This is a genomic window from Janthinobacterium sp. SUN206 (genome assembly GCF_030587305.1).
In the GTDB taxonomy this organism is placed as follows: Bacteria; Pseudomonadota; Gammaproteobacteria; order Burkholderiales; family Burkholderiaceae_D; genus Janthinobacterium; species Janthinobacterium kumbetense.
Genome location: NZ_JAPWIB010000006.1, coordinates 168,408 through 224,255, shown reverse-complemented (window position 1 = coordinate 224,255; position 55,848 = coordinate 168,408). Strand labels below are relative to the sequence as shown.

At 62.6% G+C, this 55,848-nt stretch carries 56 protein-coding genes and 1 other RNA gene (2 of these 57 running past the window's edge); 16 read left to right on the top strand and 41 right to left on the bottom strand.

The window, feature by feature from the left end:
• The 3 genes from rsmH to rnpB form a co-directional block, all read right to left on the bottom strand.
• Window positions 1–969: the 5' portion of a 16S rRNA (cytosine(1402)-N(4))-methyltransferase RsmH gene (gene rsmH / locus O3300_RS27035; RefSeq protein WP_099665434.1), read on the bottom strand. It extends 9 nt beyond the left edge of the window; 969 of the gene's 978 nt are visible here — the first part of the coding sequence; its start codon is at window positions 967–969; its stop codon lies beyond the left edge, outside the window.
• A gap of 9 nt (window positions 970–978) precedes the next feature.
• Complete coding sequence (mraZ, locus tag O3300_RS27030) at window positions 979–1,407, bottom strand: division/cell wall cluster transcriptional repressor MraZ (RefSeq protein ID WP_034748899.1); 429 nt, start codon at window positions 1,405–1,407, stop codon at window positions 979–981.
• A 662-nt stretch (window positions 1,408–2,069) separates the two neighbouring features.
• Window positions 2,070–2,409, bottom strand: an RNA gene (gene rnpB / locus O3300_RS27025) — RNase P RNA component class A.
• A gap of 232 nt (window positions 2,410–2,641) precedes the next feature.
• Here rnpB and O3300_RS27020 point away from each other — a divergent pair.
• Window positions 2,642–4,345 (top strand): thiamine pyrophosphate-binding protein, encoded by a 1,704-nt coding sequence (locus tag O3300_RS27020; protein WP_305054618.1) that lies wholly within the window; start codon window positions 2,642–2,644, stop codon window positions 4,343–4,345.
• A gap of 73 nt (window positions 4,346–4,418) precedes the next feature.
• Here O3300_RS27020 and O3300_RS27015 read toward each other — a convergent pair whose 3' ends face one another.
• The 10 genes from O3300_RS27015 to O3300_RS26970 all read right to left on the bottom strand — a co-directional run bounded on the left by O3300_RS27015 (window position 4,419) and on the right by O3300_RS26970 (window position 14,083).
• Complete coding sequence (locus O3300_RS27015) at window positions 4,419–4,961, bottom strand: hypothetical protein (RefSeq protein WP_305054617.1); 543 nt, start codon at window positions 4,959–4,961, stop codon at window positions 4,419–4,421.
• A 151-nt stretch (window positions 4,962–5,112) separates the two neighbouring features.
• Window positions 5,113–6,192 (bottom strand): porin, encoded by a 1,080-nt coding sequence (locus O3300_RS27010; RefSeq protein ID WP_099665437.1) that lies wholly within the window; start codon window positions 6,190–6,192, stop codon window positions 5,113–5,115.
• Window positions 6,193–7,167: 975 nt separating this feature from the next.
• Window positions 7,168–7,605, bottom strand: a complete 438-nt coding sequence (locus O3300_RS27005; RefSeq protein WP_305054616.1) for a nuclear transport factor 2 family protein — start codon at window positions 7,603–7,605, stop codon at window positions 7,168–7,170.
• The gene (locus O3300_RS27000) at window positions 7,602–8,369 is read right to left on the bottom strand and encodes an SDR family oxidoreductase (protein ID WP_289900373.1); all 768 of its coding nucleotides are present in this window, start codon (window positions 8,367–8,369) and stop codon (window positions 7,602–7,604) included. The genes O3300_RS27005 and O3300_RS27000 overlap by 4 nt, the downstream gene beginning before the upstream one ends.
• Complete coding sequence (locus O3300_RS26995; protein WP_369812325.1) at window positions 8,366–8,926, bottom strand: DUF3833 domain-containing protein; 561 nt, start codon at window positions 8,924–8,926, stop codon at window positions 8,366–8,368. The genes O3300_RS27000 and O3300_RS26995 overlap by 4 nt, the downstream gene beginning before the upstream one ends.
• On the bottom strand, window positions 8,914–10,197 hold the full coding sequence (locus O3300_RS26990; RefSeq protein ID WP_305054615.1) for an MFS transporter: 1,284 nt from the start codon (window positions 10,195–10,197) through the stop codon (window positions 8,914–8,916). The genes O3300_RS26995 and O3300_RS26990 overlap by 13 nt, the downstream gene beginning before the upstream one ends.
• Window positions 10,194–10,742: a chalcone isomerase family protein gene (locus O3300_RS26985; RefSeq protein WP_305054614.1), complete on the bottom strand. Its 549-nt coding sequence runs from the start codon at window positions 10,740–10,742 to the stop codon at window positions 10,194–10,196. Before O3300_RS26985 ends, O3300_RS26990 begins: the two co-directional genes overlap by 4 nt.
• Before the next feature lie 2 nt (window positions 10,743–10,744).
• Window positions 10,745–11,986: a class I SAM-dependent methyltransferase gene (locus O3300_RS26980; protein WP_369812324.1), complete on the bottom strand. Its 1,242-nt coding sequence runs from the start codon at window positions 11,984–11,986 to the stop codon at window positions 10,745–10,747.
• On the bottom strand, window positions 11,983–12,780 hold the full coding sequence (locus O3300_RS26975; protein ID WP_305054613.1) for a DUF1365 domain-containing protein: 798 nt from the start codon (window positions 12,778–12,780) through the stop codon (window positions 11,983–11,985). Before O3300_RS26975 ends, O3300_RS26980 begins: the two co-directional genes overlap by 4 nt.
• Window positions 12,770–14,083, bottom strand: coding sequence for an NAD(P)/FAD-dependent oxidoreductase (locus O3300_RS26970; RefSeq protein WP_305054612.1), 1,314 nt, complete (start codon window positions 14,081–14,083; stop codon window positions 12,770–12,772). Before O3300_RS26970 ends, O3300_RS26975 begins: the two co-directional genes overlap by 11 nt.
• Window positions 14,084–14,288: 205 nt before the next feature.
• Here O3300_RS26970 and O3300_RS26965 point away from each other — a divergent pair, with 205 nt between their 5' ends.
• The 5 genes from O3300_RS26965 (at window position 14,289) to rpoH (ending at window position 19,427) form a co-directional block, all read left to right on the top strand.
• Window positions 14,289–15,230 carry a MerR family transcriptional regulator gene (locus O3300_RS26965; RefSeq protein ID WP_305054611.1) on the top strand — a complete coding sequence of 314 codons (942 nt, stop codon included), beginning with the start codon at window positions 14,289–14,291 and terminating at the stop codon, window positions 15,228–15,230.
• Window positions 15,231–15,394: 164 nt separating this feature from the next.
• Window positions 15,395–16,453 (top strand): signal recognition particle-docking protein FtsY, encoded by a 1,059-nt coding sequence (gene ftsY, locus O3300_RS26960; protein WP_305054610.1) that lies wholly within the window; start codon window positions 15,395–15,397, stop codon window positions 16,451–16,453.
• Between the two features lie 8 nt (window positions 16,454–16,461).
• Entirely contained in the window at window positions 16,462–17,199 is a 738-nt protein-coding gene (locus tag O3300_RS26955) for a cell division ATP-binding protein FtsE (protein WP_077399798.1), read from the top strand.
• Window positions 17,196–18,116: a permease-like cell division protein FtsX gene (gene ftsX / locus O3300_RS26950; protein WP_099665445.1), complete on the top strand. Its 921-nt coding sequence runs from the start codon at window positions 17,196–17,198 to the stop codon at window positions 18,114–18,116. Before O3300_RS26955 ends, ftsX begins: the two co-directional genes overlap by 4 nt.
• Window positions 18,117–18,533: 417 nt before the next feature.
• Complete coding sequence (gene rpoH / locus O3300_RS26945) at window positions 18,534–19,427, top strand: RNA polymerase sigma factor RpoH (RefSeq protein ID WP_034784924.1); 894 nt, start codon at window positions 18,534–18,536, stop codon at window positions 19,425–19,427.
• 90 nt (window positions 19,428–19,517) lie between these two features.
• Here rpoH and O3300_RS26940 read toward each other — a convergent pair whose 3' ends face one another.
• Window positions 19,518–19,784: a hypothetical protein gene (locus O3300_RS26940; RefSeq protein ID WP_077399791.1), complete on the bottom strand. Its 267-nt coding sequence runs from the start codon at window positions 19,782–19,784 to the stop codon at window positions 19,518–19,520.
• A gap of 178 nt (window positions 19,785–19,962) precedes the next feature.
• Here O3300_RS26940 and O3300_RS26935 point away from each other — a divergent pair, with 178 nt between their 5' ends.
• Window positions 19,963–20,415: a hypothetical protein gene (locus O3300_RS26935; protein ID WP_251351062.1), complete on the top strand. Its 453-nt coding sequence runs from the start codon at window positions 19,963–19,965 to the stop codon at window positions 20,413–20,415.
• Here O3300_RS26935 and O3300_RS26930 read toward each other — a convergent pair.
• On the bottom strand, window positions 20,412–20,759 hold the full coding sequence (locus O3300_RS26930; protein ID WP_305054609.1) for an antibiotic biosynthesis monooxygenase: 348 nt from the start codon (window positions 20,757–20,759) through the stop codon (window positions 20,412–20,414). The two genes, O3300_RS26935 and O3300_RS26930, sit on opposite strands and share 4 nt — an antisense overlap.
• Entirely contained in the window at window positions 20,756–21,883 is a 1,128-nt protein-coding gene (locus tag O3300_RS26925) for a cytochrome P450 (RefSeq protein ID WP_305054608.1), read from the bottom strand. Before O3300_RS26925 ends, O3300_RS26930 begins: the two co-directional genes overlap by 4 nt.
• A gap of 76 nt (window positions 21,884–21,959) precedes the next feature.
• On the opposite strand from O3300_RS26925, the gene O3300_RS26920 reads away from it, so the two are divergent.
• From O3300_RS26920 to O3300_RS26910, 3 genes are all read left to right on the top strand, one after another.
• Window positions 21,960–22,658 (top strand): helix-turn-helix transcriptional regulator, encoded by a 699-nt coding sequence (locus O3300_RS26920; RefSeq protein ID WP_305054607.1) that lies wholly within the window; start codon window positions 21,960–21,962, stop codon window positions 22,656–22,658.
• Between the two features lie 139 nt (window positions 22,659–22,797).
• The gene (locus O3300_RS26915) at window positions 22,798–23,652 is read left to right on the top strand and encodes a DUF3667 domain-containing protein (protein WP_305054647.1); all 855 of its coding nucleotides are present in this window, start codon (window positions 22,798–22,800) and stop codon (window positions 23,650–23,652) included.
• Window positions 23,653–23,891: 239 nt separating this feature from the next.
• Window positions 23,892–25,544, top strand: a complete 1,653-nt coding sequence (locus O3300_RS26910; RefSeq protein ID WP_099665450.1) for a patatin-like phospholipase family protein — start codon at window positions 23,892–23,894, stop codon at window positions 25,542–25,544.
• A 70-nt stretch (window positions 25,545–25,614) separates the two neighbouring features.
• On the opposite strand, the gene O3300_RS26905 is transcribed toward O3300_RS26910, so the two are convergent.
• From O3300_RS26905 to O3300_RS26885, 5 genes are all read right to left on the bottom strand, one after another.
• On the bottom strand, window positions 25,615–25,833 hold the full coding sequence (locus O3300_RS26905; protein WP_034784905.1) for a hypothetical protein: 219 nt from the start codon (window positions 25,831–25,833) through the stop codon (window positions 25,615–25,617).
• 204 nt (window positions 25,834–26,037) lie between these two features.
• Entirely contained in the window at window positions 26,038–26,619 is a 582-nt protein-coding gene (locus O3300_RS26900) for a TerD family protein (protein ID WP_099665451.1), read from the bottom strand.
• Between the two features lie 34 nt (window positions 26,620–26,653).
• The gene (locus O3300_RS26895) at window positions 26,654–27,349 is read right to left on the bottom strand and encodes a TIGR00266 family protein (protein ID WP_305054606.1); all 696 of its coding nucleotides are present in this window, start codon (window positions 27,347–27,349) and stop codon (window positions 26,654–26,656) included.
• A 193-nt stretch (window positions 27,350–27,542) separates the two neighbouring features.
• A complete protein-coding gene (locus tag O3300_RS26890; RefSeq protein WP_070222543.1) occupies window positions 27,543–28,118 on the bottom strand; it encodes a TerD family protein in 576 nt (191 codons plus the stop codon).
• 131 nt (window positions 28,119–28,249) lie between these two features.
• On the bottom strand, window positions 28,250–29,323 hold the full coding sequence (locus O3300_RS26885) for a DUF475 domain-containing protein (protein WP_305054605.1): 1,074 nt from the start codon (window positions 29,321–29,323) through the stop codon (window positions 28,250–28,252).
• A gap of 117 nt (window positions 29,324–29,440) precedes the next feature.
• Between O3300_RS26885 and nhaR the strand changes: the two genes are divergently transcribed.
• From nhaR to O3300_RS26870, 3 genes are all read left to right on the top strand, one after another.
• On the top strand, window positions 29,441–30,355 hold the full coding sequence (gene nhaR, locus O3300_RS26880) for a transcriptional activator NhaR (protein WP_289919597.1): 915 nt from the start codon (window positions 29,441–29,443) through the stop codon (window positions 30,353–30,355).
• Between the two features lie 123 nt (window positions 30,356–30,478).
• Window positions 30,479–31,813: an MFS transporter gene (locus O3300_RS26875; RefSeq protein ID WP_305054604.1), complete on the top strand. Its 1,335-nt coding sequence runs from the start codon at window positions 30,479–30,481 to the stop codon at window positions 31,811–31,813.
• Between the two features lie 120 nt (window positions 31,814–31,933).
• Window positions 31,934–33,274: a hemolysin family protein gene (locus O3300_RS26870; RefSeq protein ID WP_099668233.1), complete on the top strand. Its 1,341-nt coding sequence runs from the start codon at window positions 31,934–31,936 to the stop codon at window positions 33,272–33,274.
• On the opposite strand, the gene O3300_RS26865 is transcribed toward O3300_RS26870, so the two are convergent.
• From O3300_RS26865 to O3300_RS26840, 6 genes are read right to left on the bottom strand one after another with little or no spacing between them, the layout of a single operon-like run.
• Entirely contained in the window at window positions 33,271–34,350 is a 1,080-nt protein-coding gene (locus O3300_RS26865; protein WP_099665455.1) for an AI-2E family transporter, read from the bottom strand. The genes O3300_RS26870 and O3300_RS26865 overlap by 4 nt on opposite strands.
• Before the next feature lie 42 nt (window positions 34,351–34,392).
• Window positions 34,393–34,986: an SCO family protein gene (locus O3300_RS26860; protein WP_251351055.1), complete on the bottom strand. Its 594-nt coding sequence runs from the start codon at window positions 34,984–34,986 to the stop codon at window positions 34,393–34,395.
• The gene (gene cyoE / locus O3300_RS26855) at window positions 34,983–35,882 is read right to left on the bottom strand and encodes a heme o synthase (RefSeq protein WP_070258805.1); all 900 of its coding nucleotides are present in this window, start codon (window positions 35,880–35,882) and stop codon (window positions 34,983–34,985) included. The genes O3300_RS26860 and cyoE overlap by 4 nt, the downstream gene beginning before the upstream one ends.
• The gene (locus tag O3300_RS26850) at window positions 35,883–37,058 is read right to left on the bottom strand and encodes a heme A synthase (protein ID WP_099668234.1); all 1,176 of its coding nucleotides are present in this window, start codon (window positions 37,056–37,058) and stop codon (window positions 35,883–35,885) included.
• 18 nt (window positions 37,059–37,076) lie between these two features.
• Window positions 37,077–37,700 (bottom strand): cytochrome C oxidase subunit I, encoded by a 624-nt coding sequence (locus O3300_RS26845; protein WP_305054603.1) that lies wholly within the window; start codon window positions 37,698–37,700, stop codon window positions 37,077–37,079.
• Window positions 37,681–38,439: an SURF1 family protein gene (locus O3300_RS26840; RefSeq protein ID WP_305054602.1), complete on the bottom strand. Its 759-nt coding sequence runs from the start codon at window positions 38,437–38,439 to the stop codon at window positions 37,681–37,683. Before O3300_RS26840 ends, O3300_RS26845 begins: the two co-directional genes overlap by 20 nt.
• A 36-nt stretch (window positions 38,440–38,475) precedes the next feature.
• Here O3300_RS26840 and O3300_RS26835 point away from each other — a divergent pair, with 36 nt between their 5' ends.
• Window positions 38,476–38,676: a twin transmembrane helix small protein gene (locus tag O3300_RS26835; protein WP_034748996.1), complete on the top strand. Its 201-nt coding sequence runs from the start codon at window positions 38,476–38,478 to the stop codon at window positions 38,674–38,676.
• A 123-nt stretch (window positions 38,677–38,799) separates the two neighbouring features.
• On the opposite strand, the gene O3300_RS26830 is transcribed toward O3300_RS26835, so the two are convergent.
• From O3300_RS26830 to O3300_RS26800, 7 genes are all read right to left on the bottom strand, one after another.
• On the bottom strand, window positions 38,800–39,660 hold the full coding sequence (locus O3300_RS26830) for a cytochrome c oxidase subunit 3 (protein ID WP_099665459.1): 861 nt from the start codon (window positions 39,658–39,660) through the stop codon (window positions 38,800–38,802).
• 40 nt (window positions 39,661–39,700) lie between these two features.
• Entirely contained in the window at window positions 39,701–39,907 is a 207-nt protein-coding gene (locus O3300_RS26825; protein WP_077399736.1) for a DUF2970 domain-containing protein, read from the bottom strand.
• A 9-nt stretch (window positions 39,908–39,916) separates the two neighbouring features.
• A complete protein-coding gene (locus tag O3300_RS26820; protein ID WP_099409817.1) occupies window positions 39,917–40,489 on the bottom strand; it encodes a cytochrome c oxidase assembly protein in 573 nt (190 codons plus the stop codon).
• On the bottom strand, window positions 40,486–40,605 hold the full coding sequence (locus tag O3300_RS26815; RefSeq protein WP_218965284.1) for a cytochrome oxidase small assembly protein: 120 nt from the start codon (window positions 40,603–40,605) through the stop codon (window positions 40,486–40,488). The genes O3300_RS26820 and O3300_RS26815 overlap by 4 nt, the downstream gene beginning before the upstream one ends.
• A gap of 68 nt (window positions 40,606–40,673) precedes the next feature.
• Window positions 40,674–42,272, bottom strand: a complete 1,599-nt coding sequence (gene ctaD / locus O3300_RS26810; protein WP_099665460.1) for a cytochrome c oxidase subunit I — start codon at window positions 42,270–42,272, stop codon at window positions 40,674–40,676.
• Between the two features lie 13 nt (window positions 42,273–42,285).
• The gene (gene coxB / locus O3300_RS26805) at window positions 42,286–43,494 is read right to left on the bottom strand and encodes a cytochrome c oxidase subunit II (protein WP_099665461.1); all 1,209 of its coding nucleotides are present in this window, start codon (window positions 43,492–43,494) and stop codon (window positions 42,286–42,288) included.
• A 465-nt stretch (window positions 43,495–43,959) separates the two neighbouring features.
• Window positions 43,960–44,883 carry a methyltransferase domain-containing protein gene (locus O3300_RS26800; RefSeq protein ID WP_305054601.1) on the bottom strand — a complete coding sequence of 308 codons (924 nt, stop codon included), beginning with the start codon at window positions 44,881–44,883 and terminating at the stop codon, window positions 43,960–43,962.
• A gap of 57 nt (window positions 44,884–44,940) precedes the next feature.
• On the opposite strand from O3300_RS26800, the gene O3300_RS26795 reads away from it, so the two are divergent.
• Window positions 44,941–45,690 carry a ComF family protein gene (locus O3300_RS26795; RefSeq protein ID WP_305054600.1) on the top strand — a complete coding sequence of 250 codons (750 nt, stop codon included), beginning with the start codon at window positions 44,941–44,943 and terminating at the stop codon, window positions 45,688–45,690.
• 38 nt (window positions 45,691–45,728) lie between these two features.
• Window positions 45,729–46,199 carry a tRNA (uridine(34)/cytosine(34)/5-carboxymethylaminomethyluridine(34)-2'-O)-methyltransferase TrmL gene (trmL, locus tag O3300_RS26790; RefSeq protein ID WP_305054599.1) on the top strand — a complete coding sequence of 157 codons (471 nt, stop codon included), beginning with the start codon at window positions 45,729–45,731 and terminating at the stop codon, window positions 46,197–46,199.
• A gap of 142 nt (window positions 46,200–46,341) precedes the next feature.
• On the opposite strand, the gene O3300_RS26785 is transcribed toward trmL, so the two are convergent.
• The 7 genes from O3300_RS26785 to rfaE2 all read right to left on the bottom strand — a co-directional run.
• Window positions 46,342–47,091: a hypothetical protein gene (locus tag O3300_RS26785; protein ID WP_305054598.1), complete on the bottom strand. Its 750-nt coding sequence runs from the start codon at window positions 47,089–47,091 to the stop codon at window positions 46,342–46,344.
• Between the two features lie 17 nt (window positions 47,092–47,108).
• The gene (locus O3300_RS26780; protein ID WP_305054597.1) at window positions 47,109–48,344 is read right to left on the bottom strand and encodes a hypothetical protein; all 1,236 of its coding nucleotides are present in this window, start codon (window positions 48,342–48,344) and stop codon (window positions 47,109–47,111) included.
• Window positions 48,345–48,377: 33 nt separating this feature from the next.
• A complete protein-coding gene (locus O3300_RS26775; protein ID WP_289900390.1) occupies window positions 48,378–52,076 on the bottom strand; it encodes a tubulin-like doman-containing protein in 3,699 nt (1,232 codons plus the stop codon).
• 36 nt (window positions 52,077–52,112) lie between these two features.
• Complete coding sequence (locus tag O3300_RS26770) at window positions 52,113–52,562, bottom strand: hypothetical protein (protein WP_289906843.1); 450 nt, start codon at window positions 52,560–52,562, stop codon at window positions 52,113–52,115.
• A 44-nt stretch (window positions 52,563–52,606) separates the two neighbouring features.
• The gene (locus O3300_RS26765) at window positions 52,607–54,094 is read right to left on the bottom strand and encodes a hypothetical protein (RefSeq protein ID WP_305054596.1); all 1,488 of its coding nucleotides are present in this window, start codon (window positions 54,092–54,094) and stop codon (window positions 52,607–52,609) included.
• A complete protein-coding gene (locus tag O3300_RS26760; RefSeq protein WP_305054595.1) occupies window positions 54,091–55,524 on the bottom strand; it encodes a hypothetical protein in 1,434 nt (477 codons plus the stop codon). Before O3300_RS26760 ends, O3300_RS26765 begins: the two co-directional genes overlap by 4 nt.
• Before the next feature lie 177 nt (window positions 55,525–55,701).
• Window positions 55,702–55,848, bottom strand: partial view of a D-glycero-beta-D-manno-heptose 1-phosphate adenylyltransferase gene (rfaE2, locus tag O3300_RS26755; protein ID WP_251351044.1) — the 3' end only. 336 nt of this gene lie beyond the right edge of the window; 147 of the gene's 483 nt are visible here — the last part of the coding sequence; the start codon falls outside the window, past its right edge; it ends in the stop codon at window positions 55,702–55,704.

Here is a 55,848-nt window from a genome sequence, read left to right as displayed (position 1 = left end):
GCCGCCGTTTGCAGGGGCGGCCAGCGGCAGGCGCTGCGCCACGCGCATCACGGCCGAACGCGAACGGGGATTCCCCTCGATCTCGGCGTCGGACGGCTTCATCTTCGAAATCAGCTTCATTTCCGGCTGCGGCAAGTCCACCGCGCGGATCGGCAGGCGGCGGTCAGGCTGCTCCACGTTCGCCTTCGAGGCGAAGAAGCGCTTGACCATGCGGTCTTCCAGCGAATGGAAACTGATCACGGCCATGCGCGCGCCGGGCGCCAGGCAGGCATACGCCTGGTTCAGGCCGATCTCGAGATCCTCGAGCTCTTTGTTAATGAAAATGCGTATGGCCTGAAAGGTGCGGGTAGCGGGGTCCTTACCCTTCTCGCGGGTCTTGACGGCGCCTGCCACGATGCCGGCAAGCTGTCGTGTGCTTGAAATTGGCTGGACTGCCCGGCCAGCAACAATCGCCTTTGCAATCTGAAAAGCAAACCGTTCTTCCCCATAATCGCGTATCACTTTCTCTAAATTCTGCTCGGTTTCCACCGCCAGCCATTCGGCCGCGGAGATGCCGCGCGTGGTATCCATGCGCATGTCCAGCGGTCCGTCGTTGCGGAAGCTGAAACCGCGCGCCGCGTCGTCGACCTGCGGCGACGAGATGCCCAGGTCGAGCAGGATGCCGTCCACCTGCTGCACGCCGCGTTCGGCCAGGCTGGCCGTCATGGTGGCAAAGCTGTCGTGGACGATTTCGAAGCGGGGGTCGCCGATCTGCTCGGCCGTGGCGATCGCCTGCAAATCCTTGTCGAAGCCGATCAGGCGCGCATCGGCGGCCAGGCGCGACAGGATCAATCGGCTATGGCCGCCGCGGCCAAACGTGCCGTCGACGTAAACGCCGTGCGCGCGGTCGCCCGACAGGTCGAGCGCATCGACCGCTTCATCGAGCAGCACCGTGCGATGCTGAAATTCCGGCACCGTGAGTTGTGTCATTACGGAGCCTTAGAAAGAAAAATTGGAAAGTACATCGGGGGTGCCGGCATCGATCGCCTGCTGTTCTTTGTCGGCCAACTTGGCGGCATCCCATATTTCAAAGTGGCTGCCCATGCCGATCATCATGACTTCGCGCGCCAGCCCGACGGCGTTGCGCAATTCAGGCGAGATCAGCACGCGGCCGGCCGAGTCCAGCTCGACGTCGACGGCGTTGCCGAGGAAGATGCGCTGCCAGGCGCGCGCCGACATGGGCCAGGCGGCGATTTGCTGGCGGTGGCTTTCCCACACGGGACGGGGGAAAAACAGCAGGCAGCCATCAGGGTGTTTGGTCAGGGTCAAGCGGCCTTCGCATTGAATCGCCAGCGCGTCACGGTGCTTGGCAGGGATAGACATCCTGCCTTTGGCATCGAGATTGATTGCGGACGCGCCTTGAAACACGGAAGACCTTTTTTGAGCTTGGGTTGCGACGCTTGCGCATCATGATGAAAAGGGAAAATTTCCCACAAAAACACACTTTTTCACACAGTTGCCCACTTTAGAGGAAGCAAAGATAGTGGTCAAGCGGTTTCCGATTGGCAAAACAGGAATTTTATTAATGAAATTAAGGACTTAGCGCATATCGTTGAAGGAGTCTCAAATAAAAATATATCGATAAATTAGATACTTATGAAAGATAGTGAATGTGCTACCTCATCTGCACACATGTGTTTTCCTACCGTAAACATCGAAAAAAACGAAATCGAAAAATTGAATTTTTTACAGTTAGTTGACGCATGACAATAATTTCGTCATCCAGACACAACAGCAATCAGCCGCAACGTAAGACTTGGTTTAAAGCAAAAAATAATCGTCCACGGCGCGTATCGGCCCTGTTTTCAGGGGTTGGCCTGACGCAGGAAAACTATTTTTGCAATGCAGCAATTAATTGCAAATAAGAAACTTTAACCAATTATTCACTTTTAGTTGTATATACAACTTTATCTTAAGTGCTATACTTTTAGAAACAAAAAAAGCCCCGTTGCGGGGGCTTTTGCGTGGCGCGCAGCAGGAAAAGCAGCCGCTGCCGAGGTGCTCCCTGGCAAGCCAGGGAGCAGGAATTCAAGTGAAGCAGGCCGGTAGGCCGGATTTTGTTACGGCGCCTTCCCTTGCAGGTCGGCGCTATGACAGTCATTCCTCTAGGCGCCAGATTACTCGGGCGCTCAAGCTTTCTACCCGCACGCTCCGCGAGCAGCATCATCGCGTGCCTATTTGAAATTGCACCAGGTGGAGGTTACCGCGTTTCACCGTAACTTAATACGCTCGTCTCTGTGGCCCTATTCCTCGCCTTATACCTTGCGGCTTTCGACGGACGGCCGTTAACCGTCACCCCGCTCTATGGAGTCCGGACCTTCCTCCCGCCAGCGCATTGCTGCGCCGGCCAGCGACTGTCTGGCCTGCTTCACCCGCCATTGTACCGCGCCGCAGCATGTTTCTGCAAAAAGGCCGGTACAGGCGCGGCGCCGCCCGCCGGGCGCCCTCGTCGTCACCCCGGGGGATTGTGTAATTCGGTGTCGCCATTTCAAAAGCCGGGCCAAATCGGCTCACATAGAATGAGGCAAGCTGCTTGCATGCAAGCGCATGCGCACCGCTTGCCCCATTTCTTTGCCACCCACTAGAATATAAAGAGCCGAACATGACGCAACAATCCCGTACCGGCGGCCAGATCCTGGTCGATGCCCTGCAGATCCACGGTGTCGACACCGCCTTTGGCGTGCCTGGCGAAAGCTACCTCGACGTGCTCGACGCCCTGCACGACTCGGGCATCCGCTTCATCATCAACCGCCAGGAAGGCGGCGCCGCCTTCATGGCCGAAGCCTATGGCAAGCTGACGGGCAAGCCGGGCATCTGCTTCGTCACGCGCGGACCGGGCGCCACCAACGCCTCGATCGGCGTGCACACGGCCTACCAGGATTCCACGCCAATGATCCTGTTCATCGGCCAGGTGGGCAATGATTTCGTCGACCGCGAAGCGTTCCAGGAAATCGACTACCGCCGCATGTACGGCCAGATGGCCAAGTGGGTGGCGCAGATCGACCGCGCCGAGCGCATCCCCGAATACCTGGCGCGCGCCTTCCAGGTGGCCACCAGCGGGCGTCCCGGCCCCGTCGTGCTGGCCTTGCCGGAAGACATGCTCATTTCGCTGGCCACGGTGGCCGACACGCGCGCCTACCAGCCGGTGCAGGCGGCGCCATCGGACGCCCAGCTGCAGCAGCTGCGCAGCATGCTGGCCACCGCGAAACAGCCGCTGGTCTTGCTGGGCGGCACCACCTGGACGCCGCAAGCGTGCGCCGACCTGCAACAGTTCGCGGAAAGCAATCACCTGCCCGTCGCCTGCGCCTTCCGTTTCCAGGACTTGCTCGACAATGCCCACCCGAACTACATCGGCGACGTCGGCATCGGCATCAACCCGAAACTGGCCGCGCGCGTGAAAAATGCCGACCTGGTCATCGCCATCGGCCCGCGCCTGGGCGAAATGACGACGGGCGGCTACACCCTGTTCGACTCGCCCGTGCCGCGCCAGCGCCTGGTGCACATCCATACGGATGCCGAGGAGCTGGGCAGCGTCTACCAGGCCGAACTGATGATCAACAGCGGCATGCCGCAAGTGTGCGCCATGCTGGCCGCCATGGCGCCCGTCGATGCTGCCGCATGGAAACATACGCCGGCCGAAGCGAAGGCCGAGCTGGCCGCCTACCAGGAGCGCCCGCCCATCTTCCAGGATGGCCGGGCGCCGCTGGACCTGTGGCAAGTGACACAAGAGATCATGGCGCAGGCACCTCTCGATACCATCCTGACGAACGGCGCCGGCAATTACGCCTCGTGGGCGCACCGCTTTTACCGCTACGGCGCCATGCGCACGCAGCTGGCGCCGACCAACGGCGCCATGGGCTATGGCGTGCCGTCCGGCGTGGCGGCGAAGATCGTGCACCCCGAGCGCACCGTGATCACCTTCGCAGGCGACGGCGAATACATGATGAATGGCCAGGAATTGGCCACCGCCGTGCAATACCAGGCGGGCGTGGTCATCATCGTCTTCAATAACCAGATGTTCGGCACCATCCGCATGCACCAGGAACGCGATTACCCGGGCCGTGTATCGGGCACGACCCTGCACAACCCGGATTTTGCGGCGCTGGCGCAAGCGTATGGCGCACATGGCGAAGTGGTGGCTACGACAGAAGAGTTCGCTCCTGCCCTGCGGCGGGCGCTGGCACACGCCAAGGCCAACAACTTGCCGGCCTTGATCGAGCTGCGCTACGACGGCAACCTGATCACGCCGAACGCGACCCTGGCCACCATCCGCGCCACGGCGGAAAAGGCGCAAGCGGCCAAATAAGCCCCTTGCAGCGCTGAAAATAGCAAAGGCCCGGTCGATACCGGGCCTTTTTCTTTTTCACAGCGGCAATCGCTCAGGCAGCGGGCGCTGGCACGCTTTCCTCGGCAGGCACTGCCTCGGCGGGCGCCTGCGGCATCGGCGGGCATGGCGTGCAGTTTTTTAAAGGACGGCCGAAATCGCGCACGCGGCTCAGCTTCATGGGCATGCGCACGTTGCCGCCGCAATAATCGCCTTCCAGGGTCAGGGTCTGGCCGTCCTTGGAAAACTTGCCGACGATGGTGCGCTCTTCGCTGTCGGCGCCGGCGATGGTGAAGTCGAAGGCGCCCGTGGCGGCGTCCAGGTTGACGTCGTTGGCCACGATGGGCCAGCTCAGGGCGCCTGCCGTGAATTCATAGATGACGGAATCGGCCTCGGCGAAGCGATGCAGCGTCACGCGCTGGCCGCCGATTTCGCCACTATCCTTTTGCAGGCACAAGTCGGAATAGACGGCCACGCCATAGCGCTCCAGTCCGGCCGGCTTCTTGCCCTTGACGGCAGCGACAGAGGCGCCTGTGGCGCCAGCGAACAGCAGCGCGGCCAGCAAGACAGCCAGGCGCGGCGAAGTGGATGAATACATGGCATTCCTTTACTTGAGTAACGGCGCCATTATAACTGGCGCCGCCAATGCAAAAACGCGCCGCCAGGACTAGCCTGGAGACGCGTTTCCTTGCTTATCAGCATCCCCGAAGGGATGCTGACAGCGGTACTAAGCTTCGCTTGCGCGAATATTAGAACGAGTGACGAACGCCAACGTTGAAGGCTTTGTCGCCCGAACCAACGTTGCTGTTGTTACCAACAGTGTAGGTAGCGTTGTTTTTGTTCTTGATCTTGGCGTACGAAGCGTAGGTGCTGGTGCGCTTCGACAGAGCGTACGAGTAGCCCACTGCCCATTGATCAGCATCAGCGTTAGCAGCGGTTTTGTCGTTCGTGCGGATGAACGAAGCCATCACGGTGCCAGCTGGGCCAACAGGTACGGTTGCGCCGACCAGGATGTTGTTGCTGTCGGTGCTAGCAGCAGCTGGAGCGTAGTTGTAGTAGTTGTTGCCGTTAGCATCAACACCTTTGTTATTCAACTGGGCGCTCTTCAGGCCTTTGTTTGCGCCGTATGCGACGTAAGCTTTAACAACTGCGAAGTCGTAGTTAGCTGCAGCCAACCAGTTACGTGCGCTAGCGGCTTGAACGCCGATGTCGTCGTTGCTGGTGTTGTTGTAAGCCAGACGTGCGTTCAAAGGACCGTTCGAGTAGCCAGCCGACGCGCCGATTTGACGGCCGTACTTGTTCGACTCAGCTTTTTCGCCGAAGGTGTAAGCCACGTCAGCGTCAAAGCCGTTGAAGTTTGGCGAGGTGTACAGCACGGTGTTGCTGGTGCGGGTGTTCGCTGGGAACAGGTTCTTGGCGGAACCAGCGTAGCCCACTGCGAATGGATCAGCAACTTTCGACAGGGTGTTGTACCAAGGGGTGTATTGACGACCCAGGGTCAGGGTACCGCTCGTTTTGCTGCTCAGACCTACGTAAGATTGACGACCGAACAGGCCTTCGTCTTTACCTTGCGCGCCGTTGTCCACGCCGAAACCAGCTTCCAGAACGAACAGAGCCGACAGGCCGCTGCCCAGATCTTCGGTGCCTTTGAAGCCCAGACGGGAAGCCGAAGCAACGCCGCTGTCCAGTTTATTCACGGAGCCAGCTTTGCCGCCGCGCTCGCTGACGAAACCAGCGTCAACGGTACCGTAGATAACAACGCTCGATTGAGCTTGGGCTACGCCGGTGGCTGCTGCCAGAACTGCCAGGGTGATCAGAGTTTTTTTCATTGCGATTTCCTTTAATTTTGAAGCAAAAAGTAATACAGCCTATGCATCTCGAGCTGCGCTCTAACAGAGCGCTTTTTATGAGTGAGGGCAAGGTCTCCACCTGCCACATTGCTGTTCCGGTCAGGGGAACAATTCATATCGGTATCGGCACGCTATTGCACCGATAAGCTTGAAGGCTGCAGAGCGACCGTATTTTCATGCGCCGGTTCGGTGCTCAAAGGGCACCGGAAGCGGCACTATAACGACCGTTTCACATTCCATCAAGTTCCAACATGTTACTTCCGGTACCAGGCCGAGTGCGTTTTCAGGCATCCCGGTCATCGCCAACCGTACTACGCGACAGAGCCAGTGCCCCTTGCCAACCAATGCATTGGCCTGATTGACCATTCCATCATAACGCATGCCTTGTCGACACCCGTTGTATTAGTGCAACAGTATCAGGCGCATGATTAAAACGTCAACATGCTTTACCCGCCATTTGCCCTGCATGATTTACGCGACAAAGCGCACAATTTGTCAGGCGATAATGGATAAACGGGACGAAGCATACACGGCATCGCCAATGTTTGCTGCCGGATGCCCGCAAATGGGAAATATGACGCCCTGTTTTGGTGCGTTGCCGCATTATTCAGGGGCGTAGGCGCGATTTTCGATGTCGGCGCGCGCGTGGGGAAAATAGGCAGAGTATCAATATAATTACTGACTTTCCGGTAATTTAAATTGCTCACATAGAAATGTTTTCCATGTTTTCCGGCACGCGCGCCGGGTGCCCGCTTGGAACGGATGAGGACGACTCTTGCTTGTAAATTTCGCATCAGTTGAAACAATTTCTTACAATGTTGCCTTCTCAATATTTTGACATATTTGTGTCATAAAAACGACACATTGATCGAAATCAAGTTTTCGCCAACCCAATTCCACACAATTTACTTTTTCTTTTTCGCTTTTTTTGCTTAAAAGCATCAAGAAACATGCTTAGCGCCGGCTTGCGCGCCGGAGCATGCGCATGAAAGAGCCCAGCACCGGCAATTTTTCATACAATTCTTCCGCCGCATCCCAATAGTCGCGGTGCAATACCACCCGCCCCAACCCGTCGAAACGCACATGTGTTGCTCCACGAATACATTGTTCGCCAGATAGCAGGCGTTTCATGCGAAAGCGAAACTCCCACGTCAGGAACGCTTGCTCCCCCTGCCCCAGGCTTTCCAGCACGACAAACCGCGGGGCATCGACTTGCACGAACATGTGCTCGAAGATGGCCAGGATGGCGGCATGGCCCTCCACCTCGTTGAACGGGTCCTTGAAATGGGCGTCTGGCGCGTACACGGCACCCAGCTGGGCCAGGCTCTCCAGGCTCAGGTGCTCGTAAAACGCCACCAGGCGCGCCAGCGCACCTTCCATGGTTGCGCTCATAGGCCCGTCACCTTGCGGATCAGCCAAAAATAGGCGCGGTACGGCAACAGCCGCGCCAGGCGCATGGTATTGGTAAAGCGTTTCGGAAAGTGGATGTGGAATTGCCCCCGTTCGATCCCGTCAAGCATGGCGGCGGCCGCGTCCTGCGCCGTCATCAGGGCCGGCATGGTGAAATCATTGTTCGCCGTCAAAGGCGTAGCGACAAAACCAGGGTTGATTTGATACACATCAATCCCACGCGGATGCAAGTCCAAATACAACGACTCCGTCAGGTTGATCAGCGCAGCCTTGCTGGCGCCATACGCGAGCGCCTTGGGCAAGCCGCCATAGCCGGCCACCGAGCCGACGATGCCGATGCCGCCGCTGCCCTGGCGCAACAGCCACGGCAAGGCAGGCTCCAGGCAATTGAAGACGCCGCCCACGTTCAGGGCCAGCAAGCCCTGGGCCGCCTCGAGGTCGAAGCTATCGGCGCGCATGGCCTGATACCCGCCAGCGACCACCAATATCAGGTCGATATGCGTCCACTGCTGCTGCAATTGCATGCAGACGGCCCGCACTTGCGCATGCTGCGTGATATCGAGCGGCAAGGCCTGCGCCAGCGGCTGTCCCTCGCACAGCTGTTCCAGGCTGGCGCGGTGGCGGGCAGACAAGGCCACGCACGCGCCCTGCTCCAGCAGCAAGGTGGCGCACGCGGCGCCGATGCCGCTGGACGCGCCGATGATCCACACGCGCTTGCCGGCCCAATTGCTGATCTTGCGATTCATGGTGCCGCCTGTGGACGCTTGCTGAACGATAAGGTGACGGCGCCCAGGCTGAAGCCGAACTTGCTCATGGCGGCGCGGTTGAGCATGACCTTGTCATCCATCAAGAACATCCAGTCTTCGAAGTCGACGTGGTAGACCGTGCCATCGACGGGCAGCGCCAGCACGTATTGCCAGCGCAGCGCATTGCCCGCCACTTCGCCGATGGCTTCCCCGATCACGTCGGGCGCCGTGCCGATGAAGCGCCCGGGCGCCGTCTTGCGCAAGGTCCACACGCGCCGTTGCCGGCTGCCGTCCGCATACGTGAAATCCTCGTCCAGGGTCCCCGTCTCGCCCACCCAGCTGGCCCGCATCACCACGGTGAAACGTTTCACCACCTTGCCGGAGCGGTCCTGGAAGATGCCGTGGGCATCGAGCGTGCCGTTGAAATACTGTTGCAGATCCAGTATGGGCAATTCCTGCGCGTACGTGGCCGGCGTGGGCGGCGTGGAACAGGCGGCCAGCGCCAGCAGCAAGGCGGCCAGCGGCAGGCAACGTTTGCAATAAGTCATGAAGCGCATGCGCGATTCTCCCGATGGTCACTATATATATGTTGTAGCGGCGCGCGCCACAGCATGAGCGCCGCCAGCAGTTTCAAAACACAGGGCAGCACGGCGTAGGCGGCAGACAGGGCCGGCAAGCCGCCGCTGCCGCTGCCCGGCACATAGCCGAGCCAGGCCAGCAGGGGCAAGGCGATGCCGGCCGCCAGCGCCAGGCTCATTTGCACGCCCCAGTTCCACCAGCCGAAATACGCCGCTTCGTGCCGCCCGGCATGGCCGGCCGCGCCGATCAACCCTGCCAGCAGGGCCGGCGGCAAGGCCAGGTCGGCGCCCAGCGCCAGGCCCGACAGCAGGCAGATGGCGGCAAAACCCCAGGCGGCGCCCTCGCCCAGGCCATACGCCCAGACAAACACGCTGGCGGCCAGCAGCATGGCGCCGCCCCAGGCGCGCGCCTCGCCAAAGCGGCGCGCCAGGACCACCCACACGGGCATGGAGGCGGCCGCCGCGCAAAAGTAGACGATCAGGAACGGTCCCGCGTATTGGCCCAGACGCAAATAGTCGCTGGCAAAGAACAGGAACAGGGTGGCGGGAATGGCGGCAGCCACGCCATTGACGAGCAGGACGGCAAACAGCCAGCGAAACGCGCGCTGGCGAAATGGCAGGCGCCAGGCGCCAGCGGGCAGCGCCGTCGTGCCTTGGCGCAAAACCGGACGCGGCGCGCGCGCCAGCAGCAACGCACCTGCCGCCAGCAGGCAGCCGGCAAAGGCCAGCGACAGGCCGTCATAGCCGAGCACGGACGTCAGCCCCGCCGCCAGGATCACGCCGAGCAAGCCGCAACCTTCGCGCACGGCCGTCACCCGCGCCCGCTGCGCGCGCGCCTGGCTCAAGGCCGCGCCCCAGCTCTGATGCGCGATGCCGGCCAGGCCATAGGCGGCGTACACGAGCAGCAAGGCAGCCAGGAACCAGGCCAGGGTGGCCGCTTGCGGCATGGCCGGCGGATGGAACAGGGCGCCAAAGCCCAGCAACAGCAGCGGCAGCGATGCGCCGACCAGCACGGCATAGCTGCGCCCGCCGCGCGCCATCCAGGCGCCGAGGGCCGGGTCGATGAAGGCGGCGGCAATGCGCGCCGCCAGCAGCACTGCGCCGATTTGCGCCAGATCAAGGCTGCTGCGCTGCGCATAAAACGGCGCCACATATATATAGATGGGCAGCGCCAGCATGGCCAGCGGCAAGCCGAACAGGCCATAACTGAACAAGGCCGGCAAGCTCAAGGCGCTGGCCCCGGCGTTCATGGCAGCGGCGCCGCACTCTGCAGCAAGGCTGCGCGCAGCTTCGGCGCCGTGCTCGACGGCGACAGCCAGATGGCGAAGAAGGCGCGCGCGAAGTCGCCATCGTTCACGTCGGCCAGCACCTTGCCATCGAGATAAAAGCGCACGCCGGGCGCGATGCCGGCCCGGTAGGCGCCCGCGATGCGCTGGTCTTCCTTGACGTCAGGAAAGATGCGCTGCATGGTGGCCAGCCACGCCAGGCGCTGCTCCGGCGTGCCGGCGCCGATTTTCTGCATCTGTTCATAACTGGCTTCGGCGATCTTCTTGCCGTCGAGCGAACGCGCGTAACGCAATTCCAGCACGAAGGGTGCCGTTGCCGACGCCGCGCCCTGGTAACCGTTCGCGCCCACCCAAAGTTGCGCCCGATAAATACGCATGCCGAACCACGTGTATTCCCCCTCGCCCGCCAGGCGGGCTTCGGGCACGTCGGCCGCGATAAAGGCCGGCGGCGCGGCCGCGGCGCCAAACATGGTCAACGACAGCACGACAGTGGCAAGCAGCTGGCGCATCATCACTCCTTGATCAGGGTAAATTGCATCACATCCGTGTTGTGCGCCTGGAAGGCGGCCTCGCAATACGCGAGGTAAAACTCCCAGGTGAGCAGGAAACGGCCGTCGAAACCCTGCTTTTCCAGCGCCGTGCGCTGGGCCAGGAAGCTGGCGCGCCACTGGCGCAAGGTTTCCGCGTAATCGAGGCCAAAGCTGAAGGCGTCTTCCACGCGCAAGCCCTGCGCCTCGGCGGCGCGGCGGAATTCGGCCGGCGAGGGCAGCATGCCGCCCGGGAAAATGTACTGTTGAATAAAATCCGTGCTCTTGCTGTAGCGCTCGAACAAGTCGTCGGCAATGACGATGGTCTGGATGCAGGCGCGTCCGCCCGGCTTCAGGTTGCGCGCCACGCACGCGAAATAGCCGGGCCAGTAGCTTTGTCCCACGGCTTCGAACATCTCGATCGAGGCGATGGCGTCATACTGGCCCGCGCTGTCGCGGTAATCGCACAGCTGCAAGTCGGCCTGCCCTGCCAGGCCCGCGTCCTGCAGGCGCTGGCGCGCATAGGCGAGCTGTTCGGTCGACAAGGTCAGACCCGTCACGTGCGCACCGCAGTCGCGCGCCGCCGTTTCCGCGAAGCCACCCCAGCCGCAACCGATTTCCAGCACGCGCTGGCCCGGCTGCAGTTGCAACTGGTCCGCGATGCGCGCGTATTTCGCCCCTTGCGCCTGTTCCAGGCTGGCGCCTTCGGTGAACAGCGCGCTCGAGTACGTCATCGACGGGTCCAGCCACAGCTGATAGAAGGCGTTGCCGATGTCGTAGTGGGCGTGGATATTCTTCTTGCTGCCCGCGCGCGAATTGCGGTTGAGCAAATGCCGGACCTTGTAGACCAGGTTGCCCCACCAGTTGCCATAGATCAATGACTCGATGTGCGCGCGGTTGCGTATCATCAACTCGATCAAGCCCGGCAAATTGTCCGTGCGCCAGTCGCCGGCGATAAACGTTTCCGCAAAGCCGATGTCACCCGAGCGCAGGACGGCCGCACACAGGCGCCAGTTGTGCAAGTCCAGGGTTACGGGATGGCTGCCATCGCCGTACAGCAAGATGCTGCCGTCCGGCGTGCGCAGGCGCAGCGCGCCGTATTGCAATTTTTCCAGCAGGCGCACGATCATGCGCCCGACAGCGGGCATGTCCACGTGCGCATGCCCATGCAAGGGAGTGGAACTGCTGCGCGCATGCAGGCCGGTCGGCAGGGAATCGGAGCTCATCGGGACACCTTTTCTTGTGGAGGGTGGGGTTTGCTGAAAAACGGCACGCGGCGCAGCCACAGGCGCAAGGCTTGCCAATGGATGCGCGCCATCACGCCGAACGTCATCAGGGGATAGCGCAGCAAGGCCCAGGCGATGGCGCCATCGCGCAGCGGCTGCGCCGTGCCGGACAAGCTCGTCTGCAGCAGCGGACCGTCGAGGTCGTCGTAATCGACCCGGGCCAGGTGGCGCTCGCCGTCCTGGTCGTTGTTGCGCAGGAAACGGAAGCGGTACTGGCCTTCCACCTTGCAAAACGGCGACACGTGAAAGATTTTCTGGGCGACCAGTTCGCTGCCATACGCGATGGCGCCGCCCTGTTCGAGCAAGTACAGATGGCGCTCGCCAAAGGTATTGCGCACGTCGCAGAGCACGGCCCGCAGCGCGCCGTCAAGCCCGTGACAAAACCAGAAACTGACGGGATTGAAGACATAGCCGAACATGCGCGGCATGGTTTGCAGCCAGATTTCGCCGCCCGCGTCGACCACGCCATGCTGGCGCAGCAAGCCGTCGATCCAGTGCAGCAGCGGTGTCGTGCCATCGCCATGGTCGCTGTCGCGGAAGGACAGCACATTGGCGCCGTTGCGCGAAATCAAACGGGCAGGAAAATCGTGCGCGCCCAGGCTGCGCAGGGGCAGGCGCAAGTAAAACATGCCGTAAGCAAAAGCATGCGCGCGCGGACGCAGCCGCGCATGGCGCACCCGTCCCAGGCACAGCTGGGGCTGCGGCCGGAGCGGCTGCGTGGGATCACGCGGCATGGCCGAGCTCCGCCAACGCCAGGCCATTCAGGGCTTGCGCCACGCCCAGGCCCGACTTCAAGCCGTCTTCATGGAAGCCATAGCCCGTCCAGGCGCCCGCGAACCACGTGTGCTGCGCGCCCTGGAAGCCGGCCAGGCGCGTCTGGGCGGCAATGGCCGCGCCATCGAACATGGGGTGGGCATACGAAAATTCGTCGATGATGCTTGCCGGATCGGGCTCGTCGAGCGGATTGAGCGAGACGATGACGGGCGTGGTGAACGGCAGCGGCTGCAGCTGGTTCAGCAAATAATGCACGCACACTTGCGGCGCTTCGCCCTCCCCCGCTGCCGGCCGCCCCTGGTAATTCCAGGCGGACCAGGCACGGCGGCGTTGCGGCAGGCAGGAGGCATCCGTGTGCAGCACAGCCCGGTTCGGCTGGTAGCGCACGGCTTCAAGCACGGAGCGCTCGTCGTCGCGGATATCTCCCAGCAGGGCCAGCGACTGGTCGCTGTGGCAAGCGAGCACGACGTGATCGACATGCTCTACGCCGGCGGCCGTATGCAGCTCGACCATGCGCGCGCCGCCGTGCCCCTGGCGGCGCACGGCCAGCACGGGGCACGCCAGGCGCTGCTGCGGTATGCCGGCCAGCAATTTTTCCACGTACACGCGCGAGCCGCCCCGCACCGTGCGCCATTGGGGCCGGTCGCTCACTTGCAGCAAGCCATGGTTGTGGCAGAAACGGATGAACGTGGCCAAGGGAAAGGCCAGCATCTGGCGCGCCGGACACGACCAGATGCAGGCGGCCATCGGCAACAGATACCAGTGACGGAATTCGTCGCCATAGCCGTGCAGGTCGAGGAATTCTCCCAGCGACAGGGCCGGCGCCGGCAAGGCAGCCGTGGCCAGGGCGCTGGCCTGGCGGTTGAAGCGCAGAATGTCGCGCAACATGCGCAGGAAGGCGGGGCGCAGCAGATTGCTGCGCTGGGCAAACACGGTGTCCAGATTGGCGCCCGCCCATTCCAGCACGCGGGCATCGGGCGCAGCGCCCAGCGGCATCTTCACGGAAAACGACATGTCGCTGTCGGCCGCCTCGACGCCCAGTTCGTCAAACAGTTGCACCAGATGCGGGTAGGTGGCGTGGTTAAACACGAGAAAACCCGTGTCGACGCCATGCGTGACGCCATCGAGCGTGACATCCACCGTATGGCTGTGGCCGCCAAAGTAATCGCCCGCCTCGTACAAGGTGACGTCCTGGCCCGATTGCGCCAGGCGATAGGCACACGACAATCCTGCGATTCCTGCTCCGACGACGGCAATTTTCATGAGTGCACCCGTGTTATGTTTGTCCTGGACAAAACAAGCTGCATCGATAGTCAGTCAAATATTGATCTATGTCAATGAGCACCTGTTGTCGTTCACAAACTTATACGCGAGCAATATCCAATCGGATTCAGCTATTTGGTACGGGGCGGCGGAAGGCGTAGAATGCCAGTAACGTTCTTTTCGGCATGCGAGCAACCCCACTGGTATGGATACTGACCTGCAACTATCTCCTGCCTTCAGCATCGGCGATGTCGAACGCGACACCGGGCTGGCCAAGGAAACCTTGCGCGTGTGGGAGCGCCGCTACGACTTTCCCCAGCCGCGGCGCGACGCCTTTGGCGAGCGCAGCTACCCGGCCGAACAAGTGCAAAAGTTGCGCATGGTCAAACGCCTGCTGGACCTCGGATTTCGTCCGGGAAAAATCATGCAGCACAGCACCGCGCAACTGCAGCAGCTGGCCAGCGCCGGCAGCACGCCGCCGCCCGCGCCGGCGCCCCAGTTCGAACACTACCTGGCCCTGTGCCGCAGCCACCAGATGGCGGAACTGGGCGACGCCCTGCGCCAGGCGCTGGCCGTGCTGGGCTTGAAAGCGTTCACCATCGACGTCATCGCCCCCCTCACCGGCATGGTGGGCGACGCGTGGGCTTGCGGCGAACTGGCCGTGTACGAAGAGCATCTGTATAGCGAAACCTTGCAAACGGTGATGCGGCACGCCATCTTTTCCCTGCCGCAAGCAAGCAGCCCGTCCATGCGCTCGCCGCGCATCGTCCTCAGCACCTTGCCGCAGGAGCGTCACGGCCTGGGGCTGCTGATGGCCGAGGCGCTGTGCGCGGCGGCCGGCGCCCATTGCATGTCGCTGGGCGTGGAAACGCCGCTGACGGACATCGTCGCGGCCGCCCGCGCACAGCGGGCCGACATCGTCGCGCTATCGTTTTCCAGCGCCAGCAAGCAACGGCAGACGCGCGACAGCCTGCAGCAGCTGCATGCGAGCTTGCCTCCAAGCATGGAATTGTGGGCAGGGGGACGCAGTCCCGTGCTGACCAGGCAGCCGCCACCCTTCTTGCATGTGCTGGACTTGCGGCAAGTCGACGAAAGCATCGCCGACTGGCGCCGCCGCCACCAGGCGCTCGCCCTGCAAACCCACTGAACCGGCGGAAAAGCGCGGCAACTGCGGCGATCTCCGTGGATAGCGGCGCAATGTTGCCAATCGAACAGTAAAGCATGAAGGGCCGGGCGCGCTCTGGTAGAATAGCCCGTAACACAGTGTCCGGCGCCGCCGGGCCTTAGGTCAGCACCCGCCACCACACATCCATGTTTAGTTTCTTCAAGAAAAAACCCATCGCTCCCGAGGCTGCACCAGCCGAGCCCCTCGTCCTTCCCGCCGCCACGCCGCCTGCACCGCAGCCTGCCGCCACGCCCCTGAGCGGCGCACCTGCCGAGCTCGTGCCTGTGATCGTGGCAGCCGAACCCGAGAAAAAATCGTGGATGACGCGCCTGAAGGCCGGCCTGTCGAAAACCTCGAACACCCTGTCCGTGCTGTTCGTCGGCGCGAAGATCGACGACGCCCTGTACGAAGAGCTGGAAGCGGCGCTGCTGATGTCGGACGCCGGCATCGACGCCACGGAATTCCTGCTGACGGAATTGAAGAAAAAGGTCAAGGAAGACAAGCTGCTCGACGCGGCCGCCGTCAAGGCCGCCCTGAAAGTGCTGCTGATCGACCTGCTCTCGCCGCTGGAAAAGCGCTTCGAACTGGGCCGCCACAAGCCGCTGGTGATGATGATTTCCGGCGTGAATGGCGCAGGCAAGACGACCACCATCGGCAAGCTGGCCAAGCACATGCAGTCGAATAGCCAGTCCGTGCTGCTGGCCGCGGGCGACACCTTCCGCGCCGCCGCGCGCGAACAGTTGATGGTCTGGGGCGAACGCAACAACGTCACCGTGATTTCGCAGGAATCGGGCGACCCGGCCGCCGTAGCCTACGACTCCGTGCAATCGGCGAAGGCGCGCGGCATCGACGTGGTGATGGTCGACACGGCGGGACGCTTGCCGACACAGTTGCACCTGATGGAAGAATTGAAGAAAATCAAGCGCGTGATCGGCAAGGGCATGGATGGCGCGCCGCATGAAACCCTGCTTGTGATCGACGGCAACACGGGCCAGAATGCCCTCACGCAAGTGAAGGCCTTCGACGATGCCCTGCAGCTGAGCGGCCTGGTGATTACCAAGCTGGACGGTACCGCCAAGGGCGGCGTGCTGGCGGCGATCGCCCGCGTGCGTCCCGTGCCCGTGTATTTCATCGGCATCGGTGAGAAAATTGAAGACTTGCAGCCTTTCGTGGCTGCCGAATTTGTCGAAGCGCTGCTAGGATAAGCCTATACATGATTGAATTTCAGCACGTCTCCAAGCAATACTCCGCCGACGCCGTGGCGCTCAGCGACATTTCCCTCAATATTGCCAAAGGCGAGCTGGTGTTTTTAGCGGGCCCGTCCGGCGCCGGCAAATCCACCTTGCTGAAAATGATCGCCGCCATGGAACGCCCCACGTCGGGCAAGCTGATCGTCAATGGCCAGGACATGGCGAAGATCAAGCCGGCCGGCGTGCCCTTCCTGCGCCGCAACATGGGCCTGATCTTCCAGCAGCAAAAATTGCTCAACGACCGCTCCATCCTGGCCAACGTCATGCTGCCGCTGCTCGTCGTCGGCGCCCACAAGACGGCCGCCGAACAGCGCGCGCGCGCCGCGCTCGATAAAGTCGGCTTGCTGGACCGCGCCATGGCGCGTCCCCTGTCGCTGTCGGGCGGCGAGCAGCAGCGCGTGTCGATCGCGCGCGCCATCGTCAACCGGCCGCAGATCATCCTGGCCGACGAACCGACGGCCAACCTGGACCGCGCCAGCGCCAACAAGGTGCTCGACGCCCTGAAAGCGTTCCACTCCGTAGGCGTGACTTGTCTCATTTCCAGCCATGACGAACAGATGCTCGACGCCGCCGCCCGCGTGATCCACCTGAAAAACGGCCAGCTGGTGGCCATCGACAAGGCCACGCAGGCGCCCGTGTTCGCGCCGCCCGATCCCGATTTCGCCCCCGGCGCCGGAGATGACGCGGGAGAACAGGCATGAGAGGCTGGTTCCGTCAACATCGCTTCGCCCTCGGTTCGGCGCTGATCCACTTGCGCAAGTCGCCGGGCGGCTTCTTATTGAACGTGCTCGTCGTCGCCATCGCCCTGTCGCTGCCGTTCGCCGGCTTGACCATGCTCGACAATGTCCGTCCCATGTCGGAACAGATGTCGGTCGACCCGGAAATCAGCGTCTTCCTGAAGATCGACACGCCGCGCGAGCAAGCCGTGGGCCTGGCGGGCGCCATGCGCAAGATTGTCGGCGAGCAAAAGGCGAAGATCGTCTTCATCCCGCGCGAACAGGCGCTGGATTCGCTGAAAAACAAGAACGGCCTGGCCGACGTGCTGAGCACCCTGGGCGACAATCCCCTGCCCGACAGCTATGTGCTGAAACTCGACGCCTTCAGCAGCGCCAGCGAAGCGCAGGATGTCGATGCCGTGGCGGAACAGCTGCGCCACTTGCCCGGCGTGGAATCGGCGCAAGTCGATTCGGCCTGGGTCAAGCGCCTGGCGGCATTGCTGGGCGTGCTGCGCCTGGTGCTGCTGCTGCTGGCCATTACCCTGGGCGTGGCCGTGATCGCCGTCGTCTTCAATACCATCCGCCTGCAGGTGATGCAGCAGCGCGATGAAATCAGCATCTCGAAATTGATCGGCGCGACGGACACCTTCATCCACCGCCCCTTCTATTACACGGGCGCCCTGCTGGGCTTGTGCGCCGGCGCGCTGGCCCTGGGCGCCGTGGCGCTGGCCTTGCAGCCGCTGAACACGGCGATTGCCGAGTTTGCCCGTTTGTACGCGTCCGAATTCCAGCTGGTGCCGCTGGCGCCGCTGCCGATGGCCGGCTTGCTGGCCGTCAGCGCCGGCCTGGGCCTGATCGGCGCCTTCCTGTGCGTGCAGCGCCACCTGGCGCGCCTGAACTGACCTTCTTTCCCATGGCGGCGCCTCCGGTGCCGCCATGCGCCCTCCCCATACTGCTGTTATCTTGATATTAAGCAAGTATTCTTAAGGTTCGCTTCAGCCAGAGGCCGTAGACTGGCTACGTTGTCGTGAAGCGGCCTGCAGCACTGTTCAGATCGCTATTCAGACATATTTATCAGGCATTCATTTGCCATAGCATTTAGGCTATCAGATCGATTAAATGTGCTGATTGGCACTCTCAAGCAGAGAGTGCTAATATAGGGACATACCAACAGCAGAACCGCCATGGACGCCAGATCAAGATGGTGCCGCGATCTGCAAAGTGCAAGACCGAATACGCAAAAACGACGATACAAGCTGCCACGTCGCGTGACGTGGCCAACTGGAACAAAGCAAGACTACGAGGGAGAAAACATGACTATGATGTCCGCAACGTCCGCATTGGTTCCGACCAAAAGTAATGCGCTGGGCCTCGGGTTCACTGGCAATCTGGGCAATATCGACGCCTATATTTCGGCCGTGAACCGCCTGCCCATGTTGACCCACGACGAAGAAATTTCGCTGGCGACACGCCTGCGAGAAAAAAATGACCTGGCCGCCGCGCAAGAACTGGTGCTGTCGCACCTGCGCCTGGTGGTCTCGATTGCCCGCGGCTACCTGGGCTATGGCTTGCCGCACGCCGACCTGATTCAGGAAGGCAATATCGGCTTGATGAAAGCCGTGAAACGTTTCGATCCGGACCAGGGCGTGCGCCTGGTCTCGTACGCCATGCACTGGGTGAAAGCCGAGATGCATGAGTACATCCTGAAAAACTGGCGCCTGGTCAAGGTCGCGACGACGAAGGCGCAGCGCAAGCTGTTCTTCAACCTGCGCAGCCACAAGACGGGCCTGGATGCGATGACGCCGAAGCAGATCGATGCGCTGGCCAAGCTGCTCGACGTGAAACGCGAAGAAGTGATCGAGATGGAAACGCGTTTGAGCGGCCGCGACATTGCTCTGGAATCGCCGACCGACGATGAAGACGACAAGTTTTCGCCGATCGCCTACCTGTCGTCGGAGCAAAGCGAGCCGACCAAGGTGCTGGAAGCGGAACAAGTGACGCGGCTGCAATCGGAAGGCCTGGAAACGGCCCTGTCCAAGCTGGACGCCCGTTCGCGCCGCATCATCGAAGCGCGCTGGCTGGCCAACGACGACGGTTCCGGCGCCACCCTGCACGCGCTGGCGGAAGAGTTCGGCGTATCGGCCGAGCGCATCCGCCAGATCGAAGTGGCGGCGCTGAAAAAAATGAAGGGCGCGCTGGCGGCCTACGTGTAATCGCAAGCAATGCCGCAATGTAAAAGGCGCCGCAAGGCGCCTTTTAGTTTTACTACTTGATGTTTATCAACAGATAAACATGGCAGCCAGTTAAGCTGCAGCCAGGCCCTTGCTGATCAATTCAGCAACGACTTCATTCAGATCCGCACCGCGCTCCTTGGCCAGGGTCTGCAATTGCAAGACCAGATCGCTGTTCAGCTTGACGGCGAATGGCACCAGGCCCAGGGCCTGGTCGCGCTTGCGCTGTTCGCGGCGGTCGACGACCACCGCTTCCTTACCGAATGCACCGGCGCCGGGAACATTCATCTTTCCCATCAGTTTCTTGGCATCGCTTTTGGCCAGGTCGGTTTTTTTCATGGTTGTTTCCTGATTTTCAAAACAGCCATTCTACGCAGTAATCGGCGCGCCGCGTGGCTCGCGCCTCAATTCATCGGCAGCACGCCAATAGTGCGCCGGAAAAATATCATTTTGTTACTATCATTTTATCCCACGCGTGAACAAGCACGCCGGGGACGCTCCACCTGAAAGGAAAAACATGTCTACTCTGAACCGCTCTTATCGCACCGTGCTGCTTCCCCTGTTCTTCGCCTGCCTGGCCATGCTGGCCGGCTGCGGCGCGGCCGGCAGCGCCGGTGACGCGGAAAACACGCCGCGTAGCGTCACCCACGTGCTTTCGCCGGGCGAACAGGTGGCCATCACGGCCACCGATACCCTGAAACTCGAACGCGTCAACGACAGCCGCTGCCGCAAGGGCGCCGTGTGCGTGTGGAAAGGTTACGTCAGCTACAGTTTCAGTTTGCTCAACAGCGCGGGCACGACCGACATCGTCCTGTCCGAGTCCATGCCCGGCGCCGCCAGTTCCGTCACCGTCAACCACCTGACGTTCACCCTGCTCGACGTCGACCCGGCCACGCCGCCCGCCCTGAATGCGGCCGAGCCCACCTACCGGGTCAAGGTGAAAATCACCCAGGGCGCGCTGCCACGCTAAACGCTGTGGCGCCGCCGGCTGTCGGCGGGCGCCTGCTGCCGGTCCAGCATGCCGTAATCGCGCACGACGGCGGCAATGCGCAGCCGGTAATCGTCGAACACGCCGTGCCGGCCGGCCGATTGCGCCGCGCGGTGCGCTTCCAGCTGCCGCCACTGCGCCAGCGCCGCCTCATCGCGAAAGAACGACAGCGACAGCAGTTTGCCTGGCTCGCTCAGGCTGCTGAAGCGCTCGATGGAAATGAAACCGTCCACCTCATCGAGCAGAGGCCGCAGGGACGCCGCCAGGTCCAGATACTGCTGGCGTCCTGCGGCACTGGGCCAGACCTCGAAAATCACGGCGATCATGCGTTTGCTCCTTGCACAAACACGGGGATGCGGGCGTTCAGCGACGGCAGATAACGCCACGCCAGCGGCAAGCTTTCCAAAGCCCCGGCCCACGCCTGCAGGCAAGCCGTGGCGATGGCGAGCGCGATGGCCTGGCCCGGACAGGCGTGGCGGCCATGACCGAAGCCCGACTCCGCCTGGCCGGCGCTGGCCAGCACGACGAGAATCATCTGCCCGGCCGGCACGCGCACGCCATTGAACTCCGCGTCTTCCGCCGTGTAGCGGCGCGTGTTGTGGATGGCGGGATCGCGCAGGCTGACTTCGCGCAGCATGGCTGGCCACAGCTCGGGCGCGGCGCGCAGTTGCGGCAGCAAATCCCGCTGCGTGCGCAAGGCCACGATGGCATTGCCCAGCAAGCCGGCCGTGGCGTCGCACGTCTGCGACAGCAAGCCCACGAGGTTGGCCAGCATGCCGCCCGACGCTTGCCAACCCGACGCATCCGCCTCGGCCACGATGGCGGCCAGCATGCTGCCGGGCCTCACGTCGCCCTCGCGCAGCAGATGGCCAAAACTTTGCAGCAAGGCCTCGGCCGCCACTTGCGCACCGGCCAGTTGCTCGGCATTGCTCAGCGGCGACAGGCAGGCGACAAAAGCGCGCGTCCAGGCGGCCAGCGCCGGCCATTGCGCTGGCGCAAAGCCCAGCAAGTCCGCCATGGCGAACAGGGGCAGCTCAAAAATCGCATCGTTCAGCTGGGCGGCGCTGCCGGGCACCCGGTCGCCGGCAAGGTACAGCGCCCGCCCCTGCAAGCGCGCCATATCCACCTGGCCCAGCGCGCGCGCCAGCACCTGTTTCGGCAAGGCATGCCGTTCGCCATCGTTCATACGCACCAGTTCGGCAAAGATCGCGCCGCACGGCGTGCCCGCCAGGTTGTGCGGCACGCCCAGGTCCGCTGGGCGCACGCGGCAGGCGGGATGCGCCAGCACGGCGCGCACGCCGGCCGCGCCCGTCGCCAGCCAGCAGTCGAGCTGCGCATCGAATCGCAGCGGTGGGCCGTCCGCCAGGCGGCGATAGTAATCGTACGGCGCCGCGTGGGTGACGGCAGAGAAAGGGTCGGCGGGGTCGGTAACAGAATCGGTGAGCGGCATGCGGCTTCCATTGCAGTGAGGTAGGGAGCAGAGTATGCTGGCCCTTCCACCACAACACTTCGCTAACGGACGAATCATGGATGACAAGCATCAAGCCCGCACGGCCGACATGGGACTGGCGCAACTGGCCGGCGCCATCGCCGAACCGGCCCGCGCGCGCATGCTGTGCAGCCTGCTCGACGGCCATGCGCGCACGGCCACGGAATTGGCGGCGCTGGCCGAGGTGGGCGCTTCGACGGCCAGCGCGCATCTGAGCCGGCTGCGCGACGATGGCTTGCTGTCGATGCTGGCGCAGGGCAAGCACCGCTACTACCGCCTGGCCAGCATGGAGGTGGGCCAGGCCCTCGAAGCGCTGCTGGTGGTGGCCGGCGTGGCGGCGACGCCGTTTACGCCCACCACGCCGGACCGCCTGCGCCATGCGCGCACCTGCTACGACCACATGGCCGGCACGGTAGCCGTCGCCCTGCATGACCAGTTGCGCGCGCAAGGCTGGCTGCTGGACGATGGTGGAGAATATCGTTTGTCGGAAGCAGGCGCGGCTGGCATGGCGGCCCTGGGCATCGACGTGCCGCAATTGCAGCGCCAGCGCCGCCGCTTCGCCTGTGCCTGCCTGGACTGGAGCGAACGGCGTGCCCATCTGGGCGGCGCGCTGGGGGCGGCCCTGCTGCAGCTGGCCCTGCGCCAGCGCTGGGCCGAGCGCGAACTCGACAGCCGCGCCCTGCGCCTCACGCCGGCCGGTGAACAACGCCTGCTGGCCGCCTTCCGTGGCGCCTGACCGGCGCAGGATTTTGTATCTCGGAAGCAACTAGAACGCGAAAAAATGCGCTTTTATCATTGTTTTCATTCATCATATGCTGCGCCCTTGAGCGATCATCTTTACCTTTCGGCCATGGAAAGAGTCCATCTTGAAAACAGTGTCATCCAGCACGCATCCCGCCAGCACCTGCCATAACTGCCATACCGATGCGCCAGGCAACTTCTGCAGCGCCTGTGGCCAGACAACGGCCGTGCACATGCCCAGCGCGCGCGAATTCCTGCATGAATTTGTCGCCCATTATGTGGCGCTCGAAGGCAAGCTCTGGCGTACCTTGGCCCTGCTGCTGTTCCGCCCTGGCGCACTCAGCAACGAATACCTCGCGGGACGCCGCGTGCGCTACGTCGAGCCGCTGCGCGTCTACCTGACCTTCAGCATCCTGTTCTTTGCCATCCTCAAATTCAGCAGCCCCGACATGTTCCTCACCGTCCACGACCAGCAAGCCCAGGTAGGCGCCCATGGCCCCCGCCAAGCTCCGGAAAACCAGACGTCGGCCATGCAGGTCAGCATTTTGGGCCAGACGCCCACCCTGCCGCGCCAATGGCAAGACTTTGAGCAACTGCCCACGGCCGAGAAACAAAAACTCGTGGTGGAAAGCTTTTTCCATTACGCGCCGTACGCCATGTTTTGCCTGATGCCGCTGTTCGCCCTGTTCCTGAAAATCCTCTACCTGGGCAGCGGACGGCGCTATGGCGAGCATTTCCTGTTCGCCCTGCATACGAATGCCTTCGCCTTCATCACGATGGCGCTGATGCTCCTCATCCCCGTCGACCTGGTCCGCCTCGTGCTCGGCGCCTGGCTGCTGGCCTACCTGCCCTGGGCCATGTGGCGCGTGTATCCAAGCGGCAAACTCGCCACCGTCTGCCGCTGGCTGCTGCTGATGGTCGCCTACAGCCTCGCCATGAGCCTGGCGATCGTGGCCTGCATCGCCATCGGCGTGATGCTGCGGCATTAAGTTACGCCACCAAGAGGCGCTCCGGCGGTCCTGCTGCCAGCGGACGCACCGCCATTGATGCAGATCAATGACGATGGCTTGTGGCCGCTGGCCCCGGGCGGGCTGGCGCACGGGCCATGCCTGCGCGCAGCAGCGCTGCCCTGTCCGCTTATCAGCTGAATAGGTGATTGTTGCCGGGTTTGCTAGAATCGCACACGTTTCCGTCCGTATCCCAACCCCTGACTACGCACAGATCACGCATGCATCCACGTTTGTTCGCCCCATTTATCCTCGTTGCGCTGCTGAGCGGCTGCACGGTACTCGCCCTGCGCCCCAACAGCGGCGTCGAAAACCGCACGTTTACCGTGCAGGAAACCCCGCGCCTGCGCATCGACGCGCCCAAGGCGCGTATCCAGAATCCCATGCCCAACGACCACTTCATCGGCATCGCCCTGTCCGGCGGAGGCAGCCGCGCAGCCAATTTCTCGGCCGCCTCGCTGGAACAGTTGGAGCAGTTCGGCCTCGTCAGCGGCGCCTCGGCCATTTCCGGCGTCTCGGGCGGCGCCATCGCGGGCGGCTACTATGCGCTGCATGGCAAGCAGACAGACTGGCCCTTGCTGCGCAGCAAGCTGAAAACGGATTTCTTTGGCCAGACCATCTTGAAACCCGCCAACCTGACGACGATGTTGTTGACGAACAAGACGCGCACCTCGTTCCTGTCCGACGTGCTGGACGATGTGCTGTACGACAAGAAAACCTACCAGGACTTGCCGCACGGCGGCCCCATCTTCCTGGCCAACGCGACGGACGCCACGGATGGCGGCAAGCGCGTGGTGTTTTCCTACGAGTATTTCTACAGCACCCTGCATTCGCCGATCCAGGATATCCGCCTGGCCACGGCCGTGGCCACCTCGGCCGCCTTTCCCGGCGTGTTCGATTCCGTCACCTTCGAGCGTTTCCGTCCGAAAAACAGTTTCGTGCCGGAACTCGGTTCCGAGTCGCGCGAATCGCCGTCCTACGTGCACCTGTTCGATGGCGGCGCGGCCGACAACCTGGGCGTGGAAACCCTGTGGGACGTGGCCTTGACTCAGCTGTACGGCAACGACATGGCCGTCGTGCCGCCGCGCCTGAACAGCAAGCCCTTCATCCTCATTTCCATCGATGCCAACGCGCCCAATTCCAGCGCCGTCTTTGAAAAGATGTCGGACGAGCGCCAGCCGCTGGACCGCATCTTCAACAAGAATATCTACGACGCCGTCGACGCCCTGTTTTCGCGCCAGCGCAAGGAAAACCTCGTCAAGATGGGCTTTGGCCAAGCCCGCTTCGATACCATCACGCATGAAAACTTTGGCGACCTGAGTCAGAAATTCGTCAAGAGCAAGCGCACCTCGGCCTTTGCCATCCCCGTGCTGTGCCGCCCCCACCTGGGCCAGTACCGCTGCGAAGTCGATGCGGCCGATCCCTTGCCGGGCCAGATCCGCACGCGGCTGGAAGGCTTTGCCTGGCACATTTCCATCGATCAAATTGCCTCGCTGGCGCTGCGCCTGGCCAGCGAAGACGTACACGTCGACAGTGCCCGCAAGGAAGAGCGCGCCGCCCTCGTCAAGCTGCAACGGCTGGCCACGCAGACGAAAACCCATCTGAAGCTGACGGGCCCGGAAAATTGCAGCCCGGAAGTGTTGCAATCGGCCCTGTACAGCGCCGCGCGCGTGCTGATCCTCGACGACGAGGAATCGCGCTTCGCCCTGTGCGACTACATGCTGGCGGGCCAGCTGATCAATGACGACACCGTCTGCAAGCAGCGCTATGTCCACGCCGTGCCCCGCTTCGCCATCGAAAGCGAAGATTTGCAGTACCGCAACCTGAGTTCGGACGGCAATTCCGTGAACGTGCCGATCCGCTGCAAGAAGTGAGCGCGCACAAAAAAGCCCGCACGATCGCTCGTGCGGGCTTTAGCGCAAGGATACCTGGCGCCCGGTTGATTTAGATCAACCGACTACGCCTGCGCATGTAGCTGCGGCTTAACGCACCTTCCAGTTCCTGCTCCGTCTTATGCTGGTTCACCGTGTACAGGGCCCACAGGGCCGCCGGCGCCCAGCCGATCACAGTGCACTGCAAGATCAAGGCGGCGGCACCGGCCAGCGGGCGCCCCAGCATGAAAAACGTGAGACACGGAAGTAGCAAGGCTATCAGCAATCGCATCACGACATACTCTCCTTCAATATAGAGCAGCGGACAAGGGCCGGTATCCGGTCCGTCCCCCGCCCGCTGCGTACTGCTCCTTAATAAAGTCTGGCAAAATCGTCGCGAGCGAATGCGAGTTGCGGCCGAGAAGCGCAGCTGTGCGAATGCACAGTGAGCATCACAGGCCGCAAATCGCGGCGCGCAGCAGATTTGGCCAGACCTTTATAGATGCACGGAAATCTGGGGCATCAAGTCGTCAAACGTGCGACCGTTGCCGTTTTCTCCGATGGCGTGCATCTTCCATTCGCCGTTATGGCGGTACAGCTTGGCCATGATCTGTGCCGTGTGGGAACCTTGCACAGACAGGTTGAAACGCGCGACTTCCTGGTTATTGCTGGCATTCAAGATGCGGCAATAGGCGTTTTCCACCTGCGAGAAGTTCTGGCCAGTAAAGCTGTTGACGGTGAAGACGAGGCTTTTCACGTGCGCCGGCACCTTCGACAGATCGACATTGATCTGTTCGTCGTCGCCATCGCCCGCGCCCGTGCGGTTGTCGCCCGTGTGGACGATGCTGCCGTCCTTGCTTTTCAGCTGGCGGAACCAGACGATGTCGGACGTGCTCTTGTTGTCGTCGAACATGACGCACGAAGCGTCCAGGTCGACGGCTTCCGTCTTCGAACCGAAACCGAGGAAACCCTTGGTCTTGGCCGCATCCCAGCCCAGGCCCATGGTGATACGGGTCAGGGTGGTACCAGCTTCTTTGTCCAGAGAAATCTTCTGGCCCTTGCTCAAATTGACAGACATACGCATAGCTCCTGTTTGGTTGGTTACTGCTTGATTACGCCGGCTTGCTTTGGGTCCAGGCGAGGAAGGCTGCGCGGTTGCGCGAACACACGAGGATTTTTCCCGTGCCTGAAAACTTCAGCACCATGCCCTCGCCGCTGGTCTGGCTGTTGATCAGGTTACCCAGAAAGCCGCCGCTGCTGCCGGTCGTCATGGAAATTTCGTATTGCAGGCGGTTGTCCCAGCACACGACGTGCGAGTTATCGATCACCACGTCCTTGCCAGGCGTCACTTCGAGTATCGACATCGCGCCAAAACCGGATACCGCCAACTGGCCGCTGCCTGCCGTCTCGGTGATGAAAAAACCACCGCTCTGGGCAAACAGCGCATTGCCAAGGCTTTGCGTGCGCACCTTCAATTCCACGCCAGACGTGGCCGCCACGAAGGCGCCGTCGCTGATCATGTATTGCTGGGCGCCAACATCGAGCACCCGCATCGCGCCGGGCAAGGTGGGCGACAGCAGACAATCGCCGTCGCCCCGCATGGCCTCGATATGCTGCTGAAAGAACGATTCCCCGTTGGCAAAGGTGCGCATCAGCGCGGCGCCTATGCCGCCCGTCATCTTGCCTTTCAGCTCAAGATTGGTTTCCATCATCACCATCGCATTGGATTCGCAATAAATCTTCTCGCCCTTGGCAAGCGACACATGCAGGAACGGGTCGACGTCCCCGGTAATATTGAAAACTGGCATACCTATTCCTTCCTCAACGATGATGGTGATGGCGGCGGTCTACATAGTGAACCACCCTTAATGCAGCGTAACGGTACCGCACAAAACCGTAGCGAGCGGATGTGATTTGTGGCTGAGAAGCGCAACCGTACTTTAGTACGGTGAGCATCGCCGGCCGCAAAGCGCACCGCGCAGTAGGTTTGGTGTGGTTACCTTAGACGCCGACGCCGAACGACGCTGCCAGGGGGCCCAGGCCGCCTTTATATCCCTGTCCGATGGCCTTGAATTTCCAATCGCCGCCATTGCGGTAGATTTCGCCGAAGACCATGGCCGTTTCCGCCGAACCGTCTTCCGACAGGTCGAAGCGGGCGATTTCCGTGTTGCCGTTGGCATTCACGCAACGCACGTACGCCTTCGATACCATACCAAAGTTTTGCTTGCGCGCTTCGGCATCGTGAATCGTCACGCAGACGGCGATCTTGTCGATCTCGGCTGGCACCGTGGCCAGGTCGACGACGACGGTTTCATCGTCGCCATCGCCGGCGCCCGTGGTGTTGTCGCCCGAGTGGGTGACGGAGCCGTCGCTCGATTTCAGGTTGTTGTAGAAAATCATGTCGACGTCGGCGCGAACCTTGCCGTCGGCCTTCAGCAGGAACACGGAACCGTCGATGTCGAACGCGGCGCCGTCGGTGGCGCGGGCATCCCAGCCCAGGCCGATGATCATCTTCGAAATGCCAGGGGCTTCCTTGCTCAGGTTGACGTTGCCGCCTTTTTGCAGACTGATTGCCATGATGTATTACTCCTATGTGGGTTGTGTAAGACCAAACACCTGGCGTCCTCCACCGGCCTGACTCCCCAGGCCGGCGGCGACGCTTGCTACAACTTGCCGACAAACGGGTGTAGTCGTTTGTCGCGCATTCTTTACACTGCCTTGACCGCTTCCAGCGCTTCCGGCCGGCCTTCTTCGAGGGCCATCCTGCGCTTGTAGCGGATCGACGACCACAGCGAGGCGAGGATGAAGGCCACGCCGATCAGACCCGTGAAAATCTCGGGAATGTGGAACTTCATGCTGACCAACATGATCACGGCCAGGATACCGATCGCATAGTGCGCGCCGTGCTCCAGATAAACGAACTCGTCGAGCGTGCCCTTGCGCACCAGGAACACCGTCATCGAACGCACGAACATCGCGCCGATAGCCAGGCCCAGCATGATGATCACGACATCCTTGGTGATGGCAAACGCGCCGATCACGCCGTCAAAGCTGAACGAGGCGTCGAGCACTTCCAGGTACAGGAAGCCGCCAATGCCGCCGCGCTTGACGATGTCGCCCACGTTGCCGTCGCCGTTATCACCTTCCAGCAAGCCGCTGACCACATCGACGCCCACGTAGGTCAAAATACCCCACAGGCCGGCCGTCAGCACCACCAGTTTCTGGCCTTCTTCGATCATCGACAGGCTGGCCATCAGGGTGCCCAGCGCGATCATCACGGAAATCGACGAAATCTTGCCCAGCGCGCCCAGTTTTTCTTCAATACGGCCCAGCCAGTGCGTTTCCTTCTCCGAGTCCAGCAGGAAGTTCAGGAACACCAGCAGCAGGAAGATGCCGCCGAAGGCCGCCACTTCCGCATGGTGATTCGTCAGGTGCATCGAATACTGTTCAGGATTGCTCAGTGCCAGATTCCATACTTCCATCAAGCCCAGGTCGGCCGCTTGCGCCACGATGACCAGCGGGAACACCAGACGCATGCCAAAGACGGCGATGATGATGCCGACGCCCAGGAACAAGCCCTGCCAGAACTTGTCCCAGTTCTTCAGCACCGAGGCGTTGACCACCGCGTTGTCGAACGACAGCGAGACTTCCATCACGCCCAGGATCACCGCGATACCGAGCGCCGCCAGCATCGTCTGCACGCCGCCGTGCGTGTAACCCCACCAGGCGGAAATGCCCAGGCAGATAAATGTCACTAGAAATGACACTCTGAAATGTTTCATCGATAGTTCCCCTTTATCCAAATTCAATGGAACGTAGTATAGGGACGTGTGACACATTTAAAAATAGAAGATAATGGAAGCATTACTTCGTAAAAACAGAAGATAGAGGATGCAGCGATGAAAACCACCGGTTTCAATTACCGCCATTTGTACTTCTTTTGGGTGGTCGCCAAGGAAGGCGGCGTGACGCGCGCGGCTGAACGGCTGGGACTGGCCGTGCAAACCATCAGCACCCAGCTGGCCCTGCTGGAAAAGGAACTGGGCAAGTCGCTGCTGCAGCCGCAGGGGCGGCGCCTGGTGCCGACGGAAGCGGGCCGGCTGGCGCTCGGCTACGCGGACCAGATTTTCCTGCTGGGCGAGCAGATGCAGGAAGCGCTGGCCGACACCGACGCGGAAAAGATGCGCCTGACGGTGGGCATTTCCGATTCCTTGCCGAAACTGATGGCGTACCGCATGCTCGACGCCACGCGCAGCCTGGACAAGCCCGTCAAGCTCGTATGCCTGGAAGATGAATTCGAATCCCTGCTGGCCGACCTGGCCCTGCACAAGCTGGACCTGGTGTTGACGGACCGCGCCGTGCCGGCCGGCGCCAGCCTGCGCGTGTCCAGCCACCTGTGGGGCGAGAGCGCCATGAAGCTGTTCGGCATCCCCGCGCTGGCCGCCCAGTACCGCGACAATTTCCCGCACAGCCTGCACGGCGCCCCCTTTTTACTGCCCGCGCGCAACAACGCCTTGCGCGGGCGCATCGACGAATGGATGGTGCAGCAAGGCGTGCGTCCCGACGTGGTCGGCGAATTCGAGGACAACGCCATGCTCAACGCGTTCGGCCGCAAGGGCCTGGGCCTGTTCTTCGCCTCCGCCAGCCTGGCGGCCGATATCGAAGAACAATTCGGCGCCGTGCTGGTCGGCGACGCCTCGTCCCTGCGCGAGCAGTTTTACGTCATTTCCAACGAGCGCAAGATCATGCATCCGGCCCTCGACGTCATCCTCGCGGCCATCCAGGGCCAGCCGAAGATTCACAAGGAAACCTGATAAATCCATTCGAAAATAACGTTTGAATAATTAATCAAAAGCGATTGTAATGAAGCCTGAGACAAACACGCGCCCCTCCCTCGCCGGCAGGGCGCGACCACCATAAAAAACAGGAGCGGCACCATGTCCACGGCAGGCAAGACGATCGATATTCCCGATCTCATCAACAACAACAAGATCGGTTCCTTCCAGATCGGCATGCTGATCCTGTGCGGGCTGTGCGTCATCATGGATGGCTTCGACGTGCAGGCGATGGGCTATGTGGCGCCCGCCATCATTGCCGACTGGCACGTGAGCAAGGCCAACCTGGGCCCCGTGTTCGGCGCGGGCTTGCTGGGCATGCTGGTCGGCTCGCTCGTCTTCAGCATCACGGCCGACAAGTTCGGCCGCCGTCCCGTGCTGATCGGCTCGACCATCTTCTTTTCGCTGTGCATGCTCGTCACGCCGCTGGCCACCACCATCGAACAATTGCAGCTGATCCGTTTCATCACGGGCCTGGGCCTGGGCGCCGTGATGCCGAACGCCATGGCGCTGGCCGGCGAATACAGCCCCCTGCGCAAGAAAGTCACCCTGATGATGCTCGTCTCGTGCGGCTTTACCCTGGGCGCCGTGCTGGGCGGTTTATTGTCCGCCGCGCTGATTCCCGCGTTCGGCTGGCAATCCGTGTTTTACGTGGGCGGCGTCGTGCCGCTGGTCATCGGCGTGCTGATGTTCTTCCTGCTGCCGGAATCGATGCAATTCCTGGTATTGAAGAAACGCAAGCTGGATAAAGTCGCCAAGTGGCTCAAGCGCATCGACCCGACGGTCAGCATCACGGCCGAAACCCAGTATGTCGTGCATGAAAAGGAACACAAGGGCGCGCCCGTGCTGCAATTGTTTACGGGCGGCCGCGCGAAGATGACGATTTTGTTGTGGGTCATCAACTTCATGAACTTGCTGAACTTGTATTTCCTGTCGAACTGGCTGCCGACGATTGCCAAGGAAGCGGGACTGTCGACGGCCAACGCCGTGCTGGCCGGCACGGCCCTGCAAGTGGGCGGCACCATCGGCACCCTCGTCATGGGCCAGTTGATCGACCGCTCCAGCTTCCGCCGCATCCTGCTGCCGTGCTTCCTCGTCGCCGCCGTCGCCATCGCCCTGATCGGCCGCCCGGACGTGTCGCTGGCCTTCCTGTTCATCACGATCTTCATCGCCGGCTTTTGCGTGGTGGGTGGCCAGCCGGCCGTCAACGCCCTGGCGGCCAGCTACTATCCGACCACCCTGCGCTCGACGGGCATCGGCTGGAGCCTGGGCGTGGGCCGCATCGGCTCCATCATCGGCCCCGTGCTCGGTGGCGAGCTGATTCGCCTGAACTGGCCCAACAGCACGATTTTCCTCGTCGTCGCCATCCCGGCGGTGGTCTCGGCCGTCATGGTGTTTGCCATGCGCGGCGGGCCGCAAACGGCGGCCAAAGACTGAACAAGCGTGAAAAACCTGCCGCGCCCGCCCGCCCGCACGGGCGGCGAGCGCGGCTAAATTAGGCTATGGCGCCCTTCGTCGTTTAAGATGTCGTTTTTACAGCCCATCTTCAGCGCCCCCATGCACAATGTCTTGCTAGTCCTGCTCGCCCTCTTCCTGGTCGCGCTGAACGGTTTTTTTGTTGCCGCCGAGTTTGGCATCGTCACCTTGCGGCGCACGCGCATCCGCGCCATCGCCAAGACACAGGGGCTGCGGGGCCGCATCCTGGCCAAGGTGCATGGCCAGCTGGACGCCTACCTGTCCGCCTGCCAGCTGGGCATCACCCTCGCGTCGCTGGGCCTGGGCTGGGTCGGCGAACCGGCCTTCGCCGGCTTGCTCGAGCCCCTGTTCGGCGCCATCGGCGTCACCTCGCAAGAGCTGATCCACGGCGTGTCCTTCGTCGTCGCCTTCAGCGTGATTTCCTTCCTGCACATCGTCGTGGGCGAACTGGCGCCCAAATCGATGGCCATCCGCAACCCGGAAGCTGTCGGCCTGTGGAGCGCGATTCCCCTGTACGGCTTTTACTGGACCATGTACCCGGCCATCTACCTGCTCAACGCCAGCGCCAACTGGGTGCTGCGCCTGGCGGGCCTGTCCGGCAAGGGCGGCCACGACGCCCATTATTCGTCCGAAGAACTGAAACTGATCCTGCGCACCAGCCAGCCGGGCGAGAAATTTACGCGCGACGAGCGCAACATCCTGGCGCAGTCGCTTGATTTCGAACAAATGACGGTATCGGACCTGATGCGCCCGATCAATGAAGTGATCGCCCTGCACGCGTCCAACACCCTGGAAGAAAACCTCGACACGGTGCTGCGCAACCGCTTCAGCCGCTACCCGTATTTCGACACGAATGAAGACGACGTGCTGGGCGTGGTGCACTTAAAGGACCTGTTCTTTGCCCAGCAGGCGGGTAAACCCATCACCTCGCTCACGCCCTTCCTGCGTCCCGTGGACGTCATTTCCGCGCGCACGCCGGCGCTGGAGCTGTTCCGCCGCTTTCGCGACGGCGCGCCCCACTTCGCCCTGATCGGCGAAAAGGGCAAGCGTCCGCTGGGGTTCATCACCCTGGATAACTTGCTCGGCGCCATGGTCGGCGAAATCCGCGATGAATTCCGCCGCAATGAAAACGACTGGCTCAAGCAAAGCGACGGCACCCTGATCGGCAAGGCCAGCCTGCCCATCTTTTCGCTCGAACGCATCCTCGGCATCGATATCGAAAACGAGGAACTGGGGCTGGACGACGTGGAATCGGTGGGCGGCTTGATCATGGTCAAGCTGGGAGATATTCCAAAGCAGGGCCAGCGCATCACCTTCGTCGACTTCGACATCGTCGTCAAGAAGATGAACGGGCCCCGCATCGTGCTGATCAAGGTGATCCCGAAACAGGAACGCGACCTCGATGCGGACTTGCGCGATTAATCTTTTTTCAAGGTAAGCGTATCTTTGCCCTGCGGCACGGTGGTTTCGCCCACCGTCCACGTTTGCAGCAAGCTGTACAGTACCGCCAGCAGGGTCGGGCCGATAAAGATGCCGACGAAGCCGAAGGCCAGCACGCCGCCCAGCACGCCCAGCAGCACCAGCAGGAACGGCAAGCTGCTGCCGCGGCTGATCAGCATGGGTTTGACCACGTTGTCCACGCCGCTGATCAGCAGCGCGCCCCACACCAGCATGAAGATGCCCCAGCCCGTCTGCCCGTCGGTAAACAGCCAGATGGCGGCGCCGCCCCAGATCAGGGGCGGGCCCACGGGGATCAGCGAAAAGATGAAGGTGGCCACGCCCAGCAGCGCCACGGCCGGCACGCCGGCGATCAGGAAACCCACCACCGCCACCAGCGCTTGCGCCAGCGCCGTGCCCAGCAAGCCGTACATGACGCCGCGCACGGTGCGGCTGATGGTCAGGCCCACGCCGGGCGCGCTGTCGCCGATGATGCGGCCGGCGCCCGTCATCAGGGCGCGGCTCAGCTGCTGGCCGTCGCGGTAGAGGAAGAAGCTGACGAACACGGCCAGGCTGGTCTGCGCCAGGCCCGTGCCCAGCAGGATGCCGCCGGAAGCGAGGAAGTGGCGCGCCGGTTCCAGCATGGTCTTACCCAAATTCAATAATTCCTCGCGGTCAGCCAGCAGGCGCTGCACATAGCCGTCGATGGTTTCGCCCACCACGGGAATGCTGGCCAGCCAGGCCGGCGGATGCAGGCCGCCCGATTCCAGCGCCGCGCGCAGCTGTTCATAGATGCGCGACACATTGTCGGCCAGGTTGTAGGTGACGAGGGCCAGCGGCAGCACGATGACCAGGATCAGGGACAGGGTCATGATGGCGGCGGCCCAGTTGCGCCGGCCTTTCAGGCGTTCGAGCAGGAGCAGATACAGGGGCCAGCTGGAAATGCCCACGCAGGCGGCAAACAGCATGGCGGCGAGGAAGGGCCGCAAGACGAAAAAGCAGCCGATCAACAAAAAGATGATGGCTGCCAGACGGGCGTGGGGCTCGAAACGTTTATCCATGTACTGCGTATCCTGAAGATGGCGCCCGGGGGCGCGACCAGGTCAGGATAGCAGAAGTTTAAGATCGTGCGCGATGGCGGCCGGCTTTTCGCCGTGGCGCACGAACAGGCGGATCTTGCCTTCGCGGTCGAAGACATAGGTGCCGGCCGTGTGGTCGACCGTGTAGCTTTCGTCCGTCTCGCCCTCGACCTTGGCGTAATACACCTTGAATTCCTTGGCCACCTTGGCCGTCGCGGCCGCATCGCCGTACAGGCCGACGAAACGCTTGTCGAAGGCGGGCACGTACTGCGCCAGCAATTGCTGCGTGTCGCGCTCGGGGTCGACGGTGACGAACAGCACTTGCACCTGCTCCGCCTGCGGACCCATTTCCTGCATCACCTGGGCCATGTCGGCCATGGTGGTGGGGCAGACGTCCGGGCATTGCGTGTAGCCGAAGAACATCAGCACCAGCTTGCCCTTGTAGTCGGCCAGGGTGCGCGGGTGGCCCGTGTGGTCCGTCAGCGCGAACTCGCGCGCATAGCCGAGGCCCGTCACGTCCGTGTTCTTGAAGGCCAGCTTGGGCGCGGCCGGCTTGCCGCAGCCGGCCAGGATGGCGACCAGTGCGGCCGCCAGCAACAGTGTCAGGGTTTTTTTCATGTTCCGAGGGGAATGTAGTGGTCGACCAGCAAAGCCGCGAACAGCAAGGCCAGGTAGATGATGGAAAACGTAAAGGCCTTGCGCGCGATCAAGTCCGTGTAGTGGCGGTACATCTTCCACGCGTAATACAGGAAGCCGGCGTTGAGCACCACGGCCGAAGCCAGGTAGATCAGGCCGCTCATGCGCACGGCATACGGCAGCAAGGTGGTGGCGGCCAGCGCGATCGAGTACAGCCAGACGTGAAATTGCGTGAACTTCAAGCCGTGCGTGACGGGCAGCATGGGCAAGCCCGAGCGCGCGTAATCGTCGCGGCGGTACATGGCCAGCGCCCAGAAGTGCGGCGGCGTCCAGACGAAAATGATCAGGACCAGCAGCCAGGCCTGCATCGGCACGTCGTTGGCGACGGCCGCCCAGCCCAGCGCGGGCGGCATGGCGCCGGACAGGCCGCCGATGACGATATTTTGCGGCGTGGCCGGTTTGAGCACCATGGTATAGATCAAGGCATAGCCGACAAAGGTGACAAAGGTCAGCCACATGGTCAGCGGATTGACGAGGTGGTACAGAATCGCCATGCCCAGGCCGCCGATCACCAATGCGAACACCACCGTCTGTTTCACCGTGATGTCGCCCATGGCCATGGGACGGCGCGCCGTGCGGGCCATGCGCGCGTCGATTTCGCGCTCGGCCAGGCAATTGACGGCAAACGCGGCGCCCGCCAGCAGCCAGATGCCGATGGTGCCGAACACCACCGCGTGCCAGTCGGGCAACTCTTCGCTGGCCAGGAACATGCCGATGACGGCGCAAAACACGGCCAGTTGCGTCACGCGGGGCTTGGTCAGCGCCCAATACTGGGCGATGCGGGGGGAGGGTTTACGGCTGATGGTCTGAGTAGTCATTTATGCGGTACGGGAAGGACTGGCTGGTGCCGAGGGCACTGGCGCGGCGGCGCAAGCGCGCTGAACATTGCGCGCGACATCGAGTTGGAATTTAGCCTTGTAGTTTAACATGGTCAGCAATAACACGAGCAGCGCCGCCCCGCCGTTATGCATGACGGCAATCGACAGCGGCCAGCTCAGGTAGATGGTCGCCAGGCCCGTGGCCGCCTGCAGGGCCAGCACCAGCGCCACCCAACGGGCCGTGCCGCGCAAGGACGGCAGTTTCCATGCGCGAAACACGGTATAGCCGATGCCGGCCAGCACGATGAAGGCGAAATTGCGGTGCACCCAGTGGATGGCCGTCAGCGCGGAAAACGGCAAGTAATGGCCGGCGGCCGTCTTGCCCAGTTCGCGCCACAAATGGAAACCATGCTCGAAATCCATTTCCGGAATCACCTTGCCGCCGCACAGGGGGAAATCCGTGCACGCCAGGGTGGCGTAGTTGGTGCTCACCCAGCCGCCCAGCGCGATCTGCACCGTCAACAGCACGAGCGACATGACGGCCAGCGCGCGCACGGGGCGCAGCACGGACGCGTCCGCATCGGCCCGCTTGATAGGCGCCACGGCATGGTCCTGGCGTCCGCCCAGCCACGTCAGCATGGCCAGCAAGCCCATGCCCAGCAGCAAGTGGATGGTGACGATCACCGGTTGCAGCTTCAGGGTGACGGTCCACGCGCCGAACGCGCCCTGCAGGCAGACGAACAGGAACAGCGCCGTCGGCAGCGCGGGGGCGAATTCCTGCCGCTTGCTTTTCTTCCACTGGCGCCACGCCTGCACCATCATCGCCACGATCAAGACGCCAATGGCCATGGCCAGGTAGCGGTGCGTCATTTCGATCCACGCCTTGACCACCGTCACGGGGCCCGTCGGCATCAGGGTTTCCGCCGCCACGATGTGCTCGTGCGCGAGGAAAGGATTGGCAGAACCATAACAGCCAGGCCAGTCAGGGCAACCCAGGCCGGAATCGGACAGGCGCGTAAAACCGCCAAACATGATCAGGTCGACCGTCAGGAAGACGGCGATCCATACGAGCTTGCGGTACTTATTGGCGTCCGCGGACACCCAGACCATGGTCAGCGGCAGCAGCGCCACCAGCAGACCAGTCAAGCCCAGCTGGGCCAGCGCGGAGAGATGCATCGTCGGCATGCGGTCCCCTCAACCGATCGCCGAAGCTTTGAGCAGCTTGGCGATGTCTTTCTTGATCTTGTTCGGGTCCGCGTCCTTCGGGAAGCGCATCATCAGATTGCCCAGCGGATCGATCAAATACAGATGGTCGCTCGTCTTGCCGCCCGCCTCCACGGGCAACCAGGCTTTCAGGGCGTCGTTATTGACGCGCAGCATGCTGGTGCCGTCGAATTCGCGCATCACGAGGGTGTCGAGCGGCTGCGCATCCGTCACCAGCCAGACCCGTTCCAGACGCTCGCGCTCCTTGCCCTGCATGAGGCGCAGTTGTTGCATGTCAAACAATTGCTTCTTGCATGTTTCCTGGCAATCGGACGGTCCAGTTTGCAGCAGCACCCACTTGCCCTTGAATTGCGCCAGCGGCGACGCCTTGCCGTCCAGTTCCGCCACCTGCAGCTGGGCTTCCGGTATCGGGTACAGACGGGGGTCGATCAGGGCGCCGTAGTTGTTGCGGCCCGTGGGCTTGATGATGTAATACGTGAAATACGAAGCGATGATGGGAAAGGCGCATACGGCCACCACAGCCAGCAGTTTCCACCGTCCTTGTACCTGTTTATTGCTGCTGTCTTGCGTTGCTTCAGGGCTGTTTGTTTGCACGTCGAAATCCTGTAAAGACAAAAAATAGAAAAGCCATCAGTGCCAGTGCATACCACTGGAATGCATAGCCGCGGTGCTTGTCGGCGCCCAGGTCCGGCGCCGGCCAGTCGCGCACGGGAAGCTGGCTGGACGCTGGCGTCGTGGCTGCCGAATCGACTGGATCAGCTGTTTGTTCAAGGATAAAAGGTTGCAAGGCCAGGCCGCTGGCCTGGGCCAGCTGGGCGATATCGGCATTTTGCACGATGGCGTGCGGCGCCAGGGGCGGCGCCGTGCCCAGCTCCATCACATGGCCCGCGTTCAGGCGCGCGATGCCGGTAATGGTGACGGTGCCCGTGGGCGTGGCGTAGTCGGGGATGCGCGTGCGCTCGGCATTGTTGCGCGGCAACCAGCCCTGCGCCACCAGCACGTGCATGGGGGAACCGTCGATCTGGAAGGGCGTGAGCACGTGAAAGCCCGCTTGCCCCTTGTAGGGGCGGTTGTCCAGGTACACCGTCCAGGCGGGAAGAAAATGGCCCGTGACGGTGACCCTGCGGTATTCGATCGCTTGCGCATCGGCCGGCGACAGGGGCGCGGCCGTCAGGGACAGCGGCGCGGCCACGTTGCCCGCTTCCAGGCGGGCGGCGCGGGCGACTTTCTCGTCGCCACGGCGCTGCTGCCATTGCGCCAGGGATATCCCCAGGGCCACCAGTAGCAGCATTACAACAAATGGAATCCATCTAAAATGGAAGCGGATACGCATTACAATGAAACCTCCTCTAGCCTGGCGCTACCATCCATGAAAATCCTCGTTGCCATTGCCTTCATCCTGATCCTGGGCAGCCTGGGCTCGGCCCTGTTCTTTCTCATGCGCGACAAGGGCAAGAGCAACCGCACCGTGCAGGCGCTGGCCTTGCGCGTGGGCTTGTCGATCACCCTGTTTTTGCTGATCCTGCTGGCGCACAAGCTTGGCTACATCCAGCCCACTGGAATTCATTAACACCCGACATTGCCTGATTGGCAAATTCTTCATACTAAGAAAAAAGCCGTACCCAGGATGTCCCGGTACGGCTTTTTTTATGGTGCCGGCGCGCCTAACAACCACGCGCGCCCTGCCCCGCCATTATAACCAATACACGACCACGTACAGGCCCAGCCAGACGACGTCGACAAAGTGCCAGTACCAGGCGGCGCCTTCGAAGCCGAAGTGGTGCTCGGGCGTGAAGTGGCCTTTCAATACGCGGTACAGGATGACGGACAGCATGATGGCGCCCAGGGTCACGTGGAAGCCGTGGAAACCCGTCAGCATGAAGAAGGTGGCGCCGTAGATGCCCGACGTCAATTTCAAGTTCAGTTCGCTGTAAGCGTGGATGTATTCGTAGACCTGGAAGCCCATGAAGATGGCGCCCAGCACGATGGTGGCGAACAGGAACAGGGCCGTCATGGCGCGGTGGCCGGCGCGCAGCGCGTGGTGCGAGATGGTCAGCGTGACACCCGACGTCAGCAGCAAGGCCGTGTTGATGGTTGGAATCCAGAACGGCGTCATGGTGGTGAATTCCTGCACCGTGCCGGCCGGGCCCGTATTGCCCCAGTGGGCGGCGAAGTCGGGCCAGATCACCTTGTGGTCGAGGTCGGCCAGCCACGGCATCGAGATGCTGCGCGCATAGAACAGGGCGCCGAAGAAGGCGGCGAAGAACATGACTTCCGAAAAGATGAACCAGCTCATGCTCCAGCGGAAGGAGTGATCGATGCGCTCGCTGTACAGGCCCTGCTCCGATTCGCTGATGGCGTCGCCGAACCAGAAATACAGCACCAGCAGGATGCCGGCGATGCCCAGGTAATTCACGTACGGGCCCCAGGAGACGTCGTTGACCCAGGCCGAGGCGCCGATCATGGTCAGCAGCAGGCTGGCGCCGCCCAGCATGGGCCAGCGCGACGGGCCGGGCACGAAATAATAGGGTACGGCGGCGTGGTTGGAACTCATCATCATCTCCTCAAAAACTTATAGGGTGGTTTTTTATAATTTATAAAACGACGAATTTAACAATCGAAATCAAGATGCCGATCAGGCAAGCCACCACCAGGAAGCCGGCGATGACGATGTGCACGGGATTGAGCTTGGCCGAATCCGTGTCGAAATCGCTCTTGCGGCGCAGACCCGTGAATGACCACACGACGGCCCGCAGCGAATACAGGAACGACGCTTTTTCCGGTTTGGCGGATTCGCCCATGACACTCTCCTATTGGACGGCCGGCGTCTGAGCCTGGCTCAGACCGGCAATCTCGAAAAACGTGTACGACAGGGTGATGGTCTTGACCTCTTTCGGCAGGGCCGGATCGAGGAAGAACACCACCGGCATCTGCCGCGCTTCCTTCGGTTTCAAGGTCTGCTGCTTGAAGCAGAAGCACTCGACCTTCTTGAAATGCGGCGTGGCGCTCTGCGGCGCGTAACTGGGGATGGCTTGCGCATTGACGACGCGGTTTTGCGTGTTGACCACTTCATACATGACGGTCACCAGTTCGCCCGGATGCACTTGCATGCTCGACACGGTCGGGCGGAAGCGCCATGGCCCCTGCGCATTGCCGTCGAACTCGACGGTGATGCTGCGCGTCGTGTCGACTTGCGTATTGTTGTCGTACGCCACCGTGCCATCTTTTTGCGTCAGCACGTTGATGCCCATCACTTCGCAAATCTGCTTGTAGACGGGAATCAGGGCATAGCCGAAGCCAAACATCAGCACGGCAATGACGAGCAGCTTGCCCAGCATCTTGCGGTTCAGGCCGCGTGTTTCCTGTTGGTGGGGCGTCGTCACGACAGCCACAGCCGCTTGGCGAAGACGGACAGGAAGAAGAAGGCCGCCAGGGCCCCCAGTATCAGTCCCGTACGCAGGTTGTTCGGTTTCTTGCGCTCAGTTTTCACTTCGGTCATGGCAGGCACTCTATTCAAAGGGGCCGGCAGCGGCGCCGGCCCGTGACACTGGCATTACTTGAGGATTATTACTTGACGGTAGGCGGCGTTTCAAACGTGTGGAAAGGCGCCGGGCTCGGCACGGTCCATTCCAGGCCTTCCGCGCCTTCCCATGGTTTCGCCGGTGCAGCCTTGCCGCCGCGGATGGTCGGCAAGACAACGAAGAACAGGAAGTACACCTGCATCAGGCCAAAGCCGAAGCCGCCGATCGAGGCGATCATGTTGAAGTCGGTGAACTGCGCCGGGTAGTCGGCGTAGCGGCGCGGCATGCCGGCCAGGCCCAGGAAGTGCATCGGGAAGAAGGTCACGTTGAACGTGATCAGCGACAGCCAGAAGTGGATCTTGCCGCGCGTCTCGTTGTACATATGGCCCGTCCATTTCGGCGACCAGTAGTAGAAGCCGGCGAACAGGGCAAACAGCGAACCGGCCACCAGCACGTAGTGGAAGTGCGCCACCACATAATAGGTATCCTGCAGCTGGATGTCGATCGGCGTCACGGCCAGGATCAGGCCCGTGAAGCCGCCCATGGTAAACACGAAGATGAAGCCCACCGAGAACAGCATCGGCGTCTCGAACGTCATCGAACCCTTCCACATCGTGGCGATCCAGTTGAACACTTTCACGCCCGTCGGCACGGCGATCAGCATGGTCGCGTACATGAAGAACAGCTGGCTCGTCACCGGCATGCCGGTAGTAAACATGTGGTGCGCCCAGACGATGAAGGACAGGATGGCGATCGAGGCCGTGGCGTACACCATCGAGGCATAGCCGAACAGGGGCTTGCGGGCAAACGCGGGCAGGATCTGCGAGACGATGCCGAAAGCCGGCAGAATCATGATGTAGACCTCGGGATGGCCGAAGAACCAGAAGATGTGCTGGTACATGACGGGATCGCCGCCGCCTGCCGCGTTAAAGAAGGACGTGCCGAAATGGCGGTCCGTCAGGGTCATGGTAATGGCGCCAGCCAGCACCGGCATGACGGCGATCAACAGATACGCGGTAATCAGCCAGGTCCAGCAGAACATCGGCATTTTCATCAGAGTCATGCCAGGAGCGCGCATGTTCAGGATGGTGACGATGATGTTGATCGAACCCATGATGGACGAGGCGCCCATCAGATGCATGGCAAAAATGGCCATGTCCATGCCAGGGCCCATCTGCGTCGACAGCGGCGCATACAGGGTCCAGCCGGCGGCGGTGGCGCCGCCCGGCACGAGGAAGGACGTGGCCAGCAGCAGCGCGGCCGGCGGCAGCAGCCAGAACGAGAAGTTGTTCATGCGGGCAAACGCCATGTCGGATGCACCCACTTGCAGCGGGATCATCCAGTTGGCGTAGCCGACGAAGGCCGGCATGATGGCGCCAAACACCATCACCAGGCCGTGCATGGTGGTCAGTTGATTGAAGAATTCTGGGTGGAAAAATTGCAAGCCTGGATGAAACAGTTCCGTACGGATCATCAGGGCCAGCACGCCGCCCGACAGCAGCATGATGAACGAAAACCACAGGTACAGGGTACCGATATCCTTGTGGTTGGTGGCAAACAGCCAGCGGCGGTAGCCGGTCGGGTGATCGTGGGCATGGTCGTGATCGGCGTGGTCCAAGGTACTCGTGCTCGTGCTAGTACTCATCTGCGGCTCCTAATTACTTGCGTGCAGCCACGACTTCGGCTGGTTGAACGATGTTCTCTGCGGCCTTGTTCGACCAGGTATTGCGCGTGTAAGTGATCACTGCGGCAATTTCCGTGTCGGACAGCTGTTTCCATGCAGGCATTTCAGCGGGATACTTGCCGCTCTTTTGCCCGTTCAGCAAGACGTGGATCTGATCCGCTTTCGGACCGTTCACCACGGCCGAGCCATCCAGCGGTGCAAACGCACCTGGCACGCCCTTGCCTGTCGCCTGGTGGCAGACCACGCAGTTGGCCGCATACACTTTCTCGCCCTTGACCTTCAATTCGTCGATGGTCCACACCTTGCTTGGATCATCAGCCAATGCGGCCATTTCCTTTTGTTTTACATCAACCCAGGCCTTGTAATCGTCGGCCGAGACGACCTTGACGACGATGGGCATGAATGCGTGTTCCTTGCCGCAAAGCTCGGCGCAATTGCCGCGGAAGGTTCCGATATGGTCGGCCTTGAACCAGGTGTCGCGCACGAAACCGGGAATCGCATCTTGCTTCACGCCAAAGGCAGGCACGGACCAGGCGTGGATGACGTCGTTGGCCGTCAGCACCACGCGGATCTTCTTGTTGACCGGCACGACGACTTCATTGTCGACTTCGATCAGGTAGTTTTCGCCCCGTTTTTCCGTCGGCGGCGCGCCCGGCGCACCCACTTGCGAACGCGGCGTAGCCAGGTTGGAAAGGAAGGAAATGCCTTCGCCCTCGCCTTTCAGGTAGTCATAGCCCCATTTCCACTGCATGCCGGTGGCCTTGATGGTGATGTCGGCGTTCGACGTATCCTTCATGCCGACGACGGTGCGCGTGGCAGGCAGGGCCATGCCGATGACGATCAGGAAAGGCACGACGGTCCAGGCGATCTCGACGGTGGTGCTTTCGTGGAAAGTGGCCGGTTTGTGGCCCAGGGACTTGCGGTGCTTGAAGATGGAATAAAACATGACGCCGAACACGGCCACGAAGATCACCAGACAGATGATCATCATCAGGGTGTGCAAATCGTAGATTTCATGGGCGATCTGTGTCGCCGGCGGTTGCAGATTCATTTCGAACGGCACGGGACCGCCGGTGCCGGGATAGGTGCTGGCAGCCGGTGCCGCCGTGGCCCATCGCCCGATGCCAAACGCTGTCAAAGACAGCCCGAGCAGCAACGATTGAAGTCGCTTTGCATGTGTCATGTTTTCCCCAACCACCCAAAAATAATGATATTTTAAACGGCTGCGGACTTCTCCGTACTGGACCGCTGCCGCTCCTCCATGAAAGCAACACGGCCGGAATGCGGCCATGTGCGTCAAGCACCAGCGAATTCCATGCTGGCTGCGGCAGCAAAAACGGCGGCGCGCAACCATGCTGGAACCCTGTTTTTCTTCCCCACACTGAAATGGCCTCGTGTGGAAGATGGTTACTATACTAATGCAGTAACTTCGAATTAGTCTTGCTTTGTTTTTTTTATTTTGTATGCAGCCCTTGTTTTTTCTACTTAACAAGCTGACAAACAATCAACGATTATAATCAAGTAAACTTGAATCCATCAAGCAATAATCGGCTTTGTGCGCACCCTTCTCCCGGCCGCCGCGCGCTTTGCAACGGTTGCTGCAACATCCATGCGCGGATGGCGACCAAGTGTCGGTTTCTTTATGCTTTTATTTAGGCTTGCGCGGTAAATCAAAGCGGATGATGGCTTCGCCATTGCGCGTCACGCGCGGTGCGGGACGGAAGGCGTGGCCATAGATCACCTCGAAACTCAGGCCCAGCTTGCCATCGGGACGGCGCCTCTTTTCCAGCGCGTCCAGCATGCGCTGCCAGGCCGTCTTGCCCATCAGGCCGCGCCGGCGCGTGGTCAGCGGGTTGCCGCCAAAGGCGCGCACGTCCGCCAGCAGTTTTTCCGCCGTGTCGTAGGTGACGGTGATGATTTCCATGTCCAGCACGGGCGTGGAAAAGCCTGTCTCGACGAGCATGTCGCCAAAGTCATGCATGTCGACGAAGGGCAAGGCGTGCGGGTACAAGTCCGCCTCGGCGAAGGCGTCGCGCACTTCGCGGAAGGTGTCGGGGCCGAAACAGGAAAACATCAGCAAGCCATCGAGGCGCAGCGCGCGCCGCCATTCGGCAAACACGCGGTCGGGCTGGGCATGCCAGTGCAGCGCCAGGTTGGACCACACGAGGTCGATGCTGCCCTGCGCCAGCGGCAGGTCGCCCAGGTCGCCGCACAACAAATCCACGCCCGCCTTGGCCGGCAAGAGTTTGCTGAGGAACTGGTTCAGGCTGGCCAGTTTCGACGCGGGCGCGCGCGCCGCCTGCATCATCGCTTGCGCTGCATCGAGACCGATAATCTGCGCTGCGGGATAATCTTTTTGCAACTGCGCCAAATCCGCGCCGGGGCCGCAGCCCGCGTCGAGCACACGGTGCGGCGTGATTTTCACCAGCTCCAGGCGCTCGTGCATGCGTGCCGACACTTCGCGGCGCAGGAAGTCCGACGGCGCGACGCGCGCCGGACGGGAAAAGAAATCGCGTACTTGCACCGCATCGATGGGCGCACTCATTTTGGGCGGACTGGTGGGAACTGGCATGTTGAATCGGGTGAGGTGAGATAATGTCGGCAGTGTACATGGAACGACGCCATCGCGATGCGGACCGCCACCCGGCACCGCCTTGACGCCGCCTGGCAGGCGCTGCGCCTGTGGCTGGGCGCCACGGTGCTGCCGGCGCAATGCGCGCTGTGCGGCATGGGCTGCCCGGAAGTGCTGTGTTCGCCCTGCCGCGCCCAATATCTGACGCAAGGGCGCCCCCGCTGCCGCCAGTGCGCCAATCCGCTCGACGATGCGGCGCTGCTGTGCGGACGCTGTTTGCGCCAGCGGCCCGCGTATGACGCCACCGTCGCGGCGTTTGACTATGCGGCGCCCGTCGACCAGTTGCTGCTGCAGCTGAAATTCGGCGCGCGCCTGGCGCTGGCGCCCCTGTTGGCAGAACTGTTGCATGTTGCCATTCAGCAACAGCAAGCGTGGGAAGCGCCGCAACTGCTGTGTCCCGTGCCGCTGGGCCCGGCCCGGCTGGCCGAACGGGGTTTTAACCAGGCGCTGGAAGTTGCCCGTCCGCTGGCGCGCCTGCTGGACGTGCCTTTACAGCCGCGCCTGGCGCTGCGCGTGCGCGAAACCCGGGCGCAAAGCGGCGTGGCGCCGCAGGAACGGCAAGCCAACCTGGCGCACGCGTTTGCCATCGCGCCCGAACATGGGGCCTTGTTGCAAGGATGCCATGTGGGCATCGTCGACGACGTGATGAGCAGCGGCCATACCGTCCACGCGCTGGCCACCGCCTGCAAGAGCGCAGGGGCGGCCAGGGTCAGCATCCTGGTCGTGGCGCGCACGCCGCCGCACTAGAACCGCATCAGATTCGCTATATATATGAGGAGAGCATTTTGTTTCACGTTGTTTTGGTAGAACCTGAAATCCCGCCCAATACGGGCAACGTCATCCGCCTGTGCGCGAACACGGGCACGCAGCTGCACCTGGTCGAACCGCTGGGCTTTCCGCTCGACGATTCCAAGATGAAGCGCGCCGGCCTCGATTACCACGATTACGCCAACATGAAGGTGCACAAGAACTGGGCAGCGTTCCTGGCCGACACCCAGCCCGACCCGGCCCGCATGTTCGCCATGACGACGCGCGGCTCGCGCCCGTTCGGCGACGTGGCCTTCCTGCCCGGCGACGTGTTCGTGTTCGGTTCGGAAACAAAAGGCCTGGACCCGGCCCTGCGCGACGGCTTTCCTGCCGAACAGCGTATCCGCCTGCCGATGCGCCCGGACAACCGCAGCTTGAATCTGTCGAATACAGTGGCCGTCGTCGTCTACGAGGCCTGGCGCCAGCACGGATACGCCGGCGGCGCGTAGCTGACACCTCACCCAGTCTACTGCGCGGCGCGCTTTGCGGCCGGCGATGCTCGCGCTACTAAAGTAGCGCTGCGCTTCTCGGCCACAAATCATCGCCGCTCGCTACGACTGGATGAGACGTTGATACTCCGGCAATCTCCCTTTACCGCTGCGCCAATTGCTGCGCTACGTCGCTATTGTCGTCCAGCATCACCAGCTGCGTGCGCAGGTCGCGCGTGGCGGCCAGCTTGCCGTTCACGTACAGATTCGTCTTGACGCCGTACACGCCTTGCGACACGCCGGCAGGCAAGGTCAGCTCGAACGAGTTTTCAAAGCGCCCGCCCGACTTGTTGCTGCTGGCCAAGGCTTTCGAACCGGACTTGAAGGGCTGGCCTTGCGGATCGAGCACCACCAGCTCTTCGCGCACGTCGTTGACGCTTTGCGCGCTGCCGTTGACCAGCTCCACCACGGAATTGACCTTGAACGGCTGGCCGCGCTTGACGGTCGACGCGCTCAGCTGCGGCGTGTACGACACCACTTGCGGCTCGCGCGGCAGCGCGCCGCGCGTGCGGATGTAATCGCGGTCCGCCTGCGCCGCCGTCTTGGTCTGGCGCGAATTGACATTGATGGCCAGGCAACCGGCCGCCGCCAGGCCGCCGCCGATGGCGGCCCCCTTCAGCGCGCCATTCTTGCCGCCCGCCAGCGCACCCAGCAATGCCCCCACGGCCGCGCCGGCCGCGGCCGTCGCGCCCACGCTGCACGGGTCCTCATCCGTGGCAGCCTGGGCGCCACCTTGCGGATAGGAACTGTCCTGCCGCACGCCGTTCGGATTCATCGGCGCCGTGGCGCAGCCGGCCAGCATGGCCGCGATGGTCAGCGCAGCGGCCGTCCGCAAGGTGGTGTGATTCAGCATGGTGACTCTCCAGATGACTAATTGATCGTTGTTTCCGTCTGCAGCACTTGCCGTTCGCGCTCGCGGATGCGGCGCGACAGATTGTCGATGCGCGCATTGCCCGGATCGACGCGACGCGCGCTTTCCAGATACGTCTTGGCCGCATCGAACTTACCTTCCAGCAAAGAACGCTCGGCATCGCGCAAGAACGCTTGCGCCATCTCGCTACGCATGGCCGCGCCGCTGTCGACGGGCGTCGTTTCCTGCGGGCGGCGCTCGGCCACCGCTGATCGTTCGACCGCGCGCGCGGGCGCCGGTTCCGTGGGCACGACGCGGGCCGGTGCCGTTTCCACCGGTGCCGGGACCGGTGCGACAACGGACGCGGGCGCCGACAGCGCCTGCACATCGGCCCTCAACTGCGGCAATTCCGCCGCTTCGCGGTCGATGGCTTCCAGCCTGGCGATGCCATTGCCGGCCGCCGTCGCATCCTTGCCGTCCAGCGCCTGGCGCACGCCCACCAGCACGGACGCGGCTGCCGCTTGCTGGCGCGCCAGCTGCTTGCGCAGGGAATCCACGCTGGCAGCGCCCGCGCAATCGGCGTCGAGCGCGGCGATGCCCCTGGCCGCGCTTTGCAATTGATGGCCATCAATATGGCGTTCGATGGCGCGCACGCCCCGCTGGCAACTGCCCGATGCGGCGCCAGCCTTGCCGATCGCCGCCTGCAAATCGTCCGCCTTGGCGCTGGACTTGCCCGTGCACACATTCTTCGCCGTCGCCAGCTTTTGCCGGGCGCCGTCCAGGCTGCCATTTGCCACCAGCTTCAAGCCGCTGTCGATGGCGTCGTTGCAAGCCGATTCATTCTTGCCGCCCGGCTTGCCATTCATGTAGACGATGACGGCCGCCAGCACGGCGGCGGCGCCCAGCCAGCGCAGCCACTTACGTGGCGGTGGCGGCGGCGGTACCGGTGTTACCGGGGCAGGCGCCGGTGGAGGCACAGGCGCGGGCACGGGCTTCGGCGCCGCTTGCGGCGGCGCCGGCTTGGCTGGCGGTACTGGCGCCGGCTTCGGCGGCGCTTTCGGCGCAGGCGCAGGCGTCACCGGCACGGGCGGCGGCTTGGGCGCAGGTGGCGGCGCTGCCGGCGCAGGCGCAGGGACGGGCAGCGGCGGCGGCACAGCCGCGGCTGGCTTGGCAGCGCCCGCCATGGCGTGACCGCAGTACGGGCAATGGCTAACAACGGTCCACAGGCCCGTCTTGCATTTGTTGCAGATATCCAAAACTAATCCTTCATTCCAACGTCATTCCAGCGTTCACAAGGGCGGCGGCATCAACGGTGGCGGCGCGCCGAGGAACAAGGGCGCCAGTTCGGGGAACTGGGCCAGGTCGGCCCAGGCCGGCAAACCGGCGCGCCACACCTTGGTCGTGGCTGGCACGACCTGTCCCGCCTGCACGTACTGCACGATCTGCTGGGCCGTGAACGGTCCCTGCTGCTGGCCGTTGATGCCCAGGAAGTACTGGTATTCCACCAGCGGCGGCGGCATGCCGCCCAGTGGTGGCGGCGCCATGCCGAACGCGGCCGCCGCCGGGGCAGCCGCCGCTCCGGCCGGACGCAGCAATTGCTCCAGGCGCCCCGCTTCCAGCATTTCCGGCTTGATCGCATACTTCAGGCGCGGCTGGCCGTCCGCTTCCGGTTCGCGCACTTCCCAGTCGTAGGCATCGCCGTCGGAATCGCCGATGACGTTGGCCCACTCCTTCAGCCGTCCCAGCAAGGCTTGCACCGTGCGGTCGAGCTCGTCGCTGGCCATGCCCTTGCGGCGCGCCGACTCGCGCAGGCGCGTGCCCACTTCGGCGGAAATGGCGCTGCCAAAGCCGATGTAGGGCAGCTGCGAGCCATCGGCCTGCGCCACCAGCTTGGGCGCATACACGCCCCGCTCGTAGTATTTTGCCAGCGCCGCCATGGCCGCCGTCTGCACGGCGTCAAGCGCCGTCAATTTTTCTTCGATGCGCAGGGCGATATTTTTCTCGTACGAAGCGGGCATGCCGTTCTGGCGGATGGCCCGTTCGTTGCCGATGCGGCGCAAGTCACCCGGCTCGACGGCAAACTGGTACTGGCCCGGCGGCACGACCCGGCCCGTGTGGCGCGTCAGCACGCCCAGCATGATCGCTTGCAGGAATTCGCCGAAGTCTTCCGCCAGGCGCTTCATCTCGTCCGTGTTCGGCGCGATCGGGTGCGTGAATTGCGTTGGATCAATATGCGTGTGGGTCGGCGCCTTGTCGTTGTCGCCTTCCTTGCGGTAACTGGTGCGCCAGCCTTCCAGGCCGCGCAGCACCGTCATCGGCACGCCGGCCAGTTCGCAATAGCAGACGGCGCGCCCGCGGATGCCCGTTTCGACGATTTCCAGCTGGCTCACCGTGATGCCCACCTGGGTCGGCACGCACGATTCGAGCTCGGCGCCGAACTTCGCCTTGAAGGCGGCCGCATTGGCCACGCCGATCACGCACTTGAACTGGTCCGACACGACCGTGAAGTCGCCCGCCATATTGGCGTCGATCCACGGCATGGAGCAGGCCAGCAGCTTGCGGAAGCGGTCCAGGCGTTCGGACACATCCATCTGTTCCAGCGCTTCGAACAACGGGTCGGGCGTGCTCGTCGCCCCTTCCGCCAGGCCGGCAGTAGCGATCATGTTTTCCGCCATGCGCGTAACCTTGGCCAGGATCAAGGCCCGTTGCGCCGGTTCGCCCAACATGGGGAACAGCGCTTTCGAGCCGCCCATGTCCTTGAACGCTTCATCGGCCCACTGGCGCAAGGTGGCCGCCGACGGCAGCGCGATGTCTTTTTCCGTGACGGGAATGACGATCAGGGTCGCGTGTTCCTTGTCCAGGTCCTTTTGCAGGATGGTATTGGCCGTTTTCAACTCCGTCAGCATGGCCAGCACGCCTTCGCGGCCCGATTGCAGCTCGCCCACCAGGCCATTCCACTGGGCGCGGCCTTGCGCATCGACGCCGACCCGGTTGCCCAGCCAGCGCGACAGCTCGCCCAGCAGGAGGACGGACTCGTCCGCCGCCTTGGCGCGCAGATGGAATTTCAGCGCATTCGCCATTTCCGTGCGTAAATGGTCCATCACCACGCCCGCCTGCTTTTCGCCATTGCTGAGGAAGCCGAAGGTGCTGCGCGTCTGTTCCAGGTTGTTCAACAGGCGCTCGTATTCGCGCGAGCGCACGGCTTCCTTGATTTCGCGGTAGCGCTCGGCATTGTTGCCGATCTGCGCCGTCAAGCCGCTGCCCGGCGCCTCGATGCGGTCCTTGATCTGTTCCACCAGCGACAGCACGTATTCCAGGCCGCCGAATTCTTTATTATCAAGATAGCCATACAGCTGGTCGCGCACGACTTTCTTGACGTCTTCCAGCACTTCGCGGCGCCGCTTGCTGATGCGGTCTTCCGTCGTGTCGGCCGTGGAATCCTGGTCGCGCACGGCGTCGCGTTCCAAATGCTTCATGGCGTCGCGCACCTGCGCCGGCCATTCGCTGCGGTCGAAACCCGTGCGGATATCGTTGATGCGCGTATTGACGCGGTTTTCCACGCCGGCCAGCAAGTGGCCGTGGCGGTCTTCCAGCAATTCGTCGACGACGCGGAAATCGATGAAGTCGCCGCTGGAGCGCTTCAGTTCGATGCTCTTGTCGGAAAATTCGGGGAAATCGCTGAACGGCGTGCCCTTCAGGAACATATTGGCGGCGAGGAAATTATCGCGTTGCGTATCCGTGGCCCGGTTGGCGCCCGCATCCGTGCCGCCCACGCCAAAGAACGCTTGCAGCATGGCGCCGGCCCAGCGGTGGGCCCGCTCGTCGCGCGCCGCTTCCTGGCGCGTATCGAGCACGGCCATGCCGAACGAGGAAAAGCGTTTCGAAAAATACAGGCGCATGTCGCCGAAGCGGTCTTGCGGCACGGGCGCGTTGTACAGCGAATTCTTGTGCTGCGCCTGGTTGACGGCGATCGAACGCTTGGCGCGCGCGAAGTCGGCCGAGGCGAAATCCTCGAACAGCGAATCGGCCACCATGTGGTAGACGTCGCTGACATCCTTGGTGTGCTGCTGGGCAAGGTTGCCCGAATCGATCAGGTAAACCTCGCTGTACGGCTCGCGCGTCAGTTCCGGACGGTCATACGCATCCCAGCGGCCCACATAGCCCTTGTTGCCCATCATCGCCGATTCCAGCTCCATCAGCGCCGCGTAGCCGTTGGCCTCGACCCGGTCCTTGTTGGCCTTGGTGTAGCCGGTCGGCAAGAACAGCATCAGCTCGACGTCGGCCGCGCCCACTTCGCTGCGCGCCAGCCAGCGCGCCAGCAAGCCCATGTCCAGGAAGGAGCCGGAACCCGTGCCACCCGCAACGGAACCGACGATGACGATGCGGAAACGGTTCGTTTCCATGCGCAGACCCAGTTCGGCCAACTGGCGCTCGTGCGACAGGCCCGCCTTCAGGGCTTTCAATTTCAAGCGGATCTTGTCGCGGATCTTCGCGTACTTGTCGAAGAAGTACAGGCGCGACACGGCGCGGATCTGGCCGGCGCCGCTGCTCATGTCGAAGCGCAATTCGCGGATGCGCTGCGGCGTCAAAGGCAGCCATTCCTTGATGTGCGGATATTTCTCCAGAGAATCTTCATCACGGCTGTACTTGTCCATGTCGAACGATTCGACCACCTTGTCGTCATCCGTGAACTTCACCTGGTCGAACTGCAAGTCCTTCGCCTGCGACTCGCCGCTTTCGATCACGGCGCCATTGTCGAGGTCGAAATGGATGAATTGCGCGATGGGAAAGTCCGCCAAGCCCTCGATGCGCGTGCGGTTGCCCGCGCCGCCCCACAGGGTATTGAGGATGCGCCGGCGCACGCGCATCAGCACTTGCATGCCCGTGCCGCCGATGCCGATGAACAGGGTCGGGCGCAATTCGATGATCTTGTCCTGCTTGCGCTCGCTGGCGCCGCCGGTGATGGTTTGGTTCAGGTTCTCTGCCATGGTGATTCCTTCGATGATGCGTGCAACGGCGTGTTCTTAGCGGCGGCTGGAAGTAAAGGTCAACAAGAGTGCAACGAGGCCCACCAGCACCAGCGGGCCCATGAACAGTGGCGCAAGGAATTTATGCGCATTCACGGCAGCCAGCACGACACCCGTCGCTAGGCTGGCCAGGAAGATGAACAGCCACCAGCCCGAGGCATTGGCCTTGTTCGGCGGCACGCGCTTGGCCACCAGGCCATTCGCATAGGCATTCTTGGCAAAGAAAAAGGCGATGAACAGCAGCAACAGCACCACGCCGCCGACCAGGGTGTCGCGCGACGAGGTATCGGTCGTGCCGGCTGCATCAAACGCGGGCGCAGCTTCGGTCGTTGCGGTGGCGGCGCTGGCCGCAGCGGCAGCGTCCGCGGCGGGCGGCGCCGACGCCGGGGCCGTTACCGGGGCCGGCAAGGTGAAACCTGCGTTGTCTTTCGGAGTGTCTTGCGCCATGGTATGCCTCTATTGAATGGAAGGAATTTTTAAGGAATCTGTGTTCAGGCCAGGGTCAAGGCATGGCCTTCGGCCACGCGCACGACGGACGGCTTGCCCAAGCCACGCTTGAGTTCGCCAATGTCGCGGCCGTCATCGTCGCGGATCTGCACGCTTTTAAATGGTTTTAATAACACTTGCCGCTGCACGCCGTCGGCCATCACCTTGTAGCGCGTGGCGCGCGTGCTGACCAGGCCCAGCGCCAGCAAGCCCAGCACGAGCGCCAGCACGCCGCCGAGGATCACCAGCACGGGCAGCAGTGGATACTGGATGCGCACCAGCAGCGGTATCGTCGCCTGCGACGCGCGCACGCTGTCGGGCGGCGTAAACATGCCCGAGATCGGGTCGCCAGGGAACAATTCCTGCAAATCCTTGCCGAAGCTGGACGCCAGCGCCAGCCGCTGTTCCGACAGGCCCACCTGCGCCTGCATGGGCAGCAGCACCTGCTTGCCCATGGCGGCGATCGCCTGCGCCGACCACGGCGACGGGATCTGCGCCATCGGCAGCGCGAACTGCACTTGCACGGACTGGCTGGCGCCCGGCTGCAGCTGGCGGATTTGATCTGGCGCAACGTGCAAGGGCGCGTTCTGCCCGGCCAGGCTGGCGTGCACCCTGGCGCTGTCGATCACGTACGGGAAAAACATGTTTTGCAAGGATGCCTGCAGCACCACTTGCGGCACCAGGTTCGCCGCATCGACGTCGAGCACGATGGTGCGCCCGTCGCGGCCCAGGCTGGCGTGCACGTTGGCGCTGTTCTTGACGGATTGCGGCACGATGCGCACGGCATCCTGGTCCACCGGTTTCAATCGCGCGGGCGGACGCGTCAGCACTTGCGACAGCCGCCCTTCGGCCAGGATGCGGGTCAAAGCCTCGGATGCCGGCTGGCCATACGCGAGTGCATACACCATCAAGCCCTTGGCGCTGTACAGCTTGCCCTGCACGGGCATGCGCAGCGGAAACACCACCGTCTTGGTGATCGACGGTTCCAGGTGCAGCAGGCGGTAAAAATCGCGGTTGCGCTCGGCCGTCTGGCTGTCGTTGTTCGGGCTGTTCTTGTTATTGGTAAAGATCCACACGATACCGGACGCGGACTGGAACGGCCCCGTGATGGTTTTTGTCACGGCTTCCTGGAAATCCGTGTCGGCCAGCGCGCCGCCGGCGCCCTTGCGCGCCAGGCCCAGGCTGGCCAGCTGGCCCGCCACGCCGGCGCCGCCCTGCCCTTGTCCCAGCAGCGACGGCGACACGTGCGCGCCGCTGCTCTGGCTGAAGGCCAGGGTATACACTTTATCGGACGGGTTTGTAGCGGCCTGCGCCACGGCGCCCACCAGGGCTTTCAGCTGCGAGTGTTCATCCGTGTAAAACGGCTCCATCCAGCCCGAATTTTGCACGAGGAACGCTTGCTGGATGCCGGCAGCCTGCACGCTGGCGCTGGCGCTGGCGAAGGCGAAGGCGAGGAAGGCGGCGCCGGCCGCGATCAGGACGCGCGCTTTCATGCCTGCAAGGCCCAGCCATCGATACGCGACAGCAGCGGGTGGTAAGCCCACAGCGTACCTTCATGCACAAACAGGCGCACGCGCCACGGTTCGCTGACGGCAAAGGTATGGAACACGTTTTCGCGCAATTCGTCGTCCTGCACCAGCTGTGCCGCCAGGCGATCGTTCGAGCGCAGCACGCTCGACAGGCCGGCGCTGGTGGCAAACTTCACGCCGAAGACGCTGTTGCCCACACTCGATTCCAGCAGCGGCATGACGGCCTGGTTCTTGCCGCCGTCGTCGCCGTGTTCCGGCTCTTCCCACGGCGCCGTTTTCAGCTTGGTGGCGAAGCGGTAATTGAAGCTGCCCGAGCACAGGCGCGGCGCCAGCGCATCGGCCCGTTCGGACTGCGCGCCCAGTTTCACGTAGACATAGGTGCCGCGGCTGCGCTCGAAGCACAGCTGCCACAGGCCGCCGTCGCGCGACACGTAGGGGCTGCCGAACTCGAAATGCGGCACCAGCCCTTCGGGCCAGGGGGTGAACGAGGCGGCCACGTTGCCGTCCGGCTGCAATTGCAGGCGCAGCTGGCCGTTGGCGCAGGGCCACACGGCCATGCGGTTGTAGGCGACGGGCGCGCTGACGGCGCCCAGGTCAAACAGGCCGTCGAGCAGCACGTCGCTGCCCGGCTTTTGTTGCGCATCAAGGTTGACGAAGCGGAGGCGGCCATCGTCGTCGCGCAGCGGCGCCCACAACCGGCTCTGGAACCAGACGGGCGCGGCCGCGCACGGCGCGCCGCCCACGTGCTCGACCACATAGGTCAGCGACGGCACGTCGGGACGGATGCAGGCCAGGCCATGGCTGGTCGGCAAGACCAGCACGCTATTGAACTCCGGCACCAGCTCGGCGCGCCAGGCGCCGTGGGCCAGGTCCGATTCGGCCAGCAAGCTGCCATAGTCGGGGTCCAGCGCCAGCCAGCGTTTCGAGGCGGGCAACCAGGCGTGCAAGACAGCCTTGCGCGGGTCGAGCGCCAGCAGCGCGGGCGCGCTGGTGCCGAACTGGGCGGAAAAGAATTCGTATTCGCCGGGCGGCGGCATGGGCAGCGAGACATCGGCCTGCGCATGCTCTTCGCGCGCGCGCTGGTCCGCCAGTTTCAGGGGCGCGCTGGCCTGGCGCAAGCCGGACGGGCCCGTTGGCGGCACGTCGCTGACGGGAGATGCGCCGTAGGGCGGCACCCAGGGCGGCGTGGCGGCCGTGTCGGGCGGCACTTGCAAGGCCGCGCCCGAGGCGGGGTCGAATGCAAATTCGGGCGGAAACTGGCGCACGGGCGCACCGGCTGCTGCGGGCAGGCGCCGCGCATGCATCAGCTTGCCGATATCGGCATGGCTCACCAAGGGCGAGACGTTCTGACCGTCCGCGCTGCGCTGCATGGTCCACGCGCCCTCGTCATCCACGTGCCAGGCGCCGGAAGGCAGTGGCCAATCCCCAGAAGTTTTATGATCCATTTATTTTCTATGACTAGCAATGCATTCAGACGGTGTAACGTGCTGGGGCTGACGAAACGAAGTCGCAGCCCTGGCAGTTCTCATAGTAACGTCTTTTTATCTGTATGGAAACATTGACGAGCTTCCTCAGCCTTGCTGCGTCCGCACTTTCGTCAACAGCTTGGTGGTCGAGCGGTCATGCTCGAAATCGATGGCCACGGCCTGGCCGCCATACGCCAGCACGGCCTTGCCTTCGGGAATGGCCGCCATGTCATAGTCGCCGCCCTTGGCATA

Excerpts from the sequence above, each read along its gene's own strand:
- O3300_RS27020 (WP_305054618.1), top strand. The coding sequence starts at position 2,642 with ATGACGCAACAATCCCGTACCGGCGGCCAGATCCTGGTCGATGCCCTG.
- O3300_RS27015 (WP_305054617.1), bottom strand. The coding sequence starts at position 4,961 with ATGTATTCATCCACTTCGCCGCGCCTGGCTGTCTTGCTGGCCGCGCTG.
- O3300_RS27010 (WP_099665437.1), bottom strand. The coding sequence starts at position 6,192 with ATGAAAAAAACTCTGATCACCCTGGCAGTTCTGGCAGCAGCCACCGGC.
- O3300_RS27005 (WP_305054616.1), bottom strand. The coding sequence starts at position 7,605 with ATGAGCGCAACCATGGAAGGTGCGCTGGCGCGCCTGGTGGCGTTTTAC.
- O3300_RS27000 (WP_289900373.1), bottom strand. The coding sequence starts at position 8,369 with ATGAATCGCAAGATCAGCAATTGGGCCGGCAAGCGCGTGTGGATCATC.
- O3300_RS26995 (WP_369812325.1), bottom strand. The coding sequence starts at position 8,926 with ATGCGCTTCATGACTTATTGCAAACGTTGCCTGCCGCTGGCCGCCTTG.
- O3300_RS26990 (WP_305054615.1), bottom strand. The coding sequence starts at position 10,197 with ATGAACGCCGGGGCCAGCGCCTTGAGCTTGCCGGCCTTGTTCAGTTAT.
- O3300_RS26985 (WP_305054614.1), bottom strand. The coding sequence starts at position 10,742 with ATGCGCCAGCTGCTTGCCACTGTCGTGCTGTCGTTGACCATGTTTGGC.
- O3300_RS26980 (WP_369812324.1), bottom strand. The coding sequence starts at position 11,986 with ATGAGCTCCGATTCCCTGCCGACCGGCCTGCATGCGCGCAGCAGTTCC.
- O3300_RS26975 (WP_305054613.1), bottom strand. The coding sequence starts at position 12,780 with ATGCCGCGTGATCCCACGCAGCCGCTCCGGCCGCAGCCCCAGCTGTGC.
- O3300_RS26970 (WP_305054612.1), bottom strand. The coding sequence starts at position 14,083 with ATGAAAATTGCCGTCGTCGGAGCAGGAATCGCAGGATTGTCGTGTGCC.
- O3300_RS26965 (WP_305054611.1), top strand. The coding sequence starts at position 14,289 with ATGGATACTGACCTGCAACTATCTCCTGCCTTCAGCATCGGCGATGTC.
- ftsY (WP_305054610.1), top strand. The coding sequence starts at position 15,395 with ATGTTTAGTTTCTTCAAGAAAAAACCCATCGCTCCCGAGGCTGCACCA.
- O3300_RS26955 (WP_077399798.1), top strand. The coding sequence starts at position 16,462 with ATGATTGAATTTCAGCACGTCTCCAAGCAATACTCCGCCGACGCCGTG.
- ftsX (WP_099665445.1), top strand. The coding sequence starts at position 17,196 with ATGAGAGGCTGGTTCCGTCAACATCGCTTCGCCCTCGGTTCGGCGCTG.
- rpoH (WP_034784924.1), top strand. The coding sequence starts at position 18,534 with ATGATGTCCGCAACGTCCGCATTGGTTCCGACCAAAAGTAATGCGCTG.
- O3300_RS26940 (WP_077399791.1), bottom strand. The coding sequence starts at position 19,784 with ATGAAAAAAACCGACCTGGCCAAAAGCGATGCCAAGAAACTGATGGGA.
- O3300_RS26935 (WP_251351062.1), top strand. The coding sequence starts at position 19,963 with ATGTCTACTCTGAACCGCTCTTATCGCACCGTGCTGCTTCCCCTGTTC.
- O3300_RS26930 (WP_305054609.1), bottom strand. The coding sequence starts at position 20,759 with ATGATCGCCGTGATTTTCGAGGTCTGGCCCAGTGCCGCAGGACGCCAG.
- O3300_RS26925 (WP_305054608.1), bottom strand. The coding sequence starts at position 21,883 with ATGCCGCTCACCGATTCTGTTACCGACCCCGCCGACCCTTTCTCTGCC.
- O3300_RS26920 (WP_305054607.1), top strand. The coding sequence starts at position 21,960 with ATGGATGACAAGCATCAAGCCCGCACGGCCGACATGGGACTGGCGCAA.
- O3300_RS26910 (WP_099665450.1), top strand. The coding sequence starts at position 23,892 with ATGCATCCACGTTTGTTCGCCCCATTTATCCTCGTTGCGCTGCTGAGC.
- O3300_RS26905 (WP_034784905.1), bottom strand. The coding sequence starts at position 25,833 with ATGCGATTGCTGATAGCCTTGCTACTTCCGTGTCTCACGTTTTTCATG.
- O3300_RS26900 (WP_099665451.1), bottom strand. The coding sequence starts at position 26,619 with ATGTCTGTCAATTTGAGCAAGGGCCAGAAGATTTCTCTGGACAAAGAA.
- O3300_RS26895 (WP_305054606.1), bottom strand. The coding sequence starts at position 27,349 with ATGCCAGTTTTCAATATTACCGGGGACGTCGACCCGTTCCTGCATGTG.
- O3300_RS26890 (WP_070222543.1), bottom strand. The coding sequence starts at position 28,118 with ATGGCAATCAGTCTGCAAAAAGGCGGCAACGTCAACCTGAGCAAGGAA.
- O3300_RS26885 (WP_305054605.1), bottom strand. The coding sequence starts at position 29,323 with ATGAAACATTTCAGAGTGTCATTTCTAGTGACATTTATCTGCCTGGGC.
- nhaR (WP_289919597.1), top strand. The coding sequence starts at position 29,441 with ATGAAAACCACCGGTTTCAATTACCGCCATTTGTACTTCTTTTGGGTG.
- O3300_RS26875 (WP_305054604.1), top strand. The coding sequence starts at position 30,479 with ATGTCCACGGCAGGCAAGACGATCGATATTCCCGATCTCATCAACAAC.
- O3300_RS26870 (WP_099668233.1), top strand. The coding sequence starts at position 31,934 with ATGCACAATGTCTTGCTAGTCCTGCTCGCCCTCTTCCTGGTCGCGCTG.
- O3300_RS26865 (WP_099665455.1), bottom strand. The coding sequence starts at position 34,350 with ATGGATAAACGTTTCGAGCCCCACGCCCGTCTGGCAGCCATCATCTTT.
- O3300_RS26860 (WP_251351055.1), bottom strand. The coding sequence starts at position 34,986 with ATGAAAAAAACCCTGACACTGTTGCTGGCGGCCGCACTGGTCGCCATC.
- cyoE (WP_070258805.1), bottom strand. The coding sequence starts at position 35,882 with ATGACTACTCAGACCATCAGCCGTAAACCCTCCCCCCGCATCGCCCAG.
- O3300_RS26850 (WP_099668234.1), bottom strand. The coding sequence starts at position 37,058 with ATGCATCTCTCCGCGCTGGCCCAGCTGGGCTTGACTGGTCTGCTGGTG.
- O3300_RS26840 (WP_305054602.1), bottom strand. The coding sequence starts at position 38,439 with ATGCGTATCCGCTTCCATTTTAGATGGATTCCATTTGTTGTAATGCTG.
- O3300_RS26835 (WP_034748996.1), top strand. The coding sequence starts at position 38,476 with ATGAAAATCCTCGTTGCCATTGCCTTCATCCTGATCCTGGGCAGCCTG.
- O3300_RS26830 (WP_099665459.1), bottom strand. The coding sequence starts at position 39,660 with ATGAGTTCCAACCACGCCGCCGTACCCTATTATTTCGTGCCCGGCCCG.
- O3300_RS26825 (WP_077399736.1), bottom strand. The coding sequence starts at position 39,907 with ATGGGCGAATCCGCCAAACCGGAAAAAGCGTCGTTCCTGTATTCGCTG.
- O3300_RS26815 (WP_218965284.1), bottom strand. The coding sequence starts at position 40,605 with ATGACCGAAGTGAAAACTGAGCGCAAGAAACCGAACAACCTGCGTACG.
- ctaD (WP_099665460.1), bottom strand. The coding sequence starts at position 42,272 with ATGAGTACTAGCACGAGCACGAGTACCTTGGACCACGCCGATCACGAC.
- coxB (WP_099665461.1), bottom strand. The coding sequence starts at position 43,494 with ATGACACATGCAAAGCGACTTCAATCGTTGCTGCTCGGGCTGTCTTTG.
- O3300_RS26800 (WP_305054601.1), bottom strand. The coding sequence starts at position 44,883 with ATGCCAGTTCCCACCAGTCCGCCCAAAATGAGTGCGCCCATCGATGCG.
- O3300_RS26795 (WP_305054600.1), top strand. The coding sequence starts at position 44,941 with ATGCGGACCGCCACCCGGCACCGCCTTGACGCCGCCTGGCAGGCGCTG.
- O3300_RS26785 (WP_305054598.1), bottom strand. The coding sequence starts at position 47,091 with ATGCTGAATCACACCACCTTGCGGACGGCCGCTGCGCTGACCATCGCG.
- O3300_RS26775 (WP_289900390.1), bottom strand. The coding sequence starts at position 52,076 with ATGGCAGAGAACCTGAACCAAACCATCACCGGCGGCGCCAGCGAGCGC.
- O3300_RS26770 (WP_289906843.1), bottom strand. The coding sequence starts at position 52,562 with ATGGCGCAAGACACTCCGAAAGACAACGCAGGTTTCACCTTGCCGGCC.
- O3300_RS26765 (WP_305054596.1), bottom strand. The coding sequence starts at position 54,094 with ATGAAAGCGCGCGTCCTGATCGCGGCCGGCGCCGCCTTCCTCGCCTTC.